Annotated in this window: 47 protein-coding genes and 1 tRNA gene; 34 read left to right on the plus strand and 14 right to left on the minus strand. The window is 59.2% G+C overall.

The window, feature by feature from the left end; all coding sequences use genetic code 11:
• The 3 genes from purL to RCI20_RS03915 form a co-directional block, all read left to right on the plus strand.
• Positions 1 to 2361: phosphoribosylformylglycinamidine synthase (gene purL, locus RCI20_RS03905; RefSeq protein ID WP_306603249.1), on the plus strand; the 2361-nt coding region annotated here is incomplete at its 5' end.
• A 61-nt stretch (positions 2362 to 2422) separates the two neighbouring features.
• A tRNA-Ser gene (locus RCI20_RS03910) sits at positions 2423 to 2513 on the plus strand.
• A 149-nt stretch (positions 2514 to 2662) separates the two neighbouring features.
• The gene (locus RCI20_RS03915; RefSeq protein ID WP_306603250.1) at positions 2663 to 3367 is read left to right on the plus strand and encodes a hypothetical protein; all 705 of its coding nucleotides are present in this window, start codon (positions 2663 to 2665) and stop codon (positions 3365 to 3367) included.
• A gap of 32 nt (positions 3368 to 3399) precedes the next feature.
• On the opposite strand, the gene RCI20_RS03920 is transcribed toward RCI20_RS03915, so the two are convergent.
• Positions 3400 to 4176, minus strand: coding sequence for a ferredoxin--NADP reductase (locus RCI20_RS03920; RefSeq protein ID WP_306603251.1), 777 nt, complete (start codon positions 4174 to 4176; stop codon positions 3400 to 3402).
• 95 nt (positions 4177 to 4271) lie between these two features.
• Here RCI20_RS03920 and RCI20_RS03925 point away from each other — a divergent pair, with 95 nt between their 5' ends.
• The 4 genes from RCI20_RS03925 (at position 4272) to RCI20_RS03940 (ending at position 7730) form a co-directional block, all read left to right on the plus strand.
• Positions 4272 to 5195: a LysR family transcriptional regulator gene (locus tag RCI20_RS03925; protein WP_306603252.1), complete on the plus strand. Its 924-nt coding sequence runs from the start codon at positions 4272 to 4274 to the stop codon at positions 5193 to 5195.
• Positions 5196 to 5401: 206 nt separating this feature from the next.
• The gene (locus RCI20_RS03930; protein ID WP_306603253.1) at positions 5402 to 6040 is read left to right on the plus strand and encodes a DUF47 domain-containing protein; all 639 of its coding nucleotides are present in this window, start codon (positions 5402 to 5404) and stop codon (positions 6038 to 6040) included.
• Between the two features lie 10 nt (positions 6041 to 6050).
• Positions 6051 to 7064, plus strand: coding sequence for an inorganic phosphate transporter (locus RCI20_RS03935; protein WP_306603254.1), 1014 nt, complete (start codon positions 6051 to 6053; stop codon positions 7062 to 7064).
• Between the two features lie 18 nt (positions 7065 to 7082).
• The gene (locus RCI20_RS03940) at positions 7083 to 7730 is read left to right on the plus strand and encodes a DUF47 domain-containing protein (protein WP_306603255.1); all 648 of its coding nucleotides are present in this window, start codon (positions 7083 to 7085) and stop codon (positions 7728 to 7730) included.
• A 45-nt stretch (positions 7731 to 7775) separates the two neighbouring features.
• Here RCI20_RS03940 and RCI20_RS03945 read toward each other — a convergent pair whose 3' ends face one another.
• Positions 7776 to 8423 carry a DedA family protein gene (locus RCI20_RS03945; protein WP_306603256.1) on the minus strand — a complete coding sequence of 216 codons (648 nt, stop codon included), beginning with the start codon at positions 8421 to 8423 and terminating at the stop codon, positions 7776 to 7778.
• 158 nt (positions 8424 to 8581) lie between these two features.
• On the minus strand, positions 8582 to 9526 hold the full coding sequence (locus RCI20_RS03950) for a GlxA family transcriptional regulator (protein WP_306603257.1): 945 nt from the start codon (positions 9524 to 9526) through the stop codon (positions 8582 to 8584).
• Positions 9527 to 9617: 91 nt separating this feature from the next.
• On the opposite strand from RCI20_RS03950, the gene RCI20_RS03955 reads away from it, so the two are divergent.
• The 5 genes from RCI20_RS03955 to RCI20_RS03975 all read left to right on the plus strand — a co-directional run bounded on the left by RCI20_RS03955 (position 9618) and on the right by RCI20_RS03975 (position 16373).
• Positions 9618 to 10820 (plus strand): MFS transporter, encoded by a 1203-nt coding sequence (locus tag RCI20_RS03955; protein WP_306603258.1) that lies wholly within the window; start codon positions 9618 to 9620, stop codon positions 10818 to 10820.
• Between the two features lie 145 nt (positions 10821 to 10965).
• The gene (locus RCI20_RS03960) at positions 10966 to 12207 is read left to right on the plus strand and encodes a lipoprotein-releasing ABC transporter permease subunit (protein WP_306603259.1); all 1242 of its coding nucleotides are present in this window, start codon (positions 10966 to 10968) and stop codon (positions 12205 to 12207) included.
• Positions 12200 to 12880: a lipoprotein-releasing ABC transporter ATP-binding protein LolD gene (lolD, locus tag RCI20_RS03965; protein WP_306603260.1), complete on the plus strand. Its 681-nt coding sequence runs from the start codon at positions 12200 to 12202 to the stop codon at positions 12878 to 12880. Before RCI20_RS03960 ends, lolD begins: the two co-directional genes overlap by 8 nt.
• Before the next feature lie 64 nt (positions 12881 to 12944).
• Positions 12945 to 14960, plus strand: a complete 2016-nt coding sequence (locus RCI20_RS03970; RefSeq protein WP_306603261.1) for a methyl-accepting chemotaxis protein — start codon at positions 12945 to 12947, stop codon at positions 14958 to 14960.
• A 102-nt stretch (positions 14961 to 15062) separates the two neighbouring features.
• Positions 15063 to 16373 (plus strand): phenylacetate--CoA ligase family protein, encoded by a 1311-nt coding sequence (locus tag RCI20_RS03975; protein ID WP_306603262.1) that lies wholly within the window; start codon positions 15063 to 15065, stop codon positions 16371 to 16373.
• Here the strand turns inward: RCI20_RS03975 and RCI20_RS03980 are convergent.
• Positions 16362 to 16904 (minus strand): DUF2062 domain-containing protein, encoded by a 543-nt coding sequence (locus RCI20_RS03980; protein ID WP_306603263.1) that lies wholly within the window; start codon positions 16902 to 16904, stop codon positions 16362 to 16364. The genes RCI20_RS03975 and RCI20_RS03980 overlap by 12 nt on opposite strands.
• Positions 16905 to 16965: 61 nt before the next feature.
• Here RCI20_RS03980 and RCI20_RS03985 point away from each other — a divergent pair, with 61 nt between their 5' ends.
• The 4 genes from RCI20_RS03985 to RCI20_RS04000 all read left to right on the plus strand — a co-directional run bounded on the left by RCI20_RS03985 (position 16966) and on the right by RCI20_RS04000 (position 22346).
• On the plus strand, positions 16966 to 19269 hold the full coding sequence (locus tag RCI20_RS03985; protein WP_306603264.1) for a DNA internalization-related competence protein ComEC/Rec2: 2304 nt from the start codon (positions 16966 to 16968) through the stop codon (positions 19267 to 19269).
• Between the two features lie 25 nt (positions 19270 to 19294).
• A complete protein-coding gene (locus tag RCI20_RS03990) occupies positions 19295 to 20149 on the plus strand; it encodes an alpha/beta fold hydrolase (RefSeq protein WP_306603265.1) in 855 nt (284 codons plus the stop codon).
• Positions 20146 to 20922: an alpha/beta fold hydrolase gene (locus RCI20_RS03995; RefSeq protein ID WP_306603266.1), complete on the plus strand. Its 777-nt coding sequence runs from the start codon at positions 20146 to 20148 to the stop codon at positions 20920 to 20922. The genes RCI20_RS03990 and RCI20_RS03995 overlap by 4 nt, the downstream gene beginning before the upstream one ends.
• 140 nt (positions 20923 to 21062) lie before the next feature.
• Entirely contained in the window at positions 21063 to 22346 is a 1284-nt protein-coding gene (locus RCI20_RS04000; protein ID WP_306603267.1) for a GGDEF domain-containing protein, read from the plus strand.
• A 64-nt stretch (positions 22347 to 22410) separates the two neighbouring features.
• On the opposite strand, the gene RCI20_RS04005 is transcribed toward RCI20_RS04000, so the two are convergent.
• The 3 genes from RCI20_RS04005 to RCI20_RS04015 form a co-directional block, all read right to left on the minus strand.
• A complete protein-coding gene (locus RCI20_RS04005; RefSeq protein ID WP_306603268.1) occupies positions 22411 to 24129 on the minus strand; it encodes a carboxylesterase/lipase family protein in 1719 nt (572 codons plus the stop codon).
• Between the two features lie 49 nt (positions 24130 to 24178).
• Entirely contained in the window at positions 24179 to 24700 is a 522-nt protein-coding gene (locus tag RCI20_RS04010) for a gamma carbonic anhydrase family protein (RefSeq protein ID WP_306603269.1), read from the minus strand.
• Positions 24701 to 24841: 141 nt separating this feature from the next.
• Positions 24842 to 27388, minus strand: a complete 2547-nt coding sequence (locus tag RCI20_RS04015; protein ID WP_306603270.1) for a PAS domain S-box protein — start codon at positions 27386 to 27388, stop codon at positions 24842 to 24844.
• A 210-nt stretch (positions 27389 to 27598) separates the two neighbouring features.
• On the opposite strand from RCI20_RS04015, the gene RCI20_RS04020 reads away from it, so the two are divergent.
• Entirely contained in the window at positions 27599 to 27955 is a 357-nt protein-coding gene (locus RCI20_RS04020) for a nucleotide pyrophosphohydrolase (protein ID WP_306603271.1), read from the plus strand.
• An 11-nt stretch (positions 27956 to 27966) separates the two neighbouring features.
• Here the strand turns inward: RCI20_RS04020 and RCI20_RS04025 are convergent, their stop codons facing one another.
• The 3 genes from RCI20_RS04025 to RCI20_RS04035 form a co-directional block, all read right to left on the minus strand.
• Positions 27967 to 30333 carry a PAS domain-containing hybrid sensor histidine kinase/response regulator gene (locus RCI20_RS04025; protein ID WP_306603272.1) on the minus strand — a complete coding sequence of 789 codons (2367 nt, stop codon included), beginning with the start codon at positions 30331 to 30333 and terminating at the stop codon, positions 27967 to 27969.
• Between the two features lie 5 nt (positions 30334 to 30338).
• Positions 30339 to 31100 carry an ABC transporter substrate-binding protein gene (locus RCI20_RS04030; RefSeq protein WP_306603273.1) on the minus strand — a complete coding sequence of 254 codons (762 nt, stop codon included), beginning with the start codon at positions 31098 to 31100 and terminating at the stop codon, positions 30339 to 30341.
• A gap of 106 nt (positions 31101 to 31206) precedes the next feature.
• A complete protein-coding gene (locus RCI20_RS04035) occupies positions 31207 to 32052 on the minus strand; it encodes a 23S rRNA (adenine(2030)-N(6))-methyltransferase RlmJ (protein ID WP_306603274.1) in 846 nt (281 codons plus the stop codon).
• Between the two features lie 23 nt (positions 32053 to 32075).
• On the opposite strand from RCI20_RS04035, the gene RCI20_RS04040 reads away from it, so the two are divergent.
• From RCI20_RS04040 to RCI20_RS04090, 11 genes are all read left to right on the plus strand, one after another.
• Positions 32076 to 32432: a DUF3301 domain-containing protein gene (locus tag RCI20_RS04040; RefSeq protein ID WP_306603275.1), complete on the plus strand. Its 357-nt coding sequence runs from the start codon at positions 32076 to 32078 to the stop codon at positions 32430 to 32432.
• Positions 32416 to 33264 carry a D-hexose-6-phosphate mutarotase gene (locus tag RCI20_RS04045; protein WP_306603276.1) on the plus strand — a complete coding sequence of 283 codons (849 nt, stop codon included), beginning with the start codon at positions 32416 to 32418 and terminating at the stop codon, positions 33262 to 33264. Before RCI20_RS04040 ends, RCI20_RS04045 begins: the two co-directional genes overlap by 17 nt.
• A 90-nt stretch (positions 33265 to 33354) precedes the next feature.
• Positions 33355 to 34017: a Crp/Fnr family transcriptional regulator gene (locus RCI20_RS04050; RefSeq protein ID WP_306603277.1), complete on the plus strand. Its 663-nt coding sequence runs from the start codon at positions 33355 to 33357 to the stop codon at positions 34015 to 34017.
• 76 nt (positions 34018 to 34093) lie between these two features.
• Complete coding sequence (gene cowN, locus RCI20_RS04055; RefSeq protein WP_306603278.1) at positions 34094 to 34411, plus strand: N(2)-fixation sustaining protein CowN; 318 nt, start codon at positions 34094 to 34096, stop codon at positions 34409 to 34411.
• An 84-nt stretch (positions 34412 to 34495) separates the two neighbouring features.
• Entirely contained in the window at positions 34496 to 34906 is a 411-nt protein-coding gene (locus RCI20_RS04060) for a hypothetical protein (protein ID WP_306603279.1), read from the plus strand.
• A 93-nt stretch (positions 34907 to 34999) separates the two neighbouring features.
• The gene (locus RCI20_RS04065) at positions 35000 to 36340 is read left to right on the plus strand and encodes a TolC family protein (protein ID WP_306603280.1); all 1341 of its coding nucleotides are present in this window, start codon (positions 35000 to 35002) and stop codon (positions 36338 to 36340) included.
• Positions 36341 to 36345: 5 nt separating this feature from the next.
• Positions 36346 to 36861, plus strand: a complete 516-nt coding sequence (locus tag RCI20_RS04070) for a hypothetical protein (protein WP_306603281.1) — start codon at positions 36346 to 36348, stop codon at positions 36859 to 36861.
• Positions 36858 to 37967: an efflux RND transporter periplasmic adaptor subunit gene (locus tag RCI20_RS04075; protein ID WP_306603282.1), complete on the plus strand. Its 1110-nt coding sequence runs from the start codon at positions 36858 to 36860 to the stop codon at positions 37965 to 37967. The genes RCI20_RS04070 and RCI20_RS04075 overlap by 4 nt, the downstream gene beginning before the upstream one ends.
• Before the next feature lie 13 nt (positions 37968 to 37980).
• On the plus strand, positions 37981 to 41097 hold the full coding sequence (locus tag RCI20_RS04080) for an efflux RND transporter permease subunit (protein ID WP_306603283.1): 3117 nt from the start codon (positions 37981 to 37983) through the stop codon (positions 41095 to 41097).
• A 24-nt stretch (positions 41098 to 41121) separates the two neighbouring features.
• Complete coding sequence (locus RCI20_RS04085) at positions 41122 to 41493, plus strand: hypothetical protein (protein ID WP_306603284.1); 372 nt, start codon at positions 41122 to 41124, stop codon at positions 41491 to 41493.
• A gap of 10 nt (positions 41494 to 41503) precedes the next feature.
• Positions 41504 to 41971: a DUF411 domain-containing protein gene (locus RCI20_RS04090; RefSeq protein WP_306603285.1), complete on the plus strand. Its 468-nt coding sequence runs from the start codon at positions 41504 to 41506 to the stop codon at positions 41969 to 41971.
• Here the strand turns inward: RCI20_RS04090 and RCI20_RS04095 are convergent.
• Complete coding sequence (locus RCI20_RS04095) at positions 41968 to 44079, minus strand: PAS domain-containing hybrid sensor histidine kinase/response regulator (RefSeq protein ID WP_306603286.1); 2112 nt, start codon at positions 44077 to 44079, stop codon at positions 41968 to 41970. The genes RCI20_RS04090 and RCI20_RS04095 overlap by 4 nt on opposite strands.
• 9 nt (positions 44080 to 44088) lie before the next feature.
• On the opposite strand from RCI20_RS04095, the gene RCI20_RS04100 reads away from it, so the two are divergent.
• From RCI20_RS04100 to moaE, 3 genes are read left to right on the plus strand one after another with little or no spacing between them, the layout of a single operon-like run.
• Positions 44089 to 44391 (plus strand): hypothetical protein, encoded by a 303-nt coding sequence (locus RCI20_RS04100; RefSeq protein WP_306603287.1) that lies wholly within the window; start codon positions 44089 to 44091, stop codon positions 44389 to 44391.
• Positions 44388 to 45962 carry a peptide chain release factor 3 gene (locus RCI20_RS04105; RefSeq protein WP_306603288.1) on the plus strand — a complete coding sequence of 525 codons (1575 nt, stop codon included), beginning with the start codon at positions 44388 to 44390 and terminating at the stop codon, positions 45960 to 45962. The genes RCI20_RS04100 and RCI20_RS04105 overlap by 4 nt, the downstream gene beginning before the upstream one ends.
• 13 nt (positions 45963 to 45975) lie before the next feature.
• Positions 45976 to 46428, plus strand: a complete 453-nt coding sequence (moaE, locus tag RCI20_RS04110; RefSeq protein ID WP_306603289.1) for a molybdopterin synthase catalytic subunit MoaE — start codon at positions 45976 to 45978, stop codon at positions 46426 to 46428.
• Between the two features lie 59 nt (positions 46429 to 46487).
• Here moaE and RCI20_RS04115 read toward each other — a convergent pair whose 3' ends face one another.
• Complete coding sequence (locus RCI20_RS04115; RefSeq protein ID WP_306603290.1) at positions 46488 to 48122, minus strand: methyl-accepting chemotaxis protein; 1635 nt, start codon at positions 48120 to 48122, stop codon at positions 46488 to 46490.
• A 165-nt stretch (positions 48123 to 48287) separates the two neighbouring features.
• Here RCI20_RS04115 and clpB point away from each other — a divergent pair, with 165 nt between their 5' ends.
• From clpB to RCI20_RS04130, 3 genes are all read left to right on the plus strand, one after another.
• Positions 48288 to 50867 carry an ATP-dependent chaperone ClpB gene (gene clpB, locus RCI20_RS04120; RefSeq protein WP_306603291.1) on the plus strand — a complete coding sequence of 860 codons (2580 nt, stop codon included), beginning with the start codon at positions 48288 to 48290 and terminating at the stop codon, positions 50865 to 50867.
• The gene (locus RCI20_RS04125) at positions 50857 to 51654 is read left to right on the plus strand and encodes a DUF1684 domain-containing protein (RefSeq protein ID WP_306603292.1); all 798 of its coding nucleotides are present in this window, start codon (positions 50857 to 50859) and stop codon (positions 51652 to 51654) included. The genes clpB and RCI20_RS04125 overlap by 11 nt, the downstream gene beginning before the upstream one ends.
• A 1260-nt stretch (positions 51655 to 52914) precedes the next feature.
• Complete coding sequence (locus RCI20_RS04130) at positions 52915 to 53784, plus strand: hypothetical protein (protein ID WP_306603293.1); 870 nt, start codon at positions 52915 to 52917, stop codon at positions 53782 to 53784.
• A gap of 585 nt (positions 53785 to 54369) precedes the next feature.
• Here RCI20_RS04130 and RCI20_RS04135 read toward each other — a convergent pair.
• Positions 54370 to 54708 (minus strand): hypothetical protein, encoded by a 339-nt coding sequence (locus RCI20_RS04135; protein ID WP_306603294.1) that lies wholly within the window; start codon positions 54706 to 54708, stop codon positions 54370 to 54372.
• Between the two features lie 48 nt (positions 54709 to 54756).
• The gene (locus RCI20_RS04140; protein WP_306603295.1) at positions 54757 to 57384 is read right to left on the minus strand and encodes a chemotaxis protein CheW; all 2628 of its coding nucleotides are present in this window, start codon (positions 57382 to 57384) and stop codon (positions 54757 to 54759) included.
• Positions 57385 to 57671 lie beyond the last annotated feature (287 nt).

Raw genomic sequence — 57671 nt, forward strand, 5'->3', positions numbered from 1 at the left:
AAGGTGCCGACCGAAGAGCCGGGCATGTCGCCGGCCGAAATCTGGTCCAACGAATCGCAGGAACGCTACGTGCTGGCCATTCCGCCGAACCGCATCGCCGAATTCCAGGCCATGTGCGAACGCGAGCGCTGCCCGTTCGCTGTCGTCGGCGAAGCAACCGGCGACGGCCATCTGATGGTGACCGACGCCCATTTCGGCGTTAATCCGGTCGATATGGAAATGGAAGCGCTGCTCGGCAAGCCGCCGCGCATGACGCGCGACGTCAAGCACGAGCCGGAAACCTTCGTTTCCTTCGATGCGACAGCCATTGAACTCAAGGACGCCGCCTATCGCCTGATGCGTCTGCCGACCATCGCCGACAAGACCTTCCTGATCTCCATCGGCGACCGCTCAGTCGGCGGCATGACCGCCCGCGACCAGATGGTCGGCCCGTGGCAGGTCCCGGTGGCCGACGTCGCCGTGACCACGATGGGCTATCAAGGTTATCTGGGCGAAGCCTTCGCCATGGGTGAGCGCACGCCGCTCGCCGTGTTCGACGCACCGGCCTCCGGCCGCATGGCCATCGGCGAAGCGCTGACCAACCTGGCCGCCGCCGATGTCGGCGCACTGGCCAAGGTCAAGCTCTCCGCCAACTGGATGGCGCCGTGTGGCGTCGCTGGTGAAGATGCCCGCCTGTTCGACACCGTCGAAGCTGTTTCCGATCTGTGCAAGGCGATTGGCGTGTCGATTCCGGTCGGCAAGGATTCGCTGTCGATGCGCACCGCCTGGGAAGATCAGGGCGTCAAGAAACAGGTCGTGTCGCCGCTCTCCTTGGTCGTCACCTCGTTTGCTGCGGTCGACGACGTGCGCAAGACGAAAACGCCGCAACTGGCCGTTGATCAGGGCGAAACCGAACTTCTGCTGCTCGACCTCGGCAAGAACCGCCTTGGCGGCTCCTGCCTGGCGCAGGTATACAACGCCACCGGCAGCGATGCGCCGGACGTCGATGAACCGGCCGAGCTCAAGGGCCTGTTCGATGCCGTGCAGAAACTCAATCGCGACGGCCTGCTGCTTGCCTACCACGACCGTTCCGACGGCGGCCTGTTCGTCGCCGCCTGCGAAATGGCCTTCGCCAGCCGCCGTGGCGTGTCGCTCGATCTCGACGGCATTTGCTACGACGCCGGTGCTGGCGACGTCGATGGCTCGGAAAAGCGTCCCGATCTGCTGGCCGGCCGCGATTTCGAAAACATCGTGCGTGCGCTGTTCAACGAAGAACTCGGTGCGCTGATCCAGATCCGCCGTGCCGACCGCGAAAAGGTCACGCCGATTCTGCGCGCCTGCGGTGTGCCGTACCATTTCGTCGGCACGATGAACGAGTGGGACGAAATCCGCGTTACCCGCAACGCCAAGCGCGTGCTGCGCGAAAAGCGTGTCGACCTGCAGCGTGCCTGGTCCGAGACCAGCTACCAGATGCAGGCCATGCGCGACAACCCGAGCTGCGCGCAGCAGGAATTCGACCGCATCCTCGACGTCACCGATCCCGGCCTGACGCCGAAGCTGACTTTCGATCCGCAGGAAGATTTCACCAAGGTCTATCAGGACATCAGCGGTCGTCCGCGCGTCGCCATCCTGCGCGAGCAGGGCGTCAACAGCCACTACGAAATGGCTGCTGCCTTCGACCGTGCCGGCTTTGCTGCGGTCGACGTGCATATGAGCGACATTCTCGCCGGCCGCGTCACGCTGAAGGACTTCAAGGGTCTGGTCGCCTGTGGCGGCTTCTCCTACGGTGACGTGCTCGGCGCCGGCCTCGGCTGGGCGCGGACCATCCTGATGCACGACGGCTGCCGCGACGAATTCGCCGCCTTCTTCAACCGCAAGGACACCTTTGCTCTCGGCGTCTGCAACGGTTGCCAGATGATGAGCGCGCTCAAGTCCATCATCCCCGGTGCCGAACACTGGCCGGCTTTCCGCCGCAACAAGGTCGAGCAGTTCGAAGCGCGTTTCGTGATGACCGAAATCCTCGATTCGCCGTCGATCTTCTTTGCCGGCATGGAAGGCTCGCAAGTGCCTATCGTCGTTTCGCACGGCGAAGGTCGCGCGGTCTTCGATAACGCCGATGACCAGGCCAAGGTGCTGTCGGCCGTGCGTTACGTCGACAACAAAGGCGAGCCGACCGAAGTCTATCCGTACAACCCGAACGGTTCGCCGAACGGCTTGACGGCTGTGACCACGGCCGACGGCCGCTTCACGATCATGATGCCGCACCCGGAACGCGTCTTCCGCACCGTGCAGATGTCCTGGCATCCGGAAAACTGGCTTGAAGGTGAAGGCGATTCACCGTGGATGCGTATGTTCCGCAATGCGCGGCGCTGGGTGGGTTAAGTCCGTTTTTCGTGAAATTAGTTTGACTAAAGCCGAACTTCTGCTATTATGCGCGGCTTCCGGAGAGGTGGATGAGCGGTTTAAGTCGCACGCCTGGAAAGCGTGTGTAGGGTAACTCCCTACCGAGGGTTCGAATCCCTCCCTCTCCGCCAGAATTAAAGCAAAAACGCCCCAAGAAGGGGCGTTTTTGCTTTCCGCCACTCAATTTGCCGATGCGCAACAGTGTTTGTTTATCTCCCAAGATATCGGAGGTCAATTTGACATTCCTGATAGTGGGGGGATTACGTTTTATTAGGATAAAATGAGTTATCGGATTCGTTTGGCCATCAAAATGCGCTGGATATGGGTCGCAACAGTTGTTGCTTTATCTGCAGTAAATACCCACGCGGCAGATGCGTTATTCAATGATTCACTATCTGCCTCGGTGGCGGCGGCTAATTCATCGCCCGGTGATTCGGTGCCTGATAGCTCGACCTCGGTTATTGATGGTTCTGTGCCTGCATCGGGCGTAACCATTGCGGTTATTCCGGCTCCTGCTCCGGTGCTAGAACTGCAAAAGCTTGAAGATCCTATTGCGACAATCAGCAAAGGGAAAAAACTCAAGCTGACGAAGAAAAAAACAGCTTCCAAAGTTTTGCTGACCCGAACCGAGCGTCGCAGGGTGGAGTTGTTAGGTGACGCCCCGAAAATCGGTGACCAGCAAGGCCCAAGTTACAGTCACAACGAAGACTATCAGGTTAGCTTTGATAAACAGGACCTGCATCGTTCGTACTCTTTTCCCAAATTGGTTTCCGATACCTTCGATTTGAAGGATGATGGGTCCGATGCGGAAAATTTGTCCAGTACTGTGCGGGTGCGCCTGCTTATGGCCCGCCTCAAGGCACTTGAAGCGCAGGCGCTGGCTCAGGCGCCGGACAATGACGAAGATTTGTCCGAAACGGTTTTGCTTCGCTTGAAGGAAGCCCGTTTGAAAGCCGTATTGGCACACCAAAACAAATACACTTGATCACGGCTTTCTTGTGATTTCTTGCTGCTGCGTTACTGTTCGACAAAAGCCCGTTCAATCACGTAATCGCCCATCTCACCGATATGCGGTGAAATGCTGAAGCCAAAACTGTCCAGCATGCCGGAAATTTCCTTGAGCATGGCAGGGCTGCCGCAGATCATGCCGCGGTCTGTGGCTGGGTCGAGTGGTGTTTCGCCAATGTCGGCAAATAATTTTCCCGACTGAATCAAGTCGGTTTGCCGGCCTTCATTGCGGAAAGCTTCGCGGGTTACTGTCGGGTAATACACCAGCTTCTCCCTGATTTGTTCACCGAGATATTCGTGCTCCTTCAAGTCTTGCTCGATGTAGTCGTGATAGGCCAGTTCATTGGTCCAACGCACGCCGTGGATCAGGATGATTTTTTCGAAGCGTTCGTAGGTCTCCGGATCATGGATCAGACTCATGAACGGTGCCAGCCCTGTGCCGGTAGCGAACAGGAACAGACGTTTGCCGGGTTTCAGATCGCGTAATACCAGCGTGCCGGTTGGTTTGCGGCTGACCAGCAGCTTGTCGCCGGGCTGCAGATGTTGCAGGCGCGAGGTTAGCGGGCCATCCTGAACCTTGATGCTGAAGAACTCCAGGTGTTCCTCGTAATTGGCGCTGGCCACGCTGTAGGCACGCATCAGTGGGCGGCCATTGACCTCGAGGCCGATCGTGACAAATTGCCCATTGATGAAACGCAGTCCCGGATCACGGGTGGTGCGGAAGGTGAACAGGCTGTCATTCCAGTGATGGACGGAAACCACCGTCTCGGTATTGAAATTACTCATGATGTGTTGCCCCTGTAGAAGTTGAGGCAAGTTTAGGCTTGGATGGATTGAAGCAAAAACGGATAATTTGTTTATTGCTTATCTATAAAATCGATATGAGACTAAGTTTGCGCCAACTCGAGATTTTTGCTGCCGTGGCTAAAACCGAGAATGTTTCGCTCGCTGCCGCACGTCTTGCCATGTCGCAGTCTGCGGCAAGCAGTGCTTTGGTCGAACTGGAGCGTCTGTACGACTGCTCGTTGTTTGATCGGATAGGAAAAAGTCTGCATCTGAACAGCACCGGACGGGGGTTGCTGCCGCTGGCTGAAGCGCTGCTTGCCCAAGGGCGGGATATTGAAGATTACCTGTCTGGTGGTCGCCCTGGCCCCCTCAGTATTGGCGCGACTTTGACCATTGGAAATTACCTGGCCACCTTGATCGTGGTCGACTACAAGCGGCAGTTTCCGGATGCCCCGGTGCAGCTTCAGGTGGCCAATACGGATACGGTGGTTGAGCGTTTATTGCGTTTCGAATGTGATCTGGGGCTGATCGAAGGGGAGGTCAGTCATCCTGATCTGCTCATCGAGCCATGGCTGGCCGACGAATTGGTGGTTTTTTGCGCCCCGGGTCATGCGCTGGCCGGTTTTCTTGCGGTCGACCGCGAGATTTTGTCAGAACAGTCGTGGATTTTGCGTGAACCTGGCTCTGGGACGCGCAGTCAGTTTGATCGTTGCATCGGTAGCCAGTTGCCGTACTTTCGCTTGGGTCTGGAGCTCGAACATACCGAGGCGATCAAGCGAGCGGTTGAGTCTGGTCTTGGTGTTGGCTGCCTGTCTCGTCTGGCGCTACGCGAAGCATTTCGGCGCGGCAGTCTGGTCGAGGTGCCGACGCCGCAATTCGAGTTGCACCGCCGGTTTTATTTTGCCAGCCATCGCCGGCGCAATCCCGGGGCTGCTGTTCGCTTGTTCAGGCAAGCCTGTCTTGCTGCGAGCGCGGCGGCAGATAGCACGGCAAACCTGAATTTACCATTCATTCCCTGAGGCACGTTATGCCGCGTTTGGCGTCCGGAAGGGGTATTTGTTTCGCATTTTCGTATTACTTGATCAGAAAGTGCCGGAGATGTTCGTATTTCCTTCATTACGTGAATTACGACCTGCCTCAGCGCTTTTCTCGTAAAATATTTCATTTATGTTTCACTTGGCCGCCAGAAAGCCTCGCAGAAATAAAAATCGAATAGGAGAGAAGCATGTTCAGTAGCCTGATGCCTCAGCGCAAGGAATTTTTTGAGTTGCTCGCTGCCCACTCCGACCGTGTAGTGGCTGGTGCCAACGCCACACTTCGCTTGGTTAACGGCTTGGGGCAGGAGAGCGAGGAAATTGATGCATTGGTTGCCGAAGTCAATCGGAATGAAAAAAGTGCGGACAAGATCAAGGCGGAAGTGATCACCTTGCTGCACAAGTCGTTTACTACGCCGATCAATCGCGATCAGATTCATACACTGGCGATCGAGCTCGACAAGGTGCTCAACGCACTGCAGCATGTGGCCAACGCGGTTGGCATGTACAACATCAAGGATTCCACACCCGAAGCGCGTGAAATGGCGTCGCTGGCCGCCGATGCCTGCATGCGCCTGAATCGCGCGGTGATGGCATTGCCGGACAAGAACCTCCGTGAGTCGACGGTTAATCTGTGCAAGGAAATCGATGAAATCGAGAGCCGGGCGGATTTGATGCAACGTAAGGCGATCAGCCAGCTGTTTGATGGCTCGTGTTCGATTTGGCAGGCAATGAAAATGCGGGAGTTTTATTCGCTGCAGGAGAGCGTCCTGGATTGTTGTGAAGAAGCGGCCAAGACTATCGAAGAAATCCTGATCGAAAACTCCTGAGGCGCGCAGCATGGAAAATCTGACTATCAGTTTTGCTGCGCTGGCCATCTTGGTTATTGTTGCGCTGGCCTTCGACTTCATGAACGGTTTTCATGATGGTGCGAATTCAATTTCAACCATTGTTGCGACAGGTGCTCTGACCCCAAAGCAGGCTGTCATCTTTGCGGCGTTTTTCAATTTTGCCGCGATCTGGATTTTCCACCTGAACGTGGCGGCGACCATCGGCAAGGGAACGGTTGATCCTTCGCTGGTCGATCACTACGTTATCTTCGGGGCGCTGATGGGGGCGCTGGCCTGGAATATCATCACCTGGTACTACGGTATTCCCTCATCTTCATCGCATGCCTTGGTTGGCGGTCTGGTCGGCGCGACCGTGATCAAGGCGGGTGGTTTTACGCCAATTCTCTGGAGTGGTTTTGGCAAGATACTGATTTTCATCATAATTTCTCCGCTGGTCGGTTTCTTGATCGGTGGCTTGCTGATGGTGCTGGTCGCCTGGCTGTTCCGAAAGTCGACGCCTTACCAGGCGGCGAGGTGGTTCAAGGTCGGGCAGTTGTTTGCGGCGGCTGCGTATAGCCTGGGCCATGGCGGCAACGATGCCCAGAAAACCATCGGTATCATCTGGCTGCTCCTGATTACTGCCGGCGTGGCTACGACCGATGTCAGCACCTTGCCGATGTGGGTTATCTATTCCTGCTACTTTGCCATTGCCTGGGGTACCTACATGGGGGGCTGGCGCATCGTCAAGACGATGGGGACCAAGATCACCAAGCTCAATTCGGTCAGCGGTTCATGCGCGTCGATGGGCGGGGCGATCAGTCTCGGTCTGGCAACGCTGGGCGGGATTCCCGTTTCCACCACGCACACGATTACGGGCGCCATCGTCGGTGTGGGCGCGGCGCAGGACGTCAAGGCAGTGCGCTGGGCCATTACCCTGAATTTGCTTGTGGCTTGGGTTCTGACCATTCCTGCTTCGGGACTGATTGCCGGTGTCTTCTGGTACGTCGGCCGCAGTTTCCTGTAAGAACCTGGGGAGTTTCGCATGCTAAACAATGTCATGCCGCAACGCGGCGTATTTTTCAATCTTCTGGCGGCGCTGGCCGATCGTATGGTGGCTGCTGCCAATGCCAACATGCGCCTGATCAGCGCCCTGGGGAATCCAAACGCACCCAGCGAATCGTTGATCGAAGAGGTCAACTTCAACGAAAACAGCGCAGACGATATCAAGGCCGAGTTGATCAAGCTGCTCTACGAGTCATTCACCACGCCGATCAATCGCGACCAGATCCACACGCTGACCCTTGATCTGGACCGGGTCATTGATGCCTTGCAGGGTGTGGCTAACCGGGTGTCTATTTACAACATTCAGAAATCTACCGCCGCAGCCCGAGAAATGGCCTCACTGGGCGTTGATGCCTGCATGCGCCTGAGTCGGGCGGTCGTCGCGCTGGGCGAACGCCAGCGTGAGCAGGAAATCGTGCGTCAGTGCAAGAAGGTGGACAACATCGAAGAGCGTGCCAGCGAGGTCATGCGGCTTGCCGTAACCCAACTGTTTGCCAATGAAGGCGATGAAGAAGCCGCATGGCATGCCATGCGGATGCGCGATTTCTACTTTCGCCAGGAGGCGGTTCTCGAATCTGCAAAGAAGGCAGCCAAAACACTTGAGGAAATTCTCATCGAGAATGCCTGAGTTGCCGGGATTTGTCTGGCTTCCGAAGGCTTGGCCGGCGGGAAGTCAGACTGCTGTTTTGGCCGAGCGATGCTGTAGCCAGCCGTAAAGCACCGGCGTCAGCGACAGTGCGATGATGCCAAGAATGACCAGCGTCAGATTGTTTTTGATGAACGGCAGCTTGCCAAACCAATAGCCGACCATGACCAGCGGTCCAACCCAAAGCGCGGCGCCCAGAATGTTGTAGCCGATAAAGCGCCGATAAGCCATTGGCGCCATGCCGGCAACAAAAGGGGCAAAGGTTCGGAAAATCGGCATGAACCGGGCGATGACGATAGTTTTCCCGCCGTGCCGATCATAAAATCCGCGTGTTTTGACCAGTGCCTGCTGGCTGAAAAAACGGCTGTCCGGCCAGCGCGATATGCGTTCCCCGAAGCGGCGGCCAATTGCATAGTTCAGCGAGTCTCCCAGCGCCGCAGCAACAAACAGCAGTGCAATCAATAAAGCAGGACTCAGCTCGCCGCCAGCCGCCAGTGCGCCGGCCATGAATAGAAGCGAATCGCCCGGCAGGAAAGGGGTAACGACCAACCCGGTTTCGCAGAAGATGATCAGAAACAGGATCGCGTAGAGCCAGTTTCCATAGTCGACAAGCAATTTGGCGAGATAAAGATCGATGTGCAGCAGCAAATCGACAAGCAATGTGATGTATTCCATGAGTCAATCCGCTCGACGGTCCCGGATTTTACTTGAGGCTTCGCAGGCTGAGGCATCTCCTGCTTGTTCAGCCATCGCTCTTGCCGTTTCAGAACAGCAAATTGCTAGCTTTTTTGCGGTCGACCGCAAAAAAATGCCAAAAAACATATTGTATTTGGCTAATTTCTTCTTAATGCGGATGGCGGCATGCCGCGCAGGCGGAGGAAGGCTCGACGCATGACTTCAGGGCTGCTGAAGCCGGATTGGCGGGCCGCTATTTGCACATTTTCGCCATTTTCCAGTGCATTGGCGGCCGTTTCGACGCGCAGTCGTTCGACGGCGTGGGCAGGCGAACAGCCGGTTTCGGCGGTAAAGGTTCGGGCGAAATGGCGTGGGCTCATGCAGGCTCGGGCGGCCAGATCGTCGACGCTGAAGGCTTGTTCAAGATTGCAGCGGATGTAGTCGAGCAATTCGGCAAAGCGCCCTTGTCCTCCTCGCATTTCCAGTAACGCCGAGTATTGCGATTGTCCACCTGGCCGCCGGTAATAGACGACAAGCTGGCGCGCCACCTGGCGGGCTATTGGCTCGCCGAGATCAACGGCGATCAAGGCCAGTGCGAGGTCAATGCCCGCCGTGATGCCCGCCGATGACCAAACGCGTCCGTCGTTGACATAAATACGATCGGCTTCCAGTTTGACCTCGGGGAAGCGTTGGCGAAAATCGTTGCTGCGTTTCCAGTGCGTGGTCACGGTCTTGTCATGCAGCAGGCCGGCCGCAGCAAACAGGAATGCCCCCGAACAAATGCTGGCCATGCGTTCCGCATTCGTTGCCCTGGCGGCGAGAAAATCGACAATCGCAGGATTCTGGCTGGCCGCATCGATGCCGTAGCCGCCAACGGTGAGCAGGGTGCAGCAGGGAAGGGCGTAGCTTGCTGCCTCGGTAAAGGATTCCGTTGGCAAGGCCAGTCCGGATGAACTCTTGACCAAACCACCGTGTTCGCTGGTCAGCCGGATTTGGTAGCTGTCGGGGCATTGATCGTTGGCAGCCTCGAACGCTGCGACGGGCCCGGCGACATCAAGCAACTGGAAGTTCGGGTAAAGCACGAAAAGCAGGGTTTTTGGCATGGCATGAATCGTTGGTTTTTCGTCATTTGAGACATTAGCCGGTTTTGGCAAGATTGGGGTGGTCTGTTCAATCTTTTCAAGGAAATCGACGATGTCAAATCAGAAAGATGCTTTCCCGCTGCCCCGGATGTACCGCAATGTATTGCTGTTGGCCTTGTCGCAGGCGGCAGTGATGACCAGTATCAGTCTGGTGCTGGCTTCCTCAGTGCTGATCGGTGCCCAGCTTGCTTCGCCGGCCTGGGCGACCGTGCCGCTGGCGGCCCAGTACCTGGGCACGATGTTGGTGCTTTATCCCGTGGCGCAACTGATCAACCGGTATGGTCACCGTCCGGTTTTTTGCCTGGGCGCGCTGATCGGTGCACTCGGTCTGGCGATGGCTGCTCTGGCCATCTGGCTTGGCAGCTTCGTACTCTTTTCGCTGGCTGGCGGATTGATCGGCGTATTCAATGCAGTCGGTCAGTACTACCGCTTTGCCGCAGCCGATGCCGTGCCGCTTGAACGGCGCAGCTCAGCCATTTCGTTGACCTTGAGCGGCGGCGTGCTGGCGGCGCTGGTCGGTCCGAGTCTGGCATTGTGGACCAGGCACGCGTTGCCGGCGGATTTCTCGGCCAGTTTTCTGGCGCTGTGCCTGATTGCCTTGTGTGCTGCATGGCTGGCAACACGGATGCAACTGGCACTGCCGGAAGTGTCTGTCGGCAGCGAAGCGAAACAACCCTTGGTCAGCCTGTTGAAGCGTCCGGATTTTTTGCTGGCGGTGGTGGTCGGTGTCGTCGGCTATACCTTGATGAACTTGCTGATGACGGCAACGCCGTTGGCCATGATGTGCAGCAAGTTGAGCTTTGCCGAGACGGCGAGTGTGATCCAGTGGCATGTTGTGGCGATGTTCGCACCATCGTTCTTTACTGGTGCGCTGATTCAGCGCTTCGGTGTTTTCCCGGTCATGCTGCTGGGGGGGGGCTGCGTGCTGGCGTGCATTGCTGTTGCGGTCAACGGCGAAAGCCTGGGGCATTTCGAGCTGTCCTTGATTCTGCTGGGCATTGGCTGGAATTTTCTTTATGTCGGTGCTACCGCACGTCTGGTCGAGTGTTGTCCGGTCGGGCAAAAGGCCCGGGTTCAGGCGTTCAACGACAGCCTGGTTTTTCTGGCCATTGCCGGCGTCACTTTCAATTCGGGCAAGCTGCTGGATGAATTCGGCTGGGCGGCCCTGAACCTGTATTCGGCGCTGCCCCTTGGTCTGGTGATGCTGGCCATTGGCTGGCAGTGGTTGGCATCGCGTAGGGCAGCGCCGGCCTAGAGTTGGGGCAGCACCGGCTTTGCGTTTTGGGCAGTGGGCACCGGTGCTTTTCCTCTGGGTCGGTGAAATAAGGCCCGGTCTGCCGGGTGCGTGTACCATAGCGCCTTTAGTTATTTCTGCGAATGCGGGTGTAATACGAATGGCCTTGCCCTACGAATTGCTGATTGGCCTGCGTTATACGCGGGCGAAGCGGCGCAATCATTTCATCTCCTTTATCTCAATGATTTCGATGGCCGGCATCGGCCTTGGCGTGGCGGCGCTGATTGTCGTGCTGTCGGTCATGAATGGTTTCCAAAAAGAACTGCGCACACGCATTCTTGGCGTGGCATCGCACATCCAGATCAGTGCGATGAATGGTCAATTGCCCGACTGGCAATTGGTTGCCGCCCAGGCCAAACAACATCCGGAAGTGCGGGAAACCGCGCCGTTCGTGCAGTCGCAAGGCATGTTCTCGGTGGATGGCGATGTCAAGGGGGCACTGATTCGCGGCATCATTCCTGACCTGGAAGACGGTGTGGCGGATTTTCGCAAGACAATCAAGAGCGGCAGCCTCGATAACCTGCGACCCGGCGAGTTCGGCGTCGTGCTCGGGGCTGATCTGGCGCGTTCTTTGAAAGTATTTACCGGCGACAAGGTGACGCTGATCGCACCGCAAGGCACGGTGACGCCAGCTGGCGTGGTACCGCGTGTGCGCTCCTTCACGGTGGTCGGCATTTTTGAAGTCGGGATGTACGAATACGACGCCGGGCTGGCGCTGATTCATCTGCAGGATGCGCAGCGCCTGTATCAGATGGGCGACAGCGTCAGCGGTGTGCGCCTGAAGGTCGACGACCTGTTCAAAGCGCCGCGTATCGCCCGCGAACTGTCCAGTTACATCAATGCCGATGCCTATCTGCACGACTGGACGAAGAGCCATGCCAACTTCTTCCGCGCCGTGCAGATCGAGAAAACGATGATGTTCATCATCCTGTCGCTGATCGTTGCGGTAGCGGCGTTCAACCTGGTGTCCACGCTGGTCATGGCGGTCACCGACAAACAGGCGGATATTGCCATCCTGCGCACCTTGGGCGCGCGGCCACGTTCGATCATGGCGATTTTTGTTGTGCAGGGCGCGCTGGTCGGCTTCATCGGCCTCGGCCTGGGCGTGGCTGGCGGTGTGGCGCTGGCGCTTAACGTCGATGTCGTGGTGCCCGCCATCGAACGCCTGTTCGGCCTGCAGTTCCTGTCCAAGGATGTCTATTACATTTCCGACCTGCCGTCCGACCTGCAATGGGGTGATGTCTGGGGGGTGACGCTGATCGCCTTTGCGCTGTCGCTGCTGGCGACGATTTACCCCAGTTGGCGTGCATCACGGGTCAATCCGGCGGAGGCTTTGCGCTATGAGTGAAAACATTCTGTTTGCCCAGGGACTGGGCAAGGTATTTCGCGGTGGCGGGCTGGATGTTTCCGTGCTCGAAGGGATCGATCTGGCGGTGCAGGCCGGGAAGACCCTGGCCATCGTCGGTGCTTCCGGTTCGGGCAAGAGCACTTTGCTGCATCTGCTGGGTGGGCTGGATGCGCCGAGTAGCGGCAGCGTGCAGCTTAAAGGGCGGGATTTTTCAGCCATGAACGAGGTTGACCGCGGTGATTGGCGCAACCGGCACTTGGGCTTTGTTTACCAGTTTCATCATTTGCTGGCCGAGTTTTCCGCACTGGAAAATGTCGCCATGCCCTTGCTGATCCGCCGTGTCGAACGCGCTGCAGCACTGACGCAAGCCAGCGACATGTTGACTGCGGTGGGTTTGGGCCATCGTCTTGAACATCGTCCGGGCGAACTTTCCGGGGGGGAGCGGCAACGTGCCGCCATCGCCCGGGCGCTGGTCAGTCAGCCATCGTGCATCCTGGCCGATGAACCAACTGGCAATCTGGATAGTCATACCGCCGGGGTGGTCTTCGATCTGCTGATCGAACATGTCCAGCGACAAGGCGCCAGTCTGGTCATGGTGACGCATGACCGGATTCTGGCGGCACGCGCGGATCAGGTTATCGAGTTAAATGATGGTAGACTGAGCTGCTGCTGATGTATTGATCAAAGTTGTCATTTTTGACAAATGAATAGTCCCGCCAGGGGCTTGAGGAAAATGAATGAACGGATTGTTTTTACCTGCGGTTGCCTTGATGAATCGCCTGCGTTTTCGGGCCAAGTTCGTTTTTCTCGGCAGCGCGCTGGTGGTTGTCATGCTGGTCCTGCTGTACACGATTTTTCTCAACCTGAGCCGCGATATCCACACTGCCGAGAATGAACTCGCTGGTTTGCAGATGCTCAAGCCGATGAATCGTACCATTCAGTTCATGCAGCAGCATCGTGGATTGTCATCCGGTGTGCTCAATGGCAATGAAGGCATGAAGGACCGACGGTCAGCGAAGGAAAAGGATGTCTCGGCGGCAATTGCCGAGACCGATGCAGGACTCAGCCCGGTTTTGCGTGACAACCCCTTGTGGCTGAGTGTCAAAGCCGACTGGGCTGAAATCAGCGGCAAGGGCATGGGGATGCCGCCACCGGAAAATCTGAAGCGGCACACCGCCATGATCGCCAAGGTATTGACCTTCATGGTGGATCTGGCCGATGAAACGCAACTCACCCTTGATCCGGTGATCGATACCTACTATTTCATGGATACCGTGGTGTCCAAGATGCCGGCCATGCTGGAGCCGATGGGCATCATGCGGGCGCGAGGCACTGGCGTGCTCAGTTCGCAGGAATTGACCCTGGATCAACGGCGCGACATTACGGCCCTGCTCGAACGCATGAATGGTACCTTGCGGGCGCAGAACGCCAATCTGGAAAAGGTCATGAAGTTCACTCCGGCCTTGCGCGATGTTCTGACTGGGCCGACCCAGGAGTTCACCAAGGCATCGGAAGGTATTTTCAAGCTGGTCCAGGAAGATATTCTGCTGGAACGCTTTGCGACCAAGCCGGCGGATTATTTTGCCTTGACCACCCAGGCCATCGATCTGGGCTACAAGATCATGTTCGAGACCTTGATGCCGCAGTTCGAGAAGCAACTGAATTTGCGCAAGTCCGAGGCTGAGCGCGTCTTGATGTTCCAGGCCGCTTTGTCCTGCCTGGTCTTGCTGGTGGTCGGTTATTTCGGTTTCGGTGCGTACTATTCGGTGATTGGTACCGTGGAGGTTTTCTCGAACGGGGCCAAGCGGATGGCCGATGGCGACATGACGGTACATTTCTCGACGGATGGTGTCGATGAGTTGCATGCGGCCGGTGTGGACCTGAACAACATGGCGGCATCGATTCGTGCCTTGCTTTCCCGCATCCAGGTTGATGTCGGTACTTTGCGTCGGGCATCGGGTGATTTGGCCTCGTCCAGCCACCAGATTTCGTCCAGCGCCGGTTCGCAAAGCGATTCGGCCTCCAGCATGGCCGCTTCGGTGGAAGAAATGACGGTGGGCGTCGATCACATCGCCAAAAATGCCCAGGATGCCGAATCGTATTCGCAGGAATCGGAACGCGTCGCCGCTGAAGGCAGCCAGATCGTGCAGCAGGTGGTGGTTGAAATTCAGGGGATTGCCAATACGGTCAATCTTTCGGCCAATGCTGTTGAGGCGCTGGGTCGTCAATCGAACGAAATTTCGGCCATTGTCGGCACCATAAAGGATATTGCCGACCAGACCAATCTGCTGGCGCTCAATGCCGCGATCGAGGCGGCACGGGCTGGTGAGTCCGGGCGTGGTTTCGCGGTGGTGGCGGACGAAGTGCGCAAACTGGCCGAGCGGACAGCCAAATCCACCCAGGAAATTGCCGGCATGATTTCCGCCATTCAGGCAGGCACGGCGACGGCAGTGGAAAGCATGACCCAGGGCGTGGATCGCGTTGCGGCTGGGGTTCTGGAAGCCCAGCGCGCAGGCGAAACCATTGGTGTTGTGCAGGAGCGTTCACGCCAGGTCATGGAAGCCGTTTCCGGGATCACGATTTCCTTGCGCGAACAGGCAAGTGCCAGCACCGAGATTGCCCGCAATGTCGAAACCATTGCCCAGATGGCCGAACAGAACAACGCCGCAGCCCGCAGCAACGCTCATACGGCGGATGGCCTGCGGCAACTGGCCGAAACCCTGAGCGGCGAGGTTGCCCACTTCCGCACCTGAGTCAAATTGCTTTTCCCTTGACCGGCGATATACACGCCCGCTTCGGCGGGCGTATCATTTCCGGCTTTCATGACAAGAAAGCCAGCCGGGAGAGAGAGCTTCATGATTTTCGATATCGAGAATGAAACATTGCCGCGCGAAGCGCTTGAGGCAATGCAGTTGCGCCGTTTGCGCAGTACCGTCGAGCGTTGTTACGCAACCGTCAAGTTCTATCGCGAAGCGATGGACGAACTTGAGGTCAAGCCGCACCATATCCAGAGCCTGGCGGATGCGCGCTTGCTGCCTTTCACCAAGAAAGAGCAACTGCGCGATAACTATCCCTTCGGAATGTTTGCCGTGCCGACCGAACAGGTTGTCCGGGTGCATGCTTCGTCGGGTACCACTGGCAAACCGACGGTGGTTGGCTATACCCGGCGCGATATCGACAACTGGGCGCATCTGGTAGCGCGCAGTCTGGCTGCTGCCGGTCTGCGGCCCGGTGACCGCCTGCACAATGCCTACGGTTACGGTTTATTCACCGGTGGTCTGGGCCTGCATTACGGTGCCGAGGAACTGGGCGTACTGACCATTCCGATGTCCGGCGGGCAGACACAAAAACAGGTCATGCTGCTGTCCGACTTCCAGGCGACTGCCTTGTGCTGTACGCCGTCCTATGCCCTGAACATCGCCGAAGAGGCGGAAAACATCGGTGTCGATATTCGCAAGCTGCCGCTCAAGGTGGGAATCTTCGGCGCCGAGCCGTGGACCGAAGAAATGCGCTACGAAATCGAATCCCGGCTGGGTCTGGAAGCCATCGATATCTACGGCCTGTCCGAGGTGATGGGGCCGGGGGTCGGCGTGGAGTGCATCGAAGCCAAGAAGGGCTTGCATGTCTGGGAAGATCATTTCCTCGTCGAATGCGTCGATGTCGATAGCGGCTTGCCGGTGCCGGACGGCGAGGAGGGCGAGATCGTCTTCACCTCGCTGACCAAGGAAGCCTTCCCCATCCTGCGCTATCGCACGCGCGACATTTCGGTCATCGACCGCAGCCCGTGCAAGTGCGGCCGCACGCATGCGCGTATCCGGCGGATTTCCGGACGTTCGGACGACATGCTGATCATCCGCGGGGTCAATGTCTTCCCGACCCAGGTCGAAGCGATTTTGATGCGCAGCGAGACCCTGTCGCCGTTCTACCAGATCGAAGTGTTCCGCGAAGGCTTCATGGATTCGATGGCCGTCAATGTCGAAGCCAGTCCGCCGCTATTTGCCCGCGGTCAGGAGGCGATGGACCGGGTGGCGCACAAGGTGCAGAAGGACATCAAGGATTTCATCGGGGTCTCCTGCACGGTCAACGTCAAGCCGACCGGTGCCATCGAACGTTCGATGGGCAAGGCCGTGCGCGTCATCGACCATCGCAAGAAGTCAGCGCACTGAGCTTGCGGCGCGGCGTCGTTGCTTGTGCCGGACCAGGTACAGGCGCCAGGCGCCGCGCGTGATCAGATAACCGGCCAGCGCCAGGACATCGGCCAGGATGATCAGGCCGATGGCGAGCGGCCGGGCAACGGCCAGCATCCATTGCTGCATGGCTTCCGTCCAGGCCAGGAAATCGCTGAATAGAAAGGCCGGCGGGGCGAGGAAGCCGCTGCCGTCACCAATCACCAGTCGCCCGATCTGGTAGGCCAGCAGATAGAGCGGCACGATGGTGAACGGATTGGTGTAAAGCGTCGTCAGCAGTGCCAGCGGTAGATTGACGCGAAAGGAGATGGCGGCCAGCGCAGCCCCCGGCATCTGGAACGGTCCGGGAATCAGGCCGCAGAACAGCCCGGCGGCCACGGCACCGGCTGCCGAACGGCGGTTCAGATGCCATAGCCGAGGGTGAAGCAACGAGTTTTCGAAGGGGCGCAACCAAGGATTGCGCCGTATCGTCTCGTGATCCGGCAGGTATTTCTTCAGTAATTGACGCATTCGTGGATTATCGCAAAACCCGGTCATCCAGTGGCGTGATGGTTTATGTCATGATAACGGCATGCGATCTGCGATCCTTGCCTTTGCATTCGGCGTTCTCTTGCTGCAAACCTGTGCTGAATTGCCATCTCCCGGTATCTGGCTGCTCGGTGGTGCTTTGCTGTGTTTGCCCCGCTGCGGCCTGAAGCAGCATTGGGCCAGCGGTTTGGCGCTGCTGGGCTGTCTTGTGCTGGGGTTTTCCTGGGCGGCCTGGCGGGCTGAGTTGCGTCTGGCTGACGAGCTGGCCAAGGACTGGGAGGGACGCGATGTCCAGGTGATCGGCGTTATCGCCGGTTTGCCGCAGGATTTCGAGCGCGGCACGCGTTTCGAATTTGCCGTTGAACAGGTGTTGACCGCAGAAGCCGTCGTACCGCGGCGTATTCAGCTGGCCTGGTATCGCGGCAAGCGGGAGGTGCCGATTGTCGAACCCGGCGAGCGCTGGCGTTTGACCGTGCGCCTGAAACGCCCGCATGGTGCGGCCAATCCCGGCGGGTTCGATTACGAAGTCTGGTTGCTTGAGCGCGGGATCCGGGCGACGGGCTATGTCCGCCCTGAGCCGGCAGAGAAACTGGCGGCGTTTGTCTGGCGGCCGGCGTATGTCGTCGAGCATTTGCGGGCAACAGTGCGGCACAATTTCCTGCGCGTTTTGCCGTCCGGCGACTGGCCCTGGGTCGGCATCCTGACGGCCCTGGCTGTGGGCGATCAGCAGGCAGTGCAGGGCGAATTGTGGCGTGTTTTCAATCGTACCGGGACGACGCACCTGATGTCGATCAGCGGCCTGCACGTCACGATGGTGGCCGGTTTGTTAGGTTGGCTGGTCAGTGCCTTCTGGCGACGCGTACCGCTACTCGCCATGCGTTACCCGGCGCAGCGTGCCGGTTTGCTGGCAGCGGCTTTGGCGGCGCTTTTCTATGCCCTGCTGGCCGGCTTTGGTGTGCCGGCTCAGCGGACTTTGTACATGCTGCTGGTGGCTGTTGCGGCGATGTTCTCCGGGCGCATCGTGGCCCCCAGCCGGATTTTGGCCTTGGCGCTGCTGGCCGTTCTGGCGGCTGATTCTTGGGCGGTGCTGGCGGCCGGCTTCTGGTTGTCGTTCGGGGCGGTAGGCGCCTTGCTTTACATCGGCAGTGCGCTTGTCGGTAGCAGCCGAGGCTGGCGTCAGCGTCTGCATGGCTGGGGTCTCGTCCAGTGGGCGGCGACGCTGGCTTCCTTGCCGGTGCTGATGCTGGTCTTCCAGCAGTTTTCCCTAGTCTCGCCGCTGGCCAATGCGCTGGCAGTGCCGGTGATCAGCTTCATCATCACGCCACTGGCGCTGCTCGGGGCGCTGTTGCCGTGGTGGCCGATTCTGGGGTTGGCACATGGGATACTCGACTGGCTGATGCATTTTTTGGTCTGGTGCGCCGGTTGGCCGGTCTGGCAAGCGCCGGCACCACCCGTTTGGGTAGTGGTGCTGGCCGGGCTGGGGGTGGCGTTGTGTCTGTTGCCGCGTGGCGTGCCGGGCAAGTGGTTGGGGTTGCTGCTGATCCTGCCCGCCGTTGCCTGGCCGCCGGAGACGATTCCGGCGGGTGAGGCGCGCGTCGATGTGCTGGATGTCGGGCAAGGGCAGGCGGTGGTGATCCGCACGCAGCAGCATGTGCTGATCTACGATCCGGGGCCGTTGTACAGCGCCGATTCGGATGCCGGGCAACGTGTGGTTGTGCCATTTTTGCGCTGGTTGGGCGTGGACCGCATCAATACGCTCGTGGTCACGCATGGCGACAGCGACCACGCTGGCGGCCTGGCCTCGCTGCAGGCTGCGCTGCCGGTCGATCAGGTGTTGTCGTCGATGCGTGAACTCGACGGCGAGTTGTGCGCCGCCGGCCAGCGCTGGGTTTGGGATGGCGTCGAGTTTTCCATATTGCATCCGGCACCTTCAGCCTATGCCGAAGCCAGCAAGCGCAATGCGCTGTCCTGCGTGCTGCTGTTGGCAGCGGGTGAACACCGCATGTTGTTGACGGCCGATATCGAGGCCGCGGATGAAACGGTAATGCTGGCCCGCGATGCCGCAGGGCTCAAAGCCGAGGTGCTGCTGGTGCCGCATCACGGCGCCAAGGGCTCGTCCACGCCGGCCTTCATTGCTGCGGTCGACGCCAGTGAGGTGCTGTTTTCCGTCGGCTATCGCAATCGTTTCGGCCATCCGCGCCCGGAAATTGTCGAACGCTATGTGTCGACCGCAGCACGCCTGTGGCGTACCGATCTCGACGGTGCGCTGCGCGTGGCGCTCAGTCCGTCCGGTCTGGCTGTTACTGGCTGGCGCCATGAGCGATCCCGTTACTGGCATGGACGGTGATACATTTCGGGCAGGAGGAAGAGCGATGACATGCAAACAAGAAATCGTCCAGTGCCTGAGTCCCTCCGGACTGCACCGGATGTCGTACGTCGAGTGGGGCGCCCGGGATAACCCGCGCGTCCTGATCTGCGTTCATGGTCTGACCCGCAACGCCCGCGATTTCGACGCGCTGGCCGAGGCCTTGTCCGGGCATTACCGGGTGATCTGCCCGGATGTCGTCGGCCGTGGCTTGAGCGCGCATCTGCGCGATCCATCCGGCTACACGGTGCCGCAATACTTGGCCGACATGGTGACGCTGATTGCCCGGTTGAACGTGGAAAGCGTGCACTGGCTGGGCACCTCGATGGGCGGGCTGATCGGCATGGCGCTGGCGGCGCAGGAACACAGCCCGATCCGCAAACTGGTATTGAACGATGTGGGTCCCGTCCTGGATGTCGCATCGCTGCAACGCATCGCCACCTACGTCGGGGCCGATCCCAACTGGGCGACCGTTGACGAAGCCATGGCTTACGTTAAATTGATCAGTGCGACCTTCGGGCCGTTGAGCGAAGCGCAGTGGTATCACTTGACTGAGCACAGCATTGCCCGCCGGCCGGATGGGCGCTGGGAGTTTCGTTACGATCCGCGCATCGCCGAAGCCTACAAGGCCGCCTTTACCGGCAAGCATATCGACCTATGGCCGCTCTACCAGGCGATCAGTTGTCCGACTTTGGTTATCCGTGGTGCTGAATCCGACTTGTTGGCGCGGGAAACCTGGCAACAAATGGGTTCTTGCGGTCCACGGGCAAAACTGGCCGAAATCCCCGGTGTCGGGCACGCCCCGATGTTTCAATCGGACGAACAGATTGCCATCGTCCGTGATTTTCTATTGAGCGCATGAAACAGATACTGATTGATGGATTGCGGTTGGAATACCGCGATATTCCGGCGACGGTCGACGGTCGTCCGCCGCTGGTTTTGCTGCATGAAGGCTTGGGCTGCGTCGCCATGTGGCGGGATTTTCCCGAGCAGTTGGCGACAGCTACCGGTTGTCGTGTCATGGTTTATTCCCGGCCGGGTTACGGTCATTCCGATCCGCATCCCGCAGCCCGTACGCCGCGTTACATGCATCGTGAAGGCGAGGAAATACTCCCGGCGCTGCTTGCCGGATTGGGTATCGAACGGCCGATCCTGATCGGCCACAGCGACGGCGGCAGCATTGCGCTGATCTGCGCCGGAAAATTTCCCGATCTGCCGGCCGGCCTGGTCGTCATGGCGCCGCACGAGTTCGTCGAGGCGGAAACCCTGAGCGGCATCCGTGCCGCCCGCGAATTCTGGCAGACCTCCGACTGGCCGCAAAAACTCGGGCGTTATCACCGGGATGTGCAGCAGGTATTCAGCGACTGGAACGATTGCTGGCTATCCGCCGCTTTTCGCGAATGGAATATTGAGGACTATCTGCCGTCGATTCGTTGTCCCGTGCTGGCCATTCAGGGCTGGGACGATGAATACGCCACCATGCGCCAGATCGATGTGATCGCCGAACGGGTACACGACAGCGAATTGCTCAAGCTGCACGATTGCGGGCATACGCCGCAACGCGACCAGACAGCGGTAGTACTCGCGGCAATTAGCCGCTTGGTCGATGCGGTGGCGTCTGTTCGGCAGCCTTGAATAGGCAGAGGTCGTTGCCAGAAAATGGCTGCTGGGCCAAAGGATTTCATTCATACTATGACCTTTGGCCTAGCCTCCTGGTGCACTCCGCTTTGTGCCGGAGGGTTTGAGTTGCGCTGATCACACCCAGAGACGCAAATATGACCACATTCAGGATCAACACGCCCAGTCGCTGGAGCATAGGCTGGCTGCTGATCATGGTCTTTGTTACCGGTCTTCTGCTCGCCTCGGTGTTGGCCTGTTCGATGTTCATTTCCTACCGGATGACGGCGGTCAGCAACATGGCCAAGGCCGATGGGCAACGCATAGCGTCCCTGGCTTTCGAACATCTTTACTCGGTCATGCGCAAAGGTAGCGAGCGGGCCGAGATTGACGATTTGATCCTGCATGTTCAACGTCGTTTACCGGGGTATCGTGTGGCGATCATTCGCGGTGCCCCGGTGGTCCGCCAGTTTGGCGATCGTCCCGGACAGGATGTCTTGCGTCGCGATGATCCCGTTCTGGCCGAGGTACTGCAAACAGGCAAGGATTACAGCGGGCAGGCAGGTCTCAACCAGCGCTATGTGCTGGCAATTCGCGCCACCGGAGAATGTCAGGCCTGCCATACCGGCATTCAACCGGGCGAGGTCAATGGCGTGGTGGATGTCAGTGTCCCGCTGGCCATGCTGGAGGCGCCAATCACGGATTTGGCCTACCAGATCATGTATGTCGTTCTGGCACTGCTGTTCCTGCTTTTTTTGCTCACTTACCTGATTTTGCGCAGTTGGGTCAGTCGTCCGATACAGGAATTGGCGCATGTCGTGTCGATGCTCTTCAAAGCCCGCGACTACGGCCACAAGGTTCAGATCGGCAAGGTCTGGCCGCGCGAAGTGCGTGTGTTGGCCGTCAATTTCAACCTGTTGATGCGCCAGGTGCGCGAGTCGCACCAGCGACTTGAGGAAAGTTCGCGGCGCGATCCCTTAACCGGCCTGTTCAACCGCCGCCACATGGATGAGGTGTTCGATCTGGCAGCTCGGGATGCCGCAGGAAACGGGCGTCCTTTCACCATTCTGCAGATCGACCTCGATGGTTTCAAAAGGATCAATGACCAATACGGTCATGCTGCAGGTGACGCCTTGCTTTTGCGTGTTGGCAAAGCCTTGCAATCAGCGGTTCGGGAATCGGAAGTGGTAGCCCGGATGGGCGGCGATGAGTTTGCCGTACTGGCGTTTGTTGAAAACGACAAGGGAGCAGAGCAATTGTCCCTGCGTTTGCGCCAAGCCATCGAATCCTGCACGCTCCGCCTGAATGAGCAAATCATCCAGGCGGCTTGCAGCATCGGTAGCGCGCGCTCATCCGAACATGGCAATCGGCTGGTCGACGTTCTCGAAGCGGCTGATCTTGCCATGTACCGGGACAAGGCTGCCCGGCGGCGGCAGCCTTAGCCTCGGCCGGTAGGCTGGATCATCGGGCGCTTGCCTGCCAGGCAGGGGATCGTCGGGCAGAAAGTCATCGGGAGGGATTAGGTGCTGTATTGGCTACCTGGTTGATCAGCGCCAGCTCTTGACTGCGAGGCAGGGTGATTAAGCGATCGGTTTGGGTGCCAAACTCCATCACGGTGGGGTGGTCAGGATCAAAGATCGGCCAGACTGCTTCGGAAGCTTGGGGGTGCCCTGTTCGAGCAAAATGTACCCAGGAGGCAAGCATCCGCGCCGACAATGCCTTGTCAGCAGGGTGGATCGTCCAGTCAGAAGCCTTCAGGGTACCCATTGCATAGGGAATTTCAGCACCATGAAAAACGCCCAGCTCTTTGGCTTTCCCCTCCAGGTAGCGGTGGTTTGGCGGCAGGTCTGGCTTGTGCGCGAAATGGTAGAGGTACACGGGTTGCTTGCTCGAATGACGATGCATGGTCGCCCAGTTAAGGGTGCCCACTTTAAGTGCCTGATCGCCAAACAGAGCATGTCCTTGTTTTTGCGCTTCAGTTGTATTGGTTGCGGGATAGAGTTTTTCGGCAACGATAGCTTGTTCGCCGTACAAATCTTTCAGGATATTGCTCAGCCCCTCGACGGTGCCATTTCCTAAAGGAGGGAAAACAGATCCTTCGTTTTTGTTGAAGCCGACCAATAAGGGAACCCGATGCTGTTTCCCCGCAGCAAAAATGGCATGCGGTTTGTCGGGAAGTATCCAGCCATCCACTACCGGACAAAATGATTGAGACGCAGCGCCAGTGTTGACCAGAGACTGGGCGGGCAGGGCGCGTAAATCATCCAGGGAATTTGCTTTCAGCATCTTGGCGAATGCGACGCCGTTTGTTTCTTGAGTGGCAAGTGATTCCAGTCGGGCCAGGGGACCGAAACCGCTCATCGCGGCGCCGCTTTGTCCGATGGCTCGATGGAATAGCCCCTTCGCCAGCGGGGAAGTCATCAGGTAGTTAACGCTGAACGATCCGGCGGACTGACCAAATACGGTGACGTTGTCCGGGTCGCCGCCAAAATGGGAGATATTCTTCTGGACCCATTGGAGGGCGGCAATCTGATCCAGCAAGCCGTAGTTGCCGGATACGCCGTGTTCGGATTCGGCACTCAGTGATGGATGTGCGAAGAAGCCCAAGGCGCCAAGCCGGTAGTTGATCGACACGACAACGACATCATGGCGGGCAAGGGTGTTGCCCCAATAGAGCGGGTTTGAACTGGAACCGTAAGTCCAGTCACCGCCGTAAATCCACACCATGACCGGCAGGGGCTTCGCCGGTTTTGCTTCGGGTGTCCAGACGTTGAGCATGAGGCAATCCTCGCTCATCGCAGTCGTGGGCTCGAAATACACTGAGCTCCGGTAGTTGGGCGGCGTAAAGGGGCTTGCCGTCATTTGCTCGGCGCGCCGGATTCCCTGCCAGGGTATGACCGGCTGTGGCGGTTTCCAGCGCAGTTGTCCCACAGGAGGCGCGGCATAGGGAATGCCAAGATAAGCGGCTACACCCTCCGTGGTGCTCTGCGTCCCTGCCACCAGCCCACCGGTGACACGAACCGGGCGAAATGCCTGCTGGCTCCCGTTCGAGAAATTCTGTGCCTGTGCCAAAGACACCAATGACGTGCCTGCGCCTGCGATCAGTGTCTGGATGAATCGACGCCGATTGAAATGTGGTGCCGCCAAAGCTTGCTCCGGTGATTCATTCATCTTCGAGTCCTCATCAAAAACATTAATGCAATCCCGCGACAGGATAGCTCTCATTCAAATGGGATGCTATTCGGTGAGCGTCAGCAGCCGACTTCCTGCTGGATTACAGTTCGACCAGTTGTTCCCGGTAGCGTCGGGCATTGGCGACGTAGTGCGCGGCAGAGGCTTTCAGTCGGGCAACGTCTTCGTCGCTGAGTTCGCGCACCACTTTGCCCGGCGAGCCGACGATCAGGCTGCGGTCGGGGAAAACCTTGCCTTCGGGAATCAGCGTGTTGGCGCCGACGATGCAGCTCTTGCCGATCACGGCGCGGTTGAGGATGACCGAGCCGATACCGATCAGGCTGCCGTCGCCAACCGTGCAGCCATGCAGCATGACCAGGTGACCAACGGTCACATCGTTGCCGATGTGCATCGGTACACCTTCGTCGGTATGCAGTACCGAGCCATCCTGGATATTGGTGTTCTGGCCGATGTGGATCGGATCGTTGTCGCCGCGCAGCGTGGCATTCCACCAGATCGAGGCGTTGGCGCCCAAGCGCACGTCGCCGATGATCGTCGCATTGGGGGCAATCCAGGCCTGGTCGCCGAGTTGCGGGGTTTTGTCGCCGAGTTTGAAGAGGGGCATGTTGTCTCCGGGGAAAATGGTGTTTTTTGCGGCCATAGAACCAAAGGCTGGCCCTAGGGGCGACCGCAAAAATGAATGATAAATCGGCCGGTTCATTGCCGGCCTTCCATTTTGCCCCGATATTTGCTGGCGCCGAATGGCTCAGACTTCTGCCGGCTCTTCCATCGCCGTTGGCAAGTCAATTGCGTGGCAGGGCAAGCGGAATTCCACGCTTGTCCCTTGGCCTGGCTGGCTTTCCACCCGGATGTCGCCTTGCATCAGTTCGAGAATGCGTTTGCTGATGGCCAGCCCCAGTCCGGTACCGCCGAATCGGCGGGTGGTCGATGCATCGGCCTGGGTGAACGGGTTGAAGAGGTCGGCCAGTTGTTCTTCGTTCATGCCGATGCCGGTATCGCTCACCCGGAAAACGAGCATCTCGCCTTGCTGCGTGAGCGACAGCGCAACTTCTCCCTGCTCGGTAAACTTGATCGCATTGGACAGCACATTGAGCAACACCTGTCCGATGCGCAAGGGGTCGCTGCTGCAGGTTTCCGGCAGGTTCGGCGCGAGCGCGACAGTCAGGTTCAGTTGTTTGGCTTCGGCGCGTTCCCGGACCAGATCGAGCGAATGTTCGACCAGGTCACGCAGGTGAACTTCGGTCTGTTCGATATTCAATTTGCCGGCTTCAATCTTGGAGAAGTCGAGCACATCGTTGATCACGCCGAGCAGGCGTTTGCCGGACAAAATGATCTTGCGCAAGGCATCCTGGGTCTTTTCGCTGTTTTGGTAATGGCGCAGGCCGATTTCGGCAAAGCCGAGCACGCCGTTCAGCGGGGTACGGATTTCGTGGCTCATGTTGGCCAGGAACTGGCTGCGCATGCGTGCCAGATTTTCGGCAGCGACCAGCGCACGTTCGCGGGCCTCGGCTGCGGCGCGCTGTTCGCTCATGTCGACAAAACTGACGACGGCACCGATCGTCTTGCCTTCCTGCAGCATCGGGTGCACTGCGTACATCACCGGGATGGCATGGCCGTCGGCATGCCAATACACCTCGTCAACGATGCGTATCGTATGGCCGAATGACAATGCATTGTGGCTCTTGCATTCGCTCAGCGGGTAGGCGGAGCCATCGCTTCGGTGATGGTGGAACAAGCGGTGGGCATGCTGACCAATCGCCTGTTCCTGGCTGAAACCCAGCAGATCGCAGGCTGCCTTGTTGATGAATGTGATGAATCCGGCGACATCAATGCCGTACAGGCCATCGGCGCTGGATTGCAGGATGTGGCTGGCGCGCGCTTCGGTTTCCAGCAGGGCTGTCGTCCGTTGTTCGACCAGGTGTTCCAGTTGGCGCCGGTATTGTTCCAGTTCTTCCTCATCCTGTTTGCGTCGGCTGATGTCGCGGGTGATCGCCAGATGGCTCGTCTGGCCGTGATCGTGCATCGGGACGGCGTGGGTTTCCAGCCAGCGGCGGTTGCCTTTCAGGCCGATGACCTCGAACTCGAGCTGGGCGCGATGTCCGCTGATGACCCGGCGGTGCATTTCGGCAAAGGCTTCCCGGTCTTTGGGGGCGATCAGGTCAAGTACCGGCAATTGGAAAATCTGCGCAATTGAGTCGGCTTCAATGATGGCCAGGCCGGCTGGATTCATTTCAAGCAGCCTGCCCTCGGCATCGACGACCTTGATGCAGTCCGGTTCGTTTTCGATGATGGTTTTCAGGCGCAGTTCCCGTTCGGCCAGCGCCTTGGCATTTCGTTCCGCGTTGCGCAGCAAATGGAGAATGAATCCGCCCATGAGCAGGGAAACCAGCATATAACCAAACGCAATACTCAACGTGTGGACCAGTTCCTTGTTCCAGCCCGCAAGGTAATCGTTGCTGGCCACGCCGACAAAAAGGAACATCGGTGCCTTGTTCTGACGGTGGAAGCTGATAAGACGTTCAAATCCGTCAGAGCCCTTGGGGGTGAAGTAGGTCGCTGAATTGATTCCGGATTCATAAATCTTCCGGAGTTCGGGGGATACTGAACTGTCACCGATTTGTCCGGCCGGTTTGTCGGGAATGGCGGGCGTTCGGGTGATCAGGCCAAGCTTTGCATCACGCAAAACCAGTGTTCCGTTCGGGCCGACCTGAAAGCCGGAAAGCAGTTCGGTAAAGTGGCTGACGGCGATGGGCGCTGAAATCACGCCGGCGAAGCGACCATCCGGTGCGTTGTAGCGCTGGGCGAAGCCGACGATATGTTTTTTGGCTACTCGCCCCATGACCGGTTTGGAAATCTGCAGGGCTTTGTCGGTGTGGTCCCGGTGATACTGGAAATAATCGCGGTCAGCCCAGTGGACCCCTGCATTCTTGTCCAGACCTTTGCCCAGGATGACCCGGCCTTTGGCATCGGCAACCCGAAAGGCTTCGACTTCGGGCAAACGTTTTTCCTGCCGGGCAATGAAGGCATTCATCGCCGCTTCGTCAATCCCACCGGCAGCCAACTGGCGTTCGAGTTCGTCGGCGACCGTATGCAAGGCCAGGTCGATCTTCTCGATGCTGTTCGACAGGGAGAGATCGACCGCTTTGGCGACATTCCGGGTTTGTATTTCAGCCCGTTCGACATATTGCTGCCGGCTGTTGTAGAGCGAAAAGCCTGATAGCGTCAGAAACAGGATATTTGAACCAATAATGGCCGTAATCAGTAAGGCGCGCAGGCGGAGATTTTGTCGCATGGTCTTTTGGGTACAAGCCAATTCCGACACAAGTACAGCATGCTCATGCAGCAGAGCCCTGAGTTTGGTACGGATATTCAGTCAATACGCCGATGTTACGCCTTTAGTAATAGATGGCATAGCATCAATGTTCAGGAAATGCTTATTTAGCCTGTTGTTGATGCTCGGGTGGGCTGGCATCATGCGGTCAACGTTCCAGGAGAAGCAAAATTGGCCGATTTAAGTGCGTTGACCGCAGAATTGCTGGCTTTTCGCGATGCCCGCGATTGGCGCCAGTTTCACAGCCTGCGCAATCTGATCGTTTCGCTCAATCTCGAAGCGGCCGAATTGCTCGAATTGACGCAGTGGAAGAGTGATGGCGAAGTCGAGGCTTTGGCGGACGACCCGGCCAGTGCCGAGGCGCTGCGCGATGAATGCGCCGACGTACTGCTCTATCTGCTGCTGATTGCCGACAAGGCGGGTATTGATCTAGCGGCTGCAGCGCGGGAAAAGCTGCTGAAGAATGGAGAAAAATATCCGGTAGAGAAGGCCTTCGGCTCACGTGCCAAATACACTGCATTGACCTGACGACGGCCGGCCTAAGGCGTATCTGGCGCGTGACGCAAGTTGTGCAGTATCTGCCCGTAAAACTCGTCAGGCGTGATGGGTTTTGCGATGAAGTCGCTCATGCCGGCAGCAAAACAGCGTGCCTTGTCTTCGGCAAAGACGTTTGCCGTCATCGCTACAATCGGCCGCTGCGCATAGCCCGTTAGTGCGCGGATGCGCCGGGTGGCTTCAAGACCATCCATCTGCGGCATCTGCACATCCATCAGGATCAGGTCGTAGCGGGTTTTCCCGGCCATGTCGAGCGCCTGCTGCCCATCTTCTACCGCATCGACGATCAGGCCGGCTTCTTCAAGGAGGATCAGCGCAATTTCGCGATTGATCGGCTCGTCCTCGGCCAGCAAAACCCGTTTTCCCCTGAAGTGTCTGGCCAGTTCGGTTTCGAGATTGCCTTGTTTGTTGTGCTGCAGTGCTTCATTGGCCTTGCCTTTGTACAGCCACGCGGTGAACCAGAAAGTGCTGCCCTGGCCGGGGATGCTGCTCGCGCCGGCTTCACCTTCCATGGCTTCGGCAATCTTGCGGGTGATGGCGAGGCCAAGGCCGGTGCCGCCATATTTTCGCGTCGTTGAATTGTCCGCCTGCTCGAAGGCGTTGAATAGACGGTTCAGGGCATTTGCTTCAATGCCGATGCCGGTATCGCTGACTTCAAAACGCAACTGGACGCGCGATTCGTCTTCGCCGATACAGCTTGCCCGCAGGGTGATGCTGCCGCTTTCGGTAAATTTGAGGGCATTGCCGGCGTAATTCAACAAGGCTTGTTGCAGGCGGGTCGTGTCGCCGATCAACCAGTCGATGCCGGCCGGCAATTCGCGGCGCAACTGCAGATGTTTGGCGTCGGCCCTGGCTTGCAGCATCGAACAAATATTGTCGAACAGGGTAGGCAGCGCAAAATTTGCGGCTTCCAGCTTCAGTTTTCCGGCTTCGATCTTCGACAGGTCCAGGATGTCATTGATGATTTCCAGCAGGTGTTGCCCGGCCGCTTCCAGCTTGTCCAGGCGTTCGTCCTGGGTGGGGTCCAGGCCGCCTCGGCGGATCAGGTGGGCCATGCCGGAAATGGCATTGAGCGGTGTCCGGATTTCATGGCTCATGTTGGCCAGGAAGGCACTTTTTGCTTGCGTGGCTTCTTCCGCCGCCTGACGTGCCGTATTCAGTTCGGCAGTGCGCTCCGCCACGCGGCATTCCAGATTGGCATTCAGGTTGCGGATCTCGGCCTCGGCCACTTTCAGCGGATTGATGTCGGTATGGGTGCCCAGCATGCGTAGCGGTATTCCGTTACTGCTCCACGACTGAATCTTGCCTTTCGACAGCACCCACTTCCAGTGCCCGTCCTTGGTTTTCATCCGGAATTCGACGTGGTATTCCGGAATTCGGCCGGCGGCGTGATCTTCGAATGCCAACAGGGTTGCCGCCCGATCATCGGGGTGCAGCAGTTGTTCCCAGGAGGTGAAGGTCAGCGACTTGAAGTCGTCTGGCTGGTAGCCCAGCATTTCCGCGTATTCCCGGCTGACTGCTACCTGACCGTTCTGCATGTCCAGGTCGAACAGTCCCTGATTTGCGGCGGACAAAGCCAGGCGCTGCCGTTCCTCGCTTTCCTGCAGGGCTTGCTGGGTGTCCTGCAGCGCGCGCAGGGTGGAAAACACGTCGGCGACTTCCTGGTTGCGCGCCAGCGGCAGGGGTTCCAGTTGGCTGGCGCCCGAGCGCATTGCAGCAAGCCGCTTCGACACGGCGAGCAGGGGATCGATCAACTGGATTTTCAGCACGCGCAGCAGCACCAGCAGGCTCAACAGCAGCAGGATGGCGAAAGCCAGTGACAACTGGAGCATTTGCCGTGCCGAACTGGCAGTCGTTTCAGCCAGCTTGGTGGTGTGGGCGATCATGCTGCCCGCGGTTTCTTCGGCAATGCTTGTCAGGTGTCGGCGATGTTCTTCCCAGCGATCAAAAATATGTGATTCGCTGGCTTCGCTTTCCCGTAAACGCATTAATTCTTCGGCCACCGCGAATCCGTCACGGATCTTTTCATTGCTGCCGTCAACGTCCTGCAATGACGGGTGATGACTCAATGCCTGAAAGGCCCGGCCGGCAGCTTGCCAGCTGTCGCGCGAAGGGGCGCTGCTCAGTTGGTCGCCAAGCTGGATCAGGCGTTCGATATTGGTTACTGCACGTACCTTGGCGCTCAGGCTGGGGGCCGCTTCCGCCCGGTGTTTTTCGGCCAGGGCTTGCAGTTCGATCATTTGCCGCGCCAGCAGGAAACCGGCACAGAACAGGATCAGCAACAGGAAGGCCAGAATGCCGGCGGAAATCAGTCGGAGGCTGGGTGGTTGTCTGGCGGGTGATTCGCTCATCGGGATTACAGAATGCTGTAGGGGAAATGACGGCGCGACAGGCGTTCGTGCGTACCGTCGCGGATCAGGCTATCCAGCGCGGCATCGATCTCCGTTTTCAGGTTGTCGTTGCCAGGGCGCAGGGCGATGTGAACATCGCCACCCAAACCTTCTTCGTCGAGCGGCGCGCCGATATAAGCAAAACGTTGTCCTTCCTTGCCTTGCAAAAAAGACAGTGCTTGCTGGGTCGGCATCAGCGCCAACTGGCAGCGCTGCCGGGACAGCAGGTCGAGCAGTTCGCCGTTGCTGGTAGCGGCGAGGGGCTGCTTGCCGCTTCGCTCGATCAGCCAGCCGAATTGTCGGGACCCTGCAATGGCGCAGGTTTGCTCCCGCGCCAGCAGCGTTGGCATCAAGGCGCCGCCCAATTCGCGCAGGCCGATCAGACTGGAAGTCGAGCGCCAGATAACCCGGGTAAAGCGCACCAGTTTTTCCCGTTCCGGGGTGCGTAGCGTGTTGGCCACGCCGAGATCGTGGCGGCCGGCATTGACAGAAGGCAGGACCTCCGGAAAGCGCAGGACGTCCAGGCGGCATTCCCGTTGCAAGCGCTGGCAAAGCGCCTGCACGAGGTCCACGTTGAAACCTTTCAGCTTGCCGTTTTCATCACGATAGGCAAATGGCGGCGCCGTGTCGGTGATGGCGATTGATAGCGTGCCTGGCTGTGCGCTGACGCTGGCCGGAAAAATCAAGGCCAGCAGGAGCGAGGCAAGAAATCCTGTGAATCGATACACCGTGAACCTCCAAGCGGTCGGTTTTTCCTTGTCTGGAACGCTTGATACGTCCGCCGTGTTTGTCACGAACTATAGCATGCAGCACTATGCCTTTCGGCATAGTCGGTCAGGCCGACTGCCCTTCCAGCGTGTGCTTGGCGCCCGGTCCCTGGGCCAGCAGCGTGGCTAGCGCGGGCAGGGTGTCCTGCAGGGTTTTTTTCAGCGTCCAAGGCGGGTTGATGATGAACATGCCGCTGCCGTACATGCCGAAACCGTCGTGTGGCGCGGCCTTGACCTGCAGGGTTGCATTCAGCCAGTTGGTGGCACCCAGGCGCTTCAGGCGGTCGGGCAACTGGCGCGATTCCGGCTTGATCAGCATCGGATACCACAGCGCGTAGGTGCCGGTCGGGAAGCGTTTCATCGCATCTTCCAGTCCCTTGACCACTGCCGTGTAGTCGGATTTGGTTTCGTAGGACGGGTCGATCAGCACCAGTGCGCGCCGTGGCGGCGGGGGCAGCAGGGCTTTCAGGCCGGCAAAGCCGTCGCCTTCGGTGATCGTGACCTGACGCCCGGCGCCCCGGAAGCATTCCTGCAGTAACTTGCTGTCGCTGGTGTGCATTTCGTACAGGCGCAGCTTGTCCGATTCACGCAGCAACTGCCGGGCCAGCCAGGGCGAGCCAGGGTAATGCTGGAGCTGGCCGTGCGGGTTGAGCATTTTGACGAAATCGAGGTAGTCGACCGCAGCAGCCGGCAGGCTGGTCGCGTTCCACAGGCGGCCGACGCCATCGCGCCATTCGGCGAGCTTGTTGGCGTGCACCGAATCGAGCGCATAGCGGCCGGCGCCGGCGTGGGTATCGATAATCCAGAACGGCGCAGGTTTTTCGCCCATGTATTGGGCGATCTGCAGCAGGATCAGGTGTTTGAGTACGTCGGCGTGATTGCCGGCGTGATAGGCGTGGCGGTAACTGAGCATGGCAGGCAGTATACTTCGGCCCCATGCCTATTTACGAAACCATTTTTCTCGTTGTCGCCGCCGCTGGTGTCTGGCTGTGGCTGGATACACTGAAAGCCCGCGAGATCGGTATTCTTGCGGCGCAAAATGCCTGTGCCGATGAGGGCTTGCAGTTTCTTGACGAGACGGTGATCGGCCGCTTCAATGCGTTGGCGCGTGATGAAGACGGTCAGTTGCGCCTGCGTCGTACTTTCGTTTTCGAATACAGCGATAACGGCAATAACCGGCGCACCGGCAGTGTGACCTTGCTCGGCCACCAAGTTGAGTATCTGCATGTTCGCCCTCATCTCTACGTCGTCCCAAATTCCAATTCCAAAGACCCGCATGAAACCCAGCATTGAAGAAATCGAATTCCACGGCCTCGCCGCCCTTCGCCTGAATGGTCCGAAGGGCAGCAGCGCCGTGATCAGCAAACTTGGCGCCCAGGTGCTGTCCTGGGTGACGCCGGATGGACGCGAACGGCTGTTCCTGTCCGACAAGGCGGTATTCGATGGCAGCGTGGCGATTCGCGGCGGCGTGCCGGTCTGCTTTCCGCAGTTTTCCGACCGGGGCGATTTGCCCAAGCATGGTTTTGTCCGCACCCGCGAGTGGAGCGAAAGCGCCCGGCGCAGCGGCGACGATTACGCGCTGGTCACGCTGGAAACCAGCGACGATGCCGCGACACGCGCCTTGTGGCCGCACGCCTTCCGCCTTGAACTGACTGTGATGATCGAGGCCGACCGTATCGATCTTGAATTGTGCGTGGCCAATACCGGCGAGCAGCCGTTTGCCTTCACCGGCGCGCTGCACACCTACCTGCGTCTGGTCCAGGTCGAGGATGCGGCGCTGGAAGGGCTGTACGGCCACGAATACCGCGATGCCGCGCAGGGCAACCAGATTTGCAAGGACAGCGGGACCGAACTTGCGGTCGACGGCGAAACCGACCGGGTTTACCATCAGGTTCGGCGGCCGCAGTTGTTGCGCGCCGGCAACCACAGCTTGGCAATCCAGCAGCAGGGCTTTCCCGATCTGGTGGTGTGGAACCCGTGGGTAGCCAAGTGCGCCGCATTGCCTGACATGTCGCCCGAAGGCTGGCGCGAAATGTTGTGCGTCGAAGCGGCAGCGGCCGATACCGAGGTTGCGCTGACGGCCGGCGACGAATGGTATGGCCGGCAGACCTTGGCGGTTGTCTGATTCCTGTGGCAAACCTGACAAGGTTTGCCATTTTAAATCGTTGATTTAATTTGATTTAATCGTGGTCCCGCTTTTGCTTTCTGCAGGGGTATGGAGACCGCCAATCATTCACCTGCCCATTCCGTTGAGCACCTGCCCGGCCTGCCGCCGGGCTTGCTGGACGGCTTCGTGCGCCACGATCTGGGGCGTGGCTGTTTGTTCGCCACGCCAAGCGATGCCCGCAACCAGGTATTCATCATCGAAAGTGGCCGCCTGCGGGTTTACCTGGCCGGTGAAAGTCGCGAACTCAGCCTGAGCTTCCTCGAACCGGGCGATATCTACACCACGCACACGCCGACTTACGTTGAAGCGGTTGTGCCGAGCACGCTGTGGCTGATGGAAACCGGCGCTTTTGCTCGCAAACTGGCCCGCGATCCCTCGGTCACGCCGGTCATGATGCGGGTGCTCGGGCGCCTGCTGAGCAACGCGGTCAACCTGATCGAGGATCTGGCTTTCCGCGAAGTGCCGGCCCGGCTGGCGCGTTTCCTGATCGGCATGAGCGAGCGGCGCGGGCGTCCGATCGATGGCGGCATCTGGCTGATCACGCTCGATCTCGGCACGGAAGATATCGCCAGCCTGCTCGGTTCGACGCGGCAGACCGTTTCGTCCTTGCTCAACCAGTGGGAGCGCGACGGTATCCTGCAACGCCAAGGGCGCCGTGTACTATGCCTGTACTCGCTCGATGCGCTGCAGCGCCTGTGTGCCGATCACTGAAACTGTCAGCCAGCCGACGGACCCGGTAGCGCCGAACGCTTAAAGTGGCTCCGTCAAATCATCATCGGAGGCGGACATGGAAAATCAACAGAAATTGGTGGCCGATTGCGGCTGTCGCGCTAATACCGACCGTTACATCAGCTTTGTCGGTATCGATTGCGCCGGTAACGCGCGCCGCGTGATGGCGTTTATCGAGCGCAACATGGCGGCCAGCGGCGAGGCGCAGGCATTCTGGATGTACTTCATGGCCAAGCGGACACCGCGCAGCGGCCCGGCGCCGGATGACCTGTTTCTGGTCCATTCGTACATCAACCAGATTCGCGAATTTTTCGAGGCCTGTGGCGATGCCGAGGCGCTGGAATTGCTGCTGCAGGTCGAAGAGGAATGCTGTTGAGGGGGCTTGGAGTTTTGTATCGTTAATGTAATTCCAAGCGTAGCCATGTTCCGATCACCAGCGTTTCGGTTATAGTCCGACCTCATGCAAACCCTGTTCCGTTCCCTCTCGCGCTGGATGCTGCTGGTCATGCTGACCACCGTGCTGGCGCCCGGCTTCGGCTGGGAGGTTGCGGGTGGGGTGGCTGCGGCACACGCTGAAACTGTCGATCACTCAAGTCATGATGTGCATGATCATCATGCAGTACCAGTGCAGCATGCGCATGCGCCGGATGCCGCATGCGACGGTTGTGCCGGGCATGAAGCGCCTTGCGATGATTTGCAGCATCACTGTTGCCCCGGTCATGTGCTGAGCCATTTTTCGGCCGCCTTGCATGCTGCACCATCTTTTTTGCTGCCAGTTTCACGTTTTTCTGCGGTCGACCGCAGTAATCGGCGCTTTTCCTCGCGTGTTCCCGAAGGGCTTGAACGCCCGCCCAGATCAGCCTTCGCCTGAGCGCTGGCGGCTGATCATTTTTCGTTTTAGACAGGCTCGATAGAGCCCAAATGGCAGCTCGCCGGCTATGTTTCATTCAGCCGGAGAATCACCATGCGAACGCTTTTCAAGCCTGAGGGCGAGGGCGTCAAGCCATACCTGTTACGGCGCACTTCTGTTCTTGCGTCGATGCTGGCACTCATATGGGTCCAGCCAGTACATGCCGAATCTGCGCAGTCCTTGCCGTCATCGTTATCGGCGCCCATGCCTGTCTCTTTGTCGCAAGCCTTCGCTGCGGCCTGGGCACGCCAACCGGTAGCCGCTGCGCTGCACGAACAGCGCACTGCCGTTGCTGCACGGCGTGCTGCGGCTGATGCCTGGACACCGGCGCCGCCGGCCATCGAAGTCGGCGGGCGCAGCGACCGATTCAATCGCGACCGGGGGGCCAATGAAGTGGAACTCGGCTTGGCCATCCCCTTGTGGTTGCCTGGCGAACGGCGCGATAGCCAGGCATTTGCCGAAGCCGAAACCGGCTCCCTGGAAGGCCGGGTCGCCGCGCTGCAATGGCAACTTGCCGGCGAACTGCGCGCAGCATGGTGGGACTGGCAACTGGCCAGCGAGGAGTTTCTTGCCGCGGAAGGTGCGCTGGCCAACAGCACGCGTCTGCGCGATGACGTGGCCAGACGTTTTGCCGCGGGCGATCTGGCGCGGACCGATCTGTATCAGGCCGAGGGCGCGCTGGCCGGCATCCGTGCCGAGTGGATCGATGCGCAGAGCCGGCGCGATGCGGCGGCCAGCCGGCTGCTTTTACTGACCGGAAACACTTCGGCCGGGCCGGGTGCGACCTTGCCCACGAATGCGCCGCAGGAGCAGCGCGGCGAGTCTGATCCGGGTAACGCGTTGCCGCTTGCTGACTGGCTGGCCCGCCATCCGGCCTTGCTCGCCCTGAATGCCCGAGCCGAAGCGGCGCGGCAGACGCAGGCACTGGCCCGAACCCGGAGCCGGGCGAATCCCGAATTGATGCTGGCGACCCGGCGCGAGCGCGGGGCGAGCAATGAGGCCATCGAGCAAAGCTGGTCGCTGGCGCTGCGCATCCCGTTTTCATCCGATGCGCGACATCAGGCGGCGATTGCCGAAGCCGGTGCCGGGCGAGTCGAGGCGGAAATCGAGGCTGAACGCACCCGCGAGCGATTGACCCAGGGGGCGAGGCTGGCGTTCAACGAACTGGCGGCGGCCCGTCAGCGCCGGCAAGCCAATGAAGAGCGCGCCCGACTGGCACGCGAAACCGATCAGGCGTTTGCCAAGGCCTTCCGTCTGGGCGAGAGCGACTTGCCGACGCGCCTGCGCGTCGCCCAGGAAGCTTTTGCCGCCGAACGCGCGCTACAACGCTCCCGTATCCAGCAAGCTGCCGCGCTGTCGGCTTACCGTCAGGCCATCGGCCTGCTACCGGAATGAACATAATGACCATCAAAAAACACCTGCTTGCCGGGTTGACCGCAGCATTGCTGCTGCCGGCCCTGGCTGCCGAAACAGCCGTGCCCTTGCCGGTCGTCGTGGCCGAAAGCGAGGCTTTCGAAATCGTCGGCCGGCTTGAGCAAAATGGCCTGATTCTTCATGTCGACCGCGCGCCGAGCAATGCGCCGGTGCTTGCTGCAACGCTGTCGGCCGAGGCATCAGGCCAGGAAGTCGCTGCGCAATTCCGCCCGGCCAGCGGCGATTATCTGATCGACGATGCCGCCTGGCTGAAGTCGTTGCGCGTGCCGGGCGAGCATGCGCTGTCATTCACCCTGCTGGCGGGTGAGGAGAACGATCTGTTGAGCGCGGATTTGGTGGTTCAGGCACCGTTGACCGCAGAAAACACATCGGGCTTTGTCCTTTCGCCCTGGCGGGGCGGTTTGTTGCTCCTTGGCATCGGTTTGCTCGGGGCGTTCTGGGGCTGGCGCCGAATGTTGACGCGGCGGGGAGGTGCAGCATGAAACGCATCGCTTTCTTGAGCGTCTTGATCACGCTCGCAATTCAGCCCTTGGCCGCACATGAAGGCCACGACCACGGCGATGAAAAAGCGGCTTTGCCCAATCTCGGCAACACGCCGCAGCGTCTGGCCGATGGCGTCGTCTTCCTGCCCAAGGCGGCTCAGCGCCAGATGGGCATCCTGACGCAGCCGGCAGCCACAGCCGAGGTGGCGCGGGTGGTCGAATTGGCTGGGCAGGTGGTCATGGATCCTCTGCGTGGCGGTCGGGTGCAGGCGATGCTGGCCGGGCGCATCGAGGCCGGGCCGAAAGGTTTGCCGAGGCTTGGCAGTCGGGTGAACAAGGGTGAAGTGCTGGCCCGCGTGGTCCCGTCGTCCGGTCAGATTGAGCGTGCCGATCTGGCGGCGCAACTGGCTGAATTGCAGTCAGCGCGGCAACTGGCGCAAAAGCGTCTGGCCCGCCTGCGCGAACTGGCCGATAGCGTGCCGGGCAAGGACATCGAGGCGGCGGAAAGCGAGTTGGCGAGTCTGCAGGGACGCGTTGCGGCGGTCAGCCACGGTGTTTCCGGCAGCGATGCGCTGGTGGCGCCGGTGTCCGGTGTCATTGCGGCAGTCAATGCAGTGCTTGGTCAGGTGGTTGATGCCGGCGAACTGGTGTTCGAGATAGTCGATCCCGATGCCTTGCAGGTCGAAGCGCTGGCTTATGAGGCGCTGGCCGCGGAAGAAGTGCAGGGCGCTGCGCTAGCCGTCGGTGAGCGCAGTGTCGCGCTGGATTTCCTCGGTGCTTCGCGCCGCTTGCGCGAACAGGCGCTGCCGTTGCGATTTGGCAAACGCGGCCAGGCTGTCGGTTTAATGCTGCCGCTCGGTCAGCCGGTGAAAATCCAGGTGAAATTGCGGTCGACCGCGAAAGGCCTGCCGATTGCCCAGCGGGCGCTGGTACGCAGCGCCGCCAACGTCGCCATGGTCTGGGTCAAGACATCGGCCGAGCGCTTTACGCCGAAGCCGGTCCGCCATCAGCCGCTCGACGGGGCGCAGGTGCTCGTCACCGACGGGCTGGCCGACGGTGATCGTGTCGTCGTCGACGGCGCGACGCTGATCAACCAGATCCGCTGAGCGAGGCCGCATCATGTTCCAGTGGTTATTGAACAACAGCCTGGCCAGCCGCCTGCCGGTCCTGGTCTGCGCCGTGCTGCTGATGGCCTACGGCGCCTTCGAGGCGCAGCGGCTGCCGGTCGACGTCTTTCCCGACCTGAACAAGCCGACCGTGACGCTGATGACCGAATCCGGTGGCATGGCCGCCGAGGAAGTCGAGCAACTGGTCAGTTTCCCGCTCGAGACGGCGTTGAACGGGCTGCCCGGCGTTGCCGGCGTGCGCTCGGTGTCGAGTCCGGGGCTGTCCTTCGTCTATGTCTCCTTCGACTGGGGCGTCGATCTCTACCGCGCCCGGCAGATGGTCGCCGAGCGCCTGACCGCGCTGCAGGGCACCTTGCCGCCCGGCGTCGTGCCGCACATGGGGCCGGTGTCGTCGATCATGGGCGAGGTGATGATGCTGGCGATCCCCCTCGAGGTGACACAAGAGCGCGAGGGCGGTGACGCCATGGCGGCGCGCGAGTACGCCGACTGGGTGCTGCGGCCGCGGCTGATGGCGGTCGCTGGCGTTGCCCAGGTGATACCGATCGGCGGCGAGGTACGCCAGTTCCAGGTGCAGCCGGATACCCGCCGCATGGCTGAACTCGGAATCACGCTGGAGATGCTCGAAGGTGCGCTGAGTGGCTATTCGGCGAACACTTCGGGCGGTTTCCTGGAAGTGAACGGGCGCGAATACCTGATCCGTCACATCGGCCGCAGCGCCAGCCTGGAAAACCTGCAAAATCTCGCGTTGACCGCAAGAAACGGCCAGGCCGTGCTGCTCCGCCAAGTCGCCACGGTGACCTTCGCCGCTGCCACCAAGCGCGGCGATGCCGGCTTCAACGGCGCGCCGGCGGTGATCCTGAGCATTCAGAAGCAGCCGACCGCCGACACCGTCGACCTGACCCGCCGGCTGGAAAGCGCGCTCGCCGAGATGCGGAAGAGCCTGCCGGCCGGCGTGCTGGCGCCGGAGGTCGTCTTCCGCCAGAGCGATTTCATCCAGTCGTCAATCGACAACCTGCAGGCCAAGTTGCTGCTTGCCGCCTGTCTGGTCGCCGCGGTGCTGTTCTTCTTCCTCGGCAACCTGCGCACGATGCTGATCTCGCTGACGGCGATTCCATTGTCGATCCTGATCGCGGTGCTGGTCTTCAAGTGGCTCGGGTTGTCGATCAATACGATGACGCTGGGCGGCTTGGCGATCGCCATCGGCGAACTGGTCGACGATGCGGTGGTCGATGTCGAGAACATCCTGCGCCGGTTGCGCAACGCGGCGGCGCGCGGCGAGCCGTACCAGCTGACCGAACTGGTCGTCGCCGCCTCGCTGGAAGTGCGCTCGGCAATTGTCTATGCAACGTTGATCATCGCGCTGGTTTTCGTCCCGCTGTTCGCGCTGCCGGGCATTGAGGGGCGGCTGTTCGTGCCGCTCGGGATCGCCTACATCGTCTCCATCCTGGCGTCCTTGCTGGTCTCGGTGACGGTGACGCCGGTGCTGTCGTGGTACCTGCTGCCGAAGCTGGCGGCGGGGCGGCACGGTGACACGGTGCTGGTCGAATGGCTGAAGCGGCATTACCGGCAGGCGCTCGAAGCGGTGCTGCGGGCGCCGCGCCGGCCAGTCGCCGTTGCCGGTTTGGCCGTGCTTATCGCTGCCGCTGCCGTGCCGTTCTTCCCGACCACCTTCCTGCCGCCGTTCAACGAAGGCTCGATGACGGTGATGCTGCGCCTCAACCCCGGCGTCACGCTGGCTGAGTCGGTGCGCATCGCCAGCCAGGCCGAACGCCTGCTGCTGACGGTGCCGGAAGTCGAACATATCGGTCGCCGTTCCGGGCGTGCCGAACTCGACGAGCACGCTGAGGGCGTCCATGTTTCGGAACTGGAAATCCGTTTGAAACCCGGCGGACGCAGCAAGGACGAAATCCACGCCGATATCCGTCAGCGTCTGAAAGACCTGCCGGGCAGCCTGAATCTCGGCCAGCCGATCTCGCACCGGATCGACCACATGCTGTCAGGCGTCCGCGCCCAGGTGGCGATCAAGGTCTTCGGTGACGACCTCGACCTCCTGCGCGCGCAGGCCGCGGCGCTGCAGCAGCGCCTGCAGCGGATTGCCGGGGTCGCCGACCTGGAAATCGAGAAGCAGGTGCTGGCGCCGCAGATCAAGGTGCAGGTCGATTTCGACGCGGCGGCGCGTTACGGGCTGTCTTCCGGTCAACTGCTGCGCAACCTGCAAATGCTGGTCGATGGTGAGAAGGTCACGCAGATTGTTGACGGCAATCGTCGCTTCGACCTGCTGGTTCGTCTGCCGGAAGGTGGTCGTGGGCCGGACGGACTGCGCAACCTGCTGATCGAGACGCCGCTCGGCCCGGTGCCCTTGGCCAAACTGGCGCAGATTGAGGATAGCGACGGGCCGAACCAGATCGTCCGCGACGACGGCCGGCGGCGCATCGTCATCTCGCTCAACGCGCAGGGGCGGGCGTTGTCCGACGTCGTCGCCGACATCCGCGCGGCGATTGCCGAACAGCCGCTGCCGGAAGGCTATTTCGTCACGCTTGGCGGCCAGTTCCAGGCGCAGGAGGAGGCGGCACGGCTGATCGCGGTGCTCGCCATCGGCTCGGCGATCCTGATCTTCATGGTCCTCTACGGCCGCTACCGCTCGGCGCTGCTCGCCGCGCTGATCATGGCCAACGTGCCGCTGGCGCTGGTCGGTGCCGTCTTCGGCCTGTGGCTGTCCGGGCAGCCGCTGTCGATCGCGGCGCTGATCGGCTTCATTACGCTGGCCGGCATCTCGACGCGCAACGGCATCCTCAAGGTCAGCCACTGGCTGAACCTGATGCGTTTCGAGGGCGAGCAGTTCGACACCGCGATGATCGTCCGCGGTTCGCTCGAACGCCTGACGCCGGTGCTGATGACCGCGCTGGTTGCCGCCTTCGCGCTGGCGCCGCTGCTCTTCGAGGCCGAACAACCGGGCACAGAGATCCTGCATCCGGTCGCCGTGGTGATCTTTTCCGGCCTGATCGGCGCCACGCTGCTCGATACCTTCATCACCCCCGCGCTGTTCTGGCTGTTCGGTCGCAAGGCCGCCGAACGCCTGCAGCGCGAGAATTTCAACGAAGCACTTTGACTTTTAACCGCAAGGAGAAACCCCATGAACAAGTTGTTTTCCATTTTTTGCCTTTCCGCGCTGTTGACCGCAGTACCGGCAATTGCCCATGAAATGCACGGTCAGGCCATGCACGGCGGCATCGTCGCCGAGGCCGGTCATGCGCAATTCGAGATCGTTTCCAAGGATGGCGGTGTCAGCGTGATCGTGACCAATCACGGCGCACCGGTGGCCAGTGCCGGGGCTTCCGGCAAGTTGACGGTGCTGGCCGGCAGTAGCAAGAGCGAAATCGAATTGAAGCCGGCTGGTGAAAATCGCTTGGCCGGGCAGGGCAGCTTGCCGGCAGGTGCCAAGCTCTTGATCAGCGTCACCCTGCCGGGCAAAAAGCCGCTGCAGGCGCGCGCCGTCGTCAAATAAGGAGGAAACGATGTCTTCGTTAATTTCCCGGCGGCGTCTGTTGTTGGCATCGCTGACCGCTGCTTTGCCCGGTGTGCTTTGGGCGGCAGCCGATAAAACCTTGGTCGAAGTCTGGAAAAGCCCCTATTGCGGTTGCTGCAAGGACTGGATTAGCTATCTGGAAAGCAGTGGCTTTGCCGTGCGTACGCATGAGGTCCAGGATCTCGATGCGGCCCGCCGGCGCTTGGGCATGCCTGAGCGGTTTGCTTCATGTCATACCGCCAAAGTAGCTGGCTACTTGCTGGAAGGGCATGTGCCTGCCAGGGAAATCCAGCGTTTGCTGAAAGAAAAGCCGGCGGCGCTGGGCATTGCGGTGCCCGGCATGCCCGTCGGTTCACCGGGCATGGATGGCCCGGCCTACGGTGGCCGGTGCGATCCCTTCGATGTCCTGCTGGTGTCGCGCGACGGGCGGGCCGCCGTGTTTTCTTCCTATCGCTAGTGGTGTTTTCTGCTCAGCCATTTGAGCAGTGTTTCAAACAGGTGCTCGGGGTTGACCGGCTTGCTGATGTGTTCGTCCATACCGGCTTCGATACACAGGCGACGGTCTTCCTCGAAGGCATTGGCGGTCATGGCAAGAATCGGGGTGCGGGCGTGTGCCGGCAGGCTACGGATGATGCGTGTCGCTTCGACGCCGTTCATTCTCGGCATCTGCATGTCCATCAGGATCAGTGCGTAAGCCTTGCCGGAGGCCATGCTCACTGCGTCTTCGCCATTTTCTGCCACATCGACGAGCAAGCCGACATCTTCAAGCAGGCTGCGTGAAACCTCCTGGTTGATCGGCTCGTCTTCCGCCAGCAGGATGCGGCTGCCGGAAAATTCGCACGTCAGTCGTTCGGCAGTGGCATCGGGTGAATGCGCGATGCTGAGCGGGAGGTTTTCCGCTGCCTTGCCAAGGCGAACGGTGAACCAGAAGGTACTGCCTTTGCCGACTTCGCTGCTCAGGCCGATTTCGCCGCCCATCAGGCGAACCAGATGCTTGCTGATAGCCAGTCCGAGCCCGGTGCCGCCATATTTTCGGCTCATCGAGTTGTCGGCCTGCTCGAAGGCGGTGAACAGGCGTGCCTGATCGCCAGGGGTGATGCCAATCCCGGTGTCCTGGATGGTGAAGCGCAGGTTGACGCCTTCGCTGTCCGCGTCGAGCATTTCGGCGTGTAGTGTCACGCTGCCTTCGGCGGTGAATTTGATGGCATTGGCTGCCAGGTTGAGCAGTATCTGACTCAGGCGCAAGGGGTCGCCGCGCAGCGGCAGTTCACCGAGTGCTGGTGCCGCCTGGACATTCAGTTGCAGCCCTTTTTCCGTGGCCCGATGGTTGAGCATGCTGAACAGGTTTTCCAGCACTTCACCGAAGCGGAAGTCGATCTGTTCGAGAACCAGTCGCTCGGCTTCGATTTTCGAAATGTCGAGGATGTCGTTGATCACGGCGAGCAGATGTTGCGAGGCCTGTTCGATCTTTTCCAGCTGATTGCGCAGCACGGGTTCCTGCGAGCGACGCAAGGCCAGGCCGGTCATGCCCATGATGGCGTTCATTGGCGTGCGCAATTCATGGCTCATGTTGGCCAGGAAAGTGCTCTTCGCCCGGCTGGCGGCTTCGGCGGTTTCCTTGGCGACGGAGAGCGCCGTCGTGCGCTCCTCGACAAGGGCTTCCAGATGTTCGTTATATGTCGCGAGTTCGGCTTCTGCCTGCTTGCGCTGGTTGATATCCATGTGGGTGCCGGCCATCCACAACGGTTTTCCGTCGGCGCTGCGCTCGATCACCTTGCCGCGATCCAGCACCCAGATCCAGCTGCCGTTTTTGTGCCGCATTCGGGCATCGCATTCGTAGTAATCGTTTTCACCGCAGAAATGGCGTTCCAGTGCGATTTTCGACCGTGCAAGATCGTCCGGGTGCGTGTACTTGATCCAGGTATCGATGCTGACCGGCTCCAGTGCTGCCTGAGCGTAGCCGATGATGCCGGCCCAGCGTTCATTGATGCGGATTTCCCCGGTCTGCACATTCCATTCCCAGGTGCCGACATCGGTCGCCCACAGGATATTGGCCAGGCGCTGGCGGTCAGCCTGATGGGCCAGCTCCGTCTGGCGACGTTTTTTGATGTCCCAGAACAAGGCCACGGCGATCAATGAAACAATCAGGAAGGCACCGCCCAGTATGCTGTTGATCAGCAGGCTGCGATGGGCAATGTGCTGTGTCTGCAGGTCGACCATTTCTTCCAGGCGCTGCTGGTAATGCCATAGCTCCTGTGCCGCGTTGCGTCCCGGTGTGATGTCGGTGATGATGGAGAACAACAGGCGCTGACTATCGAAGCCGAAGGGCCGCGAGTGCACTTCGACCGTGCGGATTTCGTTATTGGCGATGCGGTGGCGGAAAATGAAATAGTTGCGGCCTTCGCTCTCGGCTAGCTTGCGTTCCTCCGCAACCTGCGTCGGTGTGAACGTGTTGATCTGCTGTATCGTCATCTCCCGCAAGCGTTCCTGGGCGTAGCCATAGAACCGGCTGGCGGCTGGGTTGGCATCGACGATACGACCGGATTCGGGTTCGATCAGCAGCATGACCAAGTCATGCTGCGTGAAAATTTCATCAAAGCCAGGTGTCTGGGCCGCAGCCTGGGGGAAATATGCGATTGCCGCGAGCAGAACGAAAATGTGAAACAGCTTTTTCACCAAGACCCCGGATGGAAGATTGCGTTTGCGCCATTCTCGCCAGTTTTGTCGGCGCTGGCTATGGGTATTTTCCTTGCCAATCATGGTTTTGCGCCGCCTGAAGCGTTTGTCATGCTGGTCTTTTCAATCGTTGCTGAGCGAAGAGCCGGTGCCCGGCGAATGTATAATGCCGCCTTTCCGCTTTTTGCCTGCCTACCGTGACCCAGCTCGACGAAGAAATCTCCCGCCGCCGTACTTTTGCCATCATTTCCCACCCCGACGCCGGTAAAACGACGCTGACCGAAAAGCTGCTGTGGTTCGGCGGCGCCATCCAGGTGGCTGGCGAAGTTCGCGCCCGCAAGGCCTCGCGCCACGCGACCTCGGACTGGATGGAACTGGAAAAGCAGCGCGGCATTTCGGTGACCTCGTCAGTGATGCAGTTCCCGTACCGCGAGTGCATGGTCAACCTGCTCGACACGCCGGGTCACGAGGACTTCTCGGAGGATACCTACCGCACGCTGACCGCAGTGGATTCCGCGACCATGGTGATCGACTCGGTCAACGGCGTCGAAGCGCAGACGATCAAGCTATTGAACGTCTGCCGCATGCGCGACACGCCGATCCTGACCTTCATCAACAAGCTCGACCGCGAAGGCAAGGAGCCGATTGATCTGCTCGACGAAATCGAGTCGGTGCTCGGCATCCAGTGCGCGCCGATGACCTGGCCGATCGGCATGGGCAAGCGCTTCCGTGGCGTCTATCACCTGTACGACGACGCCATCGCCTTCTTCGACCCGCAGGCCGAGAAGGGGACGGCCGAGATCATCCAGGGGCTGGACAATCCGCGTCTCGACGAACTGATTGGTTCGCAGGCCGACGAATTGCGCATGGACATCGAACTGGTCCGTGGTGCATCGCATGCGTTCGATGCCGAAGCCTATCTGGCCGGCAAACAGTCGCCGGTGTTCTTCGGTTCTGCGGTCAACAACTTCGGCGTGCAAAGTTTGCTCGACGCCGTGGTAGATCTGTCGCCGGCACCGATTGCCCGGCCGGCGGTGACCCGCAAGGTGGCGCCGAGCGAGGCCAAGTTCTCCGGTTTCGTGTTCAAGATCCAGGCCAACATGGACCCCAAGCACCGCGACCGCATTGCCTTCCTGCGCGTCTGCTCCGGTCGTTTCGACCGCGGCATGAAGGTCAAGCAGGTCGATGGCGGCAAGATGCTGGCGATCAACAATGCCATTACCTTCATGGCGCGTGACCGTTCGACGACCGACGAAGCCTGGCCAGGCGACATCATCGGCATCCCGAATCACGGCACCATCCGTCTCGGCGAAACCTTTACCGAAGGCGAGGATTTGCGCTTCACCGGCATTCCGTCGTTCGCCCCGGAACATTTCCGTTTGGCGCGCATCGGCAATCCGCTGAAGATCAAGCAATTGCAGAAAGGCCTGCAGCAACTGGCGGAAGAGGGCGCAACGCAGTTGTTCCGTCCCTTGTCCGGCACCGACATGATCCTCGGCGCGGTCGGCACGCTGCAGTTCGACGTGGTGGCCAGCCGGCTGGAAAACGAATACGGCGTGCAGGTGATTTTCGAGAGCTACAACTGTTCGACGGCACGCTGGATTCATGGCGACGCCGGCGAACTGAAGCAGTTGTCGGAACGCTACAGCGCCAACGTCGCGCTCGACGGCGCCGGCGACCCGGTCTACCTGGCACCGAACAATGTTTACCTGAACATGGTCAAAGAGAAATATCCCAACCTGCGCTTCGACGAAGCGCGGGAAGTGGCATAACAAAGGTCTGAACATGAGCGTGCGTGTCCAGGAAGCGGATTTCGATGTTGGCAGCGAGTTGACCGCACTACGCGCGGGCGATGCCCGCGTCGGTGCGCTGGCCAGCTTTCTCGGTCTGGTACGTGACTTGAACGACGGTGCCAGCGTCTCGGCAATGACGCTGGAGCACTATCCCGGCATGACCGAGAAGGCGCTGGAGGAAATCGTCGCCGAAGCCAAAAAACGCTGGGATATCTACGACGCGCTGGTCATCCACCGCGTCGGGCCGCTCAAACCCTGCGACCAGATCGTGCTGGTCGCGGTCACCAGCGCGCATCGCGGCGAAGCCTTTGCCGCCTGCGAGTTCATCATGGACTACCTGAAGACGAAGGCGCCGTTCTGGAAGAAGGAATCGACGCCCGACGGCGGCCGCTGGGTCGATGCCCGGGAAACCGACGATTCGTTAGCGGCGCGCTGGCAGAAATAAAAAAGGGGAGCCGCGGCTCCCCTGCCGCGGCTCCCCTGATCATTGGTTGCTTCAGCCGATTAAACCTTGAAGCGGGCCACCGCGCTATGCAGCTTGCTCGACAAGCTTTGTAGCTGGCGGGCGGCATCGGCCGTGTGGCGAACCTTCAAGGCACTTTCTTCCGACATCTGGGCGATGTGTTCCAGATTTTGGGCGATCTGGTTGCTGGCCGAGCTTTGTTCGGCAATCGAATCGGAAATGCCGTTGACCACGGAGGTGACGCGCTGGGCACTGTCGCGGATGCGATTGATCGAATCGCCCGCCCGGCTGGCCAGTTCGACACCGTTGCAGACCTGGCTGACGCCGTTCTGCATGCTGCTGACCGCGCTCTTCGTGCCGTTCTGAATCTTCGTCACCATGTCGGCGATTTCGGTGGTGGACAAGCTGGTCCGTTCGGCCAGCTTGCGCACCTCGTCGGCGACCACGGCAAAACCACGGCCTTGTTCGCCGGCCCGGGCTGCTTCGATGGCGGCATTCAGTGCCAGCAGATTGGTCTGGTCGGCGATTTCCTTGATTGTATTGACGATGGAGGTGATGCGTTCGGATTGCCGGCCGAGGTCTTCGACAATTTCCGACGAAGCCTGGACGACGTCGGAAATCTTGCGCATTTCGTTGGCTGCCTGGTGAATGACCGTAGCGCCTTCTTCGGAAACCGTCCCGGTGTCGCGGGAAATGGAGTGTGCCTCGTCAGCATTTTCCTTGACCTGATCGATGCTGAGCACCATTTCCTCGACCGAGGCCGCCATGGAAGACGCAGCGTCGCTTTGCTGCCGGGTACGTTCGGCAACCTCTTCGGAATCCTGCAACAAGCTGTCGGCGGCGCTGGCTACCTGTTGCGCGTTGTCGACCATGCTGCCAATCATGCCGCGCAAAGTTTCCTGCATGGTTTGCATGTTGGCCAGCAGACTATCCTTGTCGCCATGCTCGCAATCGATGGGTGAGGAGAGGTCGCCGGCGGCAATGCGTCGGGCCACGGCCGAAGCGACAGCCGGGTCGCCGCCCAGTGTGTTCAGCAGGTTGCGGGAAACCAGCAGCAGCGAAATGCCGATGAAACCACTGATGCCCAGGCCCCACAGCACCAGCTTGATGGCGTCTTCGCGGAACTTGGCTTCGACATCGTCAACGTAAATCCCCGAGCCGACGATCCAGCCCCAGGGCTTGAAGCCCATGACGTAGGATATTTTTTGCACGCCCTCTTCATGACCGGGTTTGGGCCACAAATAATCGACAAAACCGGCGCCATCCTTGTTGACGACCTTGTTGAATTCGAGAAACAGGAATTTGCCGTTCTTGTCCTTCAGTTGGTCGAGCTTCTTGCCATTCATTTCCGGCTTGATCGGGTGCATGACCATCAGGTCGTTCTGGTCGTTGATCCAGAAATATTCCAGCTTGTCGTAACGCATGCCGCGAATCGTTGCGGCGGCAGCAGCTTTGGCTTCCTCGGCGGTCAGACGGCCGCTTTTTTCCTCGGCCTCGAAATGAACGATAACGCCATGTGCAGCCTCGACCAGGTTGCGCACTTTATTCTGGCGATCTTCCATCATCCGTTGCTTGCCGCCGATCAGCAAAACGGCGAACAAGATGATCAAAGCGCCGATAGTGGCGAAGGTCATTGCGGTCAACTTGCCGCGAAGTGTCATTCCTGATGTTGACATGGCTTCCCCCCGAGTCAATTCGTGTTGTATTTCAAGGCGTGGAGAATACTCGTTTTTGGCAAATTTTGAATAGCACGTTCCCTTTGTAATCTTTGAGGTATCTTGAAATTCATGGAAGTGGCTACATCTAGCACTCATCGAAATTCATCAGCCAGGGAAACAATCATGCGACTTGATAAATTCACCACCAAATTCCAGCAGGCGCTGGCCGATGCGCAGAGCCTGGCCAACGGCAACGATCAGCAGTTCATCGAGCCGCAGCACCTGTTGCTGGCGCTGCTCAATCAGGACGATGGCGGGACGACCTCCTTGCTGTCCCGCGCCGGCGTCAACGTGCCGGGCCTCAAGCGTGACCTGGAACAGGCCTTGACCCGGTTGCCCAAGGTCGAAGGGCACGGCGGCGATGTATCGGTCGGCCGCGACCTGAGCAACCTGCTTAACCTGACCGACAAGGAAGCGCAGAAACGCGGCGATCAGTTCATCGCCAGCGAAATGCTGCTGCTCGCGCTGTGCGACGACAAGAACGAAACCGGGCGCATCGCCAAACAACATGGATTGGCGCGCAATTCGCTGGAAGCAGCGATCATGGCCGTGCGCGGCGGGCAGGGCGTTGATTCGCAGGAAGCCGAGGGGCAGCGCGAATCGCTGAAGAAATATTGCATCGACCTGACTGAAAGGGCACGTGAAGGCAAGCTCGACCCGGTGATTGGCCGCGATGACGAAATCCGCCGTGCCATCCAGATCCTGCAGCGCCGCACCAAGAACAATCCGGTGCTGATCGGCGAGCCGGGCGTTGGCAAGACGGCCATTGTCGAAGGCCTGGCCCAGCGCATTGTTAATGAGGAAGTGCCGGAAACCCTGAAGGGCAAGAAGGTACTGGTGCTCGACATGGCCGGTTTGCTGGCCGGTGCCAAGTATCGCGGTGAATTCGAGGAGCGCCTGAAGTCGGTGTTGAAGGAAGTGGCGATGGATGAAGGCCGCATCATCCTGTTCATCGACGAATTGCACACCATGGTCGGCGCCGGCAAGGCGGAAGGCGCGATGGACGCCGGCAACATGTTGAAGCCGGCACTGGCACGCGGCGAGCTGCATTGCATCGGGGCGACGACGCTCAACGAATATCGCAAGTACATCGAGAAGGACGCCGCGCTCGAGCGCCGTTTCCAGAAGGTGCTGGTTGAGGAACCGAGTGTCGAATCGACCATCGCCATCCTGCGCGGCCTGCAGGAAAAATATGAACTGCACCACGGCGTCGATATTACCGACCCGGCCATCGTCGCTGCGGCGGAGCTTTCGCATCGCTACATCACCGACCGTTTCCTGCCGGACAAGGCGATTGACCTGATCGACGAGGCGGCGGCGCGCATCAAGATGGAAATCGACTCCAAGCCGGAGGTGATGGACAAGCTGGATCGCCGGATCATCCAGTTGAAGATCGAGCGCGAAGCGGTCAAGAAGGAAAAGGACGACGCATCGAAGAAACGTCTGGCCTTGATCGAGGAGGAAATCTCCCGGCTGACCAAAGAGTATTCCGATCTCGAAGAAATCTGGAAGGCCGAGAAATCCGCCGTGCTGGGTTCCGCCCAGATCAAGGAGGAAATTGACCGGCTGAGGGCCGAGATCATCCGCTTGCAACGCGAGGGCAAGCTCGACAAGGTGGCCGAACTGCAATACGGCAAGTTGCCACAACTGGAAGCGCAATTGAAGGCGGCTGATGCGGTCGACCCCAATAAACCGACTAAAAACAAGTTGCTGCGCACGCAGGTCGGTGCCGAGGAAATCGCCGAAGTGGTGTCCCGCGCCACCGGCATCCCGGTCAGCAAGATGATGCAGGGCGAGCGTGAAAAGCTGCTCAACATGGAAGAGCGCTTGCACAAGCGGGTGGTCGGGCAGGATGAAGCCGTGCGGCTGGTTGGCGATGCGATCCGTCGTTCGCGCGCCGGTTTGTCCGACCCGAATCGGCCGTACGGCTCCTTCCTGTTCCTCGGCCCGACGGGCGTCGGCAAGACCGAGCTGTGCAAGGCGCTGGCCGAGTTCATGTTCGATGCCGAAGATCACCTGATCCGCATCGACATGAGCGAGTTCATGGAGAAGCATTCGGTCGCCCGCCTGATCGGCGCGCCGCCGGGCTATGTCGGTTATGAAGAAGGCGGTTATCTGACCGAAGCCGTGCGCCGCAAACCGTATTCGGTGATTCTGCTCGACGAAGTCGAAAAGGCGCACCCGGATGTGTTCAACGTGCTGCTGCAGGTTCTCGATGACGGCCGGATGACCGACGGGCAGGGCCGTACCGTGGACTTCAAGAACACGGTGATCGTGATGACCTCCAACTTGGGCAGCCAGATGATCCAGCAGATGTCGGGCGACGATTACCAGTTGATCAAGCTGGCCGTGATGGGCGAAGTGAAAAGCTATTTCCGGCCGGAATTCATCAACCGGATCGACGAAGTTGTGGTCTTCCATGCGCTCGATGAAAAGCACATCGCCGGCATTGCGAAAATCCAGTTGCTGTATCTCGAGAAGCGTCTGGCGCAACTGGACATGCATCTGGTGGTCGACGACGCGGCGCTGGCCGAGTTGGCGCAGGCCGGTTTCGATCCGGTGTTCGGCGCCCGGCCCTTGAAGCGGGCGATCCAGCAGCAGATCGAAAATCCGCTGGCCAAGGCGATCCTGGAAGGCAAGTTCGCGGCAAAGGACACCATCCGCGTTTCCTGCGAGAACGGGATCATGCGCTTTGCCAAGTAAGTCGCTGGCAGCCTGGCAACAGGCACGTCATGCCGAACTGGCCGGGCCGGACAGCTGGCTCGGCATGGTCGGCCTGCACTGGCTGGAACCGGGCAGCAATCGCGTGGGCAGCGGCGACGACTGCCCGGTGCGCCTGCCTGCCGGCCCGGCCTGGCTGGGCGATCTCGATTGGCAGGGCGAACGCCTGTTCTGGCGCGCGGCGGACGGCAGCACCCGCGAATTGCAAACCGACCGCCAGGGCGCACCGACAGCGGTCGACCATGAAAATCTGTCAATTTTCGTGGTTGACCGCGAAAGTCGTCTGGCGGCGCGTGTGCGCGACCGGGATTGGGCGCGCCGGCTGCCGTTCAGCGGCCTCGACTATTTTCCCGCCGACCCGGCCTGGTGCATCGACGCCGAATGGCAAGCCCTCGCGTCGCCGCTCAGCATGGAAGTGCCCAACGTCGCCGGCGAACTGAAAACCGTGCAGGTGACGCACCAGGCGGTCTTTGAAGTTGCCGGCCAGCGCGTTGCCTTGCTGCCGATGTCGGTCGGCGAGCAGGAAGTTTTCTTCGTCTTTCGTGACCGCAGCAGCGGTCGTGAGACTTACGGGGCAGGGCGTTTCCTGCGGGCGACGTTACCCCAGGATGTTGCGGTCGACGGCCGGATCACGCTGGATTTCAACCGCGCCTACAACCCGCCCTGCGCCTTCACCGCCTTTGCGACTTGCCCCTTGCCGCCTCCGGAAAACTGGCTGCCGTTTGCTGTGCCGGCGGGGGAGAAGAAGTGGCAGAAGCCGGCTATCTAACGGACGACGGCGTGATTTTCTCCACCACACGCCAAGCGTACATTAGGCTGTCCTCACTAAATTCGTACAGGGTTTCCGCGTCGCGCCACCAGCCGCGACCACTGGGGTCCGGGCCTAGATAACGCCAGCACCGTACCTCGCCGCTGCACAGGGCGATTCGGTATTCGTCACCGACAGTAGGTTCGCGGTTGGGCATGGTGTGACGAGTGAGTTCAAATGCAAATGGTGGATTCTGATCGACGTATTGCTGTCCGAATCAGGTCATCTCACTGGTTTCCGAGTTAAGCGGTCTGTTGAATCTCAGCATTGAGGTTACTACAACCAGTCGCTTCTGGCCGCTTGCGCCAGTTCACCCGTGCCACCGGTAAGTGGCATTGAGTTACCGAGGCGAAACGAATGGCTGCTTTCGGGGGGACGTCTCATAGGACGGCCTCCGGCCAACTGCTGCCGTAGATCACTTTGCTCCAAAGCGGACAATCTGCTGTCCAATATGTATGCTATCAGCGTTTTTTGGCGCGGCCACTGCTGAAAATGCGAGCCCGGCCTCTTTGATTTTCAAAAAAAGACCAAGGTCATCAGATGAATGAAGAGAATCAGAATCCATCAGACATTGCGCAAAAGCGTCGACAGGAAGCGATCGAGCGAATTAAAGCGGTCCATAACGTGCCCTCCAACACAGGTGACCAGAGTTCGGGAACTGATGTGTTTACTAAGTCTGAGTCATCCGATGGATCACCCGGATATATCGCAGCCGATGGCACGTATATTCCAAATCAAGTCGCACTAAAGAAGAGGATCGCAAACTGCCTGCTATCGCTCGGAATGGTTGCATACGGTTTTTGGGGCATTCGCCGTGACGACCTAATTGTGCCGATAGCAAAGCGAACAGCTTCACATTTCCACAGTATTTCCGCATGGATAATGTATGCGGCAATGCTATGCGCTTCGGTACACTTGGCGGCTGTTGTAATGGATCACTATGATCGTCGTAACAATGAACACTTTTACCAGCGGCTCGGGGAGCTATCAAAAAGGATTGGTTGGGTGCTATTTGGGATAGCTTTCATCGTGGGTCTTACTCATCACCAGATAGAATTCCGATAGTTTTTGGAGCAATCTCGGACTTCCAGGGCGAGGCGGTGTATCAGGCAATAATCGCCCACAACCTGCCCCCTTGGGTTCCCCGAAGCTGCCGAAGCCTCAAATGACTGCAACTAGGTAGCTCATCCGGCTCAAGTCGGCCAGAAGCGGACAGTTTCCTTGCCCCAAAAAAAGCAGACATACGCACAGCCAACAGTTATGCTGAATAGATATATCACGTTATATGTTTATTTGGTTGCGGGGTTACCCAATAGCCAAGACTCGCTTTTCAATACGATGAACAATCCCACACCAACTACCCTTGAGCCACGCGAAGTTTTCTACGCTCGATTCTTACTATTCGGGTCACTGTTGTTGGGACTGGTGCCGTTACCGTTTGATGTAATGGATTATGTTTTACAAGAGCAACACGGATTTGCCATCTTTCTTGGAGCCTTAGTAGCGGTATTCGTGGCATTAACAATGCTTTTGATATCAAAGATAAAGCAACGAAAAAACTGGGCCAGATGGGTCATAGGAGTCGTGGTATTTCTAAGTTTTGTCTCAACCCTCACTTTCTTCGAGAAAAATTGGAATGAAAGTGCGGGCAGAGCAGCCTTGGATTGCCTTACCGGACTGATGGACCTTTTTGCTGTAGGGATACTTTTTGCGCGGCGCAGCAATGATTGGTTCGCGAATCAATCAGGAATACACCCACCCTATAACCCGACTGATGGTGTAGGTAAAGGCATGTCCGGCGTAACCAGCATGGGCTATTCATGTCCCTGTTGCGGACTACGAATCGCGTTCTTTTCAAAAACTGTTCAAGCCATGGGGAAACGTCAGAGTTGCCCCTACTGCAATAAAAAAATTAAACGCGATTTCGCTTACGGGAAGTTCTTCACGTTAATGTTTGTGGTTGGCTTACCTATCAAATTGCTGGGGAAAGCTATTCCATTGTTCTCGTTTTTTGGCAGTTCAATAACAACTGCGCTAATTTCAGCATTTTTAATCATGCTTTGTACGCACTACAAGGAAGACTTGGCCTAATTAACCTTACAGCCCTCTCTTCAAAGGTCTGCTTTTACAGCGGCCCAACCGGCCGCTTAGAGTCGGGAGTTCGCATTCGCCGGATGAGAAAACCGCCGTTCCGGGCTTTTCGGGCTGAGCGGCAGGTAACCTGCACATTACTGCCCGACTTCGGCCGGACGCTCAAGGTCTGCAATGGCAGAGGTGCCGGCATTGGTTGTTTGTTTCGGATGACAGCTCGACTCTGATACCCGCCGTTGAAATCCTGGCAGACCGACGGACTGCAGTGGGGCGCGGGCTGTCTTTTAAATTTCCAGAAAGCAGTCACCTAAACGAATGTCCAAACACAAAAATCTTGTGCGCCAGGGCATTGCATAGAAATAATGCACTTACGGATCATTACTCGACGCGACCGATGCCCTCAACCATTAGCTCACAGCCGTTCCACGCCTTGCTGGCTGATTTGAAGCAGAGCGGCTTCACGGCTCACAGTGCACAGTTGGAGCGTGTGCTGAATGGGGTTTGGACGACCTCATCGGAGTTGCTGGGTGAGTTGGGGCAGGTGGTCATTGCCGTTCGCAAAGAATGCCGGCCGCTAACTGACAATCAGAAAATATTGATCAAGGAATGCTTGCGCCAGGTTCGTAAGGCATGGCCGGGATTTGGCCTGTTCAGTTTTTTCCACCGTGCTTGAGGGCTATCCCGATGAATGACGATTGTGACTATTGCCGACAATGGAATCAGGAACATCCAGACGAGGCGCAGCGGGTTGCCTGCGGTCCCTGTGCTGTGTGCCAGGCGTCGGGGCATCTGAAGGCTCATCCACGACAGCCGACCAGTATCTGCCTTTGCCAGAAGCATTGGGATGAACTGAATGGGCGTGGTTATCACTTCGAGCTTTATCACTTGATCTACGTGATCGTCTTCGGCATCGCGGCGGTTCAAATTTATTCCCTTATCGCTCGATTTTGGGAAGGTTGATTGATTAACTGCTCAGGACGGCCGCCAGGATTCGTTACCGTGCTGCACTTCCAGCAAGGCAACATCTTCCGGTGGGGGACACTGGCAACCGATGCGCAGGCAGAAGCGGTCGGCTGACAGGATGGAGAGAATGTCGTGGCGGTCGCCCGTCCGGCGCAGGTTGCTGACGATGCCGATGGTCAGTGAATCGCCCCGGCTGGCGACATGGCTGACCGACTGGATTTCCTCGCGGGCGATTTCCGGGATTTCTCCCAGTTCATCGACCAATAGCCCGATGCAGGCTTTGTTGCGGGTACGGATGACGACGATCTGGCGGGCCGAGTCGGAAATCGGCGAGCCGGGAAACAGGATGCGCTGCAGGTGCAGCACGGAAATCAGGTTGCCCCGATAGGATTTGACGCCGGCGACCAGATCGTTGCTGCCACCGAAAACCGGGGTCAGCGCATCCATGCTGATCGCTTCGACCACCTCGCTGACCGGCAGGCCGAGCCATTCGTTGCCGATGAAGAAGGTGGCTACTTCGACAATATCCTGCCCGGTGCCGACGCGCCGGGCCTGGGATTCTCCGGTGGTAATGGTCTTGCGCTTGCTGCCGTTGCTGCCGTTGCTGCCGCGCTCTGCCACTTTGCCTAGTGGCAATGCCGTAATGGCCAGCACGTCATCGACGTAGCCATCGCTGGTCTTGTATTCACGATAGCCGGCCGACATGGCGGCGCCGACGGCAAAGTAGCTGCCATCGAGTTCAATGATGGCCGAACGCCGGCCGCCCCGGACCAGGGTTTTCTGATCGTCGGTGATCGGAAAAAATTGTCCGGTCGGATAGGCGGGGTCGGTACTCGCCAAGATTTTTCCATCGTTCTGGGCGAACAGCGCAAAAGCGCCATCCAGCGGTTTGCCATCCTCATCCTTGGGCAAGGTGTCGTTGAGCATGGTTGTGAACTGCGGCGTACTGTCGAACACGATGGCAATGCCGCCGACGACCTTGTGGCCATTCGGTTCAAAGACGGCTGCGCCATAGATGTAGGTGGCTTGGCCGCCGTACAGTGCGGTCGGCTGGAATTTTGATACGACGTAGCCCTGCGATGAGGAAATCGTCAGGCAGCGGCCAACCCATTCTTCGCTCAGGCGGGCGCCGACCAGTTGCGTTGTGTTGGGGTTGGAAACACCGATCACCTGGCCATGGGCATTGAACAGGATCAGGTTGTCGTACACGGTGTACAGGCCGTTGATGTAGGCGAGAATTTCCGAGCACTGCCGGCTGGCCGACTCGTCTATGTATTCGCTGGCCAGGGTGTGCCGGAAGGTTGGATTCAGACCCCACCAGCGGCAGTCGTTGGCCCGTTCATAAAGATTGCGATCCATCACGTCGATGGCAAAGGCGGCGAGCGAGACGCCGTTTTGCAGCAGTGTGGCAACGACGGTTTGGTGCAGGTTGCCAATCGAATGCTCGAAGACGGCCTGGGTCTTCCGGCCGGTATTGGAAATTTCCCAGAGCAGGGTTTTGGCGAACGAGGCATTGGACTGGCCGACATCGATCTGGCGCACCGAACCATTCCATACTGAGCGATTGAGTTCTTCCTGGATGTTTTCGGCACGATCCGGAATCTGGCGCAATTCATCGGAAAACAGCGCCGAGTGGTTGCTGACCGTGTCGAGAATGTCACTATGAATATGCCCGAGCAGCGAGCGGTCCTGCGGTTCGAAGGCAAATTCCAGGGGAACCAGCCCCAGACCAAGCCAGCCGGGGCCGGGATAACCCTGGTAGCTGTGGGCCGGGCAAACGGTAGCCAGATAGTCGCGCCCGGCCAGTCGGACGATTTCGCCGCTGGAGTGCAGCAGGTGTGGGTCGAGATGCGTGCCAATCGGCAACTGGATGGCAGAAGCCGTGGCAACGACGACGCCTTTTTCATCTACTGTAACCAGCAGGGTGGGGTCGTTGCCATTGGCCAGTTTGGCAAAGATGCCAGCCATTTCATCCGCCAGGCGGAAAACCAGCGCCAGCACCCCAAGGGTTTCACCATGGGCCGAGGTAACGCGGTAGGCGTAGATCAGGTGGTTGCCGGGCGGTAGAAAATCGGCTGGACCGAAGTATTCGACGTAGGCTGCGCCGGTGAGGCGCGATTCCTCGATCAGCGAATGTTCGCTCGATGCGCAGGGGTAGGGCGAGAGTCTGGCGCTGATCCGGCCGTCGTTGGAAAACAGCACGATATCGGCGTAGACCGAGTATTTCTCGACATATTCGTGAAAGCGCTGTTCCAGTGTCGAACGGTCGATCGCGCCGCCGAGCAGATGTTCGCGAATGTCGTCATCGGCAGCGAGAAAGCCGATGTCGGCCGTCCGTTCGAACAGGTTGCGCACCAGGATGTCGATGCTGACCTGGGTTTTGGCGCGCAAATCGGCCAAGGCCTTGCGCTGCGTTTCCTTGCCCAGGTGATTGAGCAATTCGCCGGTCAGGCGCTCAAAGCCCTCGCGAGTGCCGGACATTTCGGTCGCTGCGCCGGTCAACTGGCCGAGCAGGGTCAAAATGTCCCAGGAGCTTTGCAGCTTTCCCAGCCCTTCGCGGTAGTCCTCGACGCCAGCCATGTAGCGGATGACGCCGGCCAGACCGTTGTCGATTTCGATGCCTTTGTAAATTGCCATGGTGTCTCCTCCCTGGATAGCACCAGATTTGCCGGTGGCCGCTTGAGGGGCTCATGGTTTGTTCCGGTAAAGCTTGGCGCTTTATTTAGAACGAGACATAAAGCAATAGGCGGACCAAGGGGGATTCGCTGTCATGGAGCGGGTCTTCAATAATGATCATTTAAATTGTCAGGTTATTGTCGACTTGGGAACAGCATTAAACCCGACAATTCATGCCATGCCGACAGGCTGCGCATGGAATAGCCTGGATGACGAAAGTGCTGGTTTTTGATTACCGCAATATGCTA

Origin of the sequence: Azonexus sp., assembly GCF_030824335.1 — a bacterium.
Taxonomy (GTDB): domain Bacteria; phylum Pseudomonadota; class Gammaproteobacteria; order Burkholderiales; family Rhodocyclaceae; genus Azonexus.

What these genes read in the sequence shown, in the direction of transcription:
- RCI20_RS03915 (WP_306603250.1), top strand. Translation starts at nt 2,663, where the DNA reads ATGAGTTATCGGATTCGTTTGGCCATCAAAATGCGCTGGATATGGGTC.
- RCI20_RS03920 (WP_306603251.1), bottom strand. Translation starts at nt 4,176, where the DNA reads ATGAGTAATTTCAATACCGAGACGGTGGTTTCCGTCCATCACTGGAAT.
- RCI20_RS03925 (WP_306603252.1), top strand. Translation starts at nt 4,272, where the DNA reads ATGAGACTAAGTTTGCGCCAACTCGAGATTTTTGCTGCCGTGGCTAAA.
- RCI20_RS03930 (WP_306603253.1), top strand. Translation starts at nt 5,402, where the DNA reads ATGTTCAGTAGCCTGATGCCTCAGCGCAAGGAATTTTTTGAGTTGCTC.
- RCI20_RS03935 (WP_306603254.1), top strand. Translation starts at nt 6,051, where the DNA reads ATGGAAAATCTGACTATCAGTTTTGCTGCGCTGGCCATCTTGGTTATT.
- RCI20_RS03940 (WP_306603255.1), top strand. Translation starts at nt 7,083, where the DNA reads ATGCTAAACAATGTCATGCCGCAACGCGGCGTATTTTTCAATCTTCTG.
- RCI20_RS03945 (WP_306603256.1), bottom strand. Translation starts at nt 8,423, where the DNA reads ATGGAATACATCACATTGCTTGTCGATTTGCTGCTGCACATCGATCTT.
- RCI20_RS03950 (WP_306603257.1), bottom strand. Translation starts at nt 9,526, where the DNA reads ATGCCAAAAACCCTGCTTTTCGTGCTTTACCCGAACTTCCAGTTGCTT.
- RCI20_RS03955 (WP_306603258.1), top strand. Translation starts at nt 9,618, where the DNA reads ATGTCAAATCAGAAAGATGCTTTCCCGCTGCCCCGGATGTACCGCAAT.
- lolD (WP_306603260.1), top strand. Translation starts at nt 12,200, where the DNA reads ATGAGTGAAAACATTCTGTTTGCCCAGGGACTGGGCAAGGTATTTCGC.
- RCI20_RS03970 (WP_306603261.1), top strand. Translation starts at nt 12,945, where the DNA reads ATGAACGGATTGTTTTTACCTGCGGTTGCCTTGATGAATCGCCTGCGT.
- RCI20_RS03975 (WP_306603262.1), top strand. Translation starts at nt 15,063, where the DNA reads ATGATTTTCGATATCGAGAATGAAACATTGCCGCGCGAAGCGCTTGAG.
- RCI20_RS03980 (WP_306603263.1), bottom strand. Translation starts at nt 16,904, where the DNA reads ATGCGTCAATTACTGAAGAAATACCTGCCGGATCACGAGACGATACGG.
- RCI20_RS03985 (WP_306603264.1), top strand. Translation starts at nt 16,966, where the DNA reads ATGCGATCTGCGATCCTTGCCTTTGCATTCGGCGTTCTCTTGCTGCAA.
- RCI20_RS03990 (WP_306603265.1), top strand. Translation starts at nt 19,295, where the DNA reads ATGACATGCAAACAAGAAATCGTCCAGTGCCTGAGTCCCTCCGGACTG.
- RCI20_RS03995 (WP_306603266.1), top strand. Translation starts at nt 20,146, where the DNA reads ATGAAACAGATACTGATTGATGGATTGCGGTTGGAATACCGCGATATT.
- RCI20_RS04000 (WP_306603267.1), top strand. Translation starts at nt 21,063, where the DNA reads ATGACCACATTCAGGATCAACACGCCCAGTCGCTGGAGCATAGGCTGG.
- RCI20_RS04005 (WP_306603268.1), bottom strand. Translation starts at nt 24,129, where the DNA reads ATGAGAGCTATCCTGTCGCGGGATTGCATTAATGTTTTTGATGAGGAC.
- RCI20_RS04010 (WP_306603269.1), bottom strand. Translation starts at nt 24,700, where the DNA reads ATGCCCCTCTTCAAACTCGGCGACAAAACCCCGCAACTCGGCGACCAG.
- RCI20_RS04015 (WP_306603270.1), bottom strand. Translation starts at nt 27,388, where the DNA reads ATGCGACAAAATCTCCGCCTGCGCGCCTTACTGATTACGGCCATTATT.
- RCI20_RS04025 (WP_306603272.1), bottom strand. Translation starts at nt 30,333, where the DNA reads ATGAGCGAATCACCCGCCAGACAACCACCCAGCCTCCGACTGATTTCC.
- RCI20_RS04035 (WP_306603274.1), bottom strand. Translation starts at nt 32,052, where the DNA reads ATGCTCAGTTACCGCCACGCCTATCACGCCGGCAATCACGCCGACGTA.
- RCI20_RS04040 (WP_306603275.1), top strand. Translation starts at nt 32,076, where the DNA reads ATGCCTATTTACGAAACCATTTTTCTCGTTGTCGCCGCCGCTGGTGTC.
- RCI20_RS04045 (WP_306603276.1), top strand. Translation starts at nt 32,416, where the DNA reads ATGAAACCCAGCATTGAAGAAATCGAATTCCACGGCCTCGCCGCCCTT.
- RCI20_RS04050 (WP_306603277.1), top strand. Translation starts at nt 33,355, where the DNA reads ATGGAGACCGCCAATCATTCACCTGCCCATTCCGTTGAGCACCTGCCC.
- cowN (WP_306603278.1), top strand. Translation starts at nt 34,094, where the DNA reads ATGGAAAATCAACAGAAATTGGTGGCCGATTGCGGCTGTCGCGCTAAT.
- RCI20_RS04060 (WP_306603279.1), top strand. Translation starts at nt 34,496, where the DNA reads ATGCAAACCCTGTTCCGTTCCCTCTCGCGCTGGATGCTGCTGGTCATG.
- RCI20_RS04065 (WP_306603280.1), top strand. Translation starts at nt 35,000, where the DNA reads ATGCGAACGCTTTTCAAGCCTGAGGGCGAGGGCGTCAAGCCATACCTG.
- RCI20_RS04070 (WP_306603281.1), top strand. Translation starts at nt 36,346, where the DNA reads ATGACCATCAAAAAACACCTGCTTGCCGGGTTGACCGCAGCATTGCTG.
- RCI20_RS04075 (WP_306603282.1), top strand. Translation starts at nt 36,858, where the DNA reads ATGAAACGCATCGCTTTCTTGAGCGTCTTGATCACGCTCGCAATTCAG.
- RCI20_RS04080 (WP_306603283.1), top strand. Translation starts at nt 37,981, where the DNA reads ATGTTCCAGTGGTTATTGAACAACAGCCTGGCCAGCCGCCTGCCGGTC.
- RCI20_RS04085 (WP_306603284.1), top strand. Translation starts at nt 41,122, where the DNA reads ATGAACAAGTTGTTTTCCATTTTTTGCCTTTCCGCGCTGTTGACCGCA.
- RCI20_RS04090 (WP_306603285.1), top strand. Translation starts at nt 41,504, where the DNA reads ATGTCTTCGTTAATTTCCCGGCGGCGTCTGTTGTTGGCATCGCTGACC.
- RCI20_RS04095 (WP_306603286.1), bottom strand. Translation starts at nt 44,079, where the DNA reads ATGCTGCTGATCGAACCCGAATCCGGTCGTATCGTCGATGCCAACCCA.
- RCI20_RS04100 (WP_306603287.1), top strand. Translation starts at nt 44,089, where the DNA reads ATGCTGCGTGAAAATTTCATCAAAGCCAGGTGTCTGGGCCGCAGCCTG.
- moaE (WP_306603289.1), top strand. Translation starts at nt 45,976, where the DNA reads ATGAGCGTGCGTGTCCAGGAAGCGGATTTCGATGTTGGCAGCGAGTTG.
- RCI20_RS04115 (WP_306603290.1), bottom strand. Translation starts at nt 48,122, where the DNA reads ATGTCAACATCAGGAATGACACTTCGCGGCAAGTTGACCGCAATGACC.
- clpB (WP_306603291.1), top strand. Translation starts at nt 48,288, where the DNA reads ATGCGACTTGATAAATTCACCACCAAATTCCAGCAGGCGCTGGCCGAT.
- RCI20_RS04140 (WP_306603295.1), bottom strand. Translation starts at nt 57,384, where the DNA reads ATGGCAATTTACAAAGGCATCGAAATCGACAACGGTCTGGCCGGCGTC.